The organism is Bacteroides sp. MSK.20.82, from assembly GCF_019052485.1.
GTDB lineage: Bacteria > Bacteroidota > Bacteroidia > Bacteroidales > Bacteroidaceae > Bacteroides > Bacteroides thetaiotaomicron.
This window is the reverse complement of record NZ_JAHQUN010000030.1, coordinates 1-57,671: the sequence shown is the minus strand read 5'-3', so window position 1 is coordinate 57,671 and position 57,671 is coordinate 1. Positions and strand designations below refer to the sequence as shown.

Genomic DNA, 57,671 nt, shown 5'->3' with positions numbered 1-57,671 from the left:
AAAAAGTAAAAAGAAGCCTGCCAACACCAATATAATATTGATTATCAAAACAACTGCATATCTCATATTATTATACATTTAAGGAAATACAAAATAGAATACACAGAGAAGCACTGTGGCTATAATGTTCCTTATCACCCCATAAATTTTATTATGACGAAAAAAGAAGTCAAGCAGCAACGTTACAAGATACCAAGCTATTACGACTTGCGTCAAATCATATTGCCGTTCCAAAGGGTCCATGAATACTATACATATATCAATAGACATCAACACAATGGTTATGATCCAAACCATTGTGTTTTTTATAGTTATATTCATTTTCAATGATAGATAAATCTGTCCAATCAATAATAGACTTTCTTGTTTTCTCTGGAAAGTACCAAATAATCGTCCACTTTTACATCAAAATAAGACTTAGCTTTACCGTCGTCATTGGAAGGTAATTCCTCTTTATCAGCCAGCGCCTCTATTATATCAATTTCCTTCACGTTCTTTTTCAATTTGGGGAACAACAGGCTGACATATATGTATTTACGATCACAACCTTTAATAATCATCAACTTATCCATAGGTGCGCCACCATCGTATCCTCTCACCATGTATTCATCACCGGTTTTCTTATCTACTATTTTAAATCCCGGGCTATAGTACATCCATTGCCAGTCGAAATAGATGGGTTGCAGGAACGTAACTTTAGTATCATCTTTCCTTCTTTCAATAGAATGCAATAAAGGCTTTGTACCCATGCCATGCTCATAGGTTCTATCGGCAACGATCTCTATGCTATCTTTAGGAGCTGTATAAGCCGCATCAAATAACTTTTGATCGCGTGTCTTGGCCTGTTCGGCAGCGTCATCCCTTACCAACTCTCTTGATTTCTGAAGCTTCGGCATCATTTCCTGCACCATTTCCATTGACAGCTGTTGTATCATCGGCATTGATTCAGTTGCAACGGCAGTTGCAGTCTCCCCAAGTTTTCTTCCCGCAGGAGATTCATAAAAAGCAACCACTTTTTTCAGTTCATCCAATGTCATGTGTTGCTGGTAAATAGGAGCATATACTTCCATGACTTTATCTTCAATCTTCCGTGTCCATTTTGAAGCAAAATCTTTCCAATAAGCCTCATCTTGTTGGAAAGGCCCATTTTTCATACTCGCCATCAATTGAGACATTATAGCTTCAGAGGATGCCGAACTGCCGGAAAGCGTCATGATCTTTTTTAGTAAAGTTTTGTACTCGTCGGTCTGGTCTGAATTCTGAGCCGAAGCCGGTAAAATAGAAGTAAGCGATGTGGCTACGCAGATCACCATTAAGAAAAGGATTTTTTTCATCATATAATAGTTTTGTTGATGAAGTCAAGTTAACTTCATTGTGTTATACATTCTTACAAATATACTCTAATTATTATTAGAATACAAACAAATAACGGACATAATTATAAACTGCGGCAATTATTGTCTGATTTACCGGAATTTCTTTATTGCATTCCCCAAGTAATAAATAGGGTGTCTGTATTGAAATCAGACTTTTTTAGATTAAAACAATAGGACGATTGTTACAATTCAATGGATAATACCTTTTTTTTGCAATGATAATAGTTTGAATATCAATCATAAACCACAAAATCAAGTGTAACATTCCCTTTTTTCACACTTAAAAGATTCGTACCTTTGCAAAAAGAGTATGAAGTCCTAAAAAAGAACATAACATCCATTTAATTTTAAATAAATATCACTTATGAATCGATTAAGACATTTAATGTCATTATGTATTTTTATATCACTAATGGCATGCGAACAAAATGAAGACTGGGTTGTAAATGAACCGATGCAATCATTTGAAGAAAATCCAGAGTACGCTCCTCTCAATACTATTCCTGATTGGGTTAGTGAAAAAGTGACACCTAAAGAATACGAACTATGGAGAACCATGAGTTCAAGGTATGAAATAAATTATTCCTTTTTAAAAAAGGATATTTCAGAAAAAAGGAAAAAAGAAATCTATGATTGCATCAACAACATCTGTGAAAGAATAGAAAAAGAGCAGATTAATAAATATGAAGGATTCCTAAATATAGCAGATGAAGATGGCACCACCCTATCAGACTCACAATATTTTGGCAGAATAGCAACAAGATCACCAGAAGGAGGGGCTGAATATAAGACAAATGGATGTACATTGTATACACATAGCTTAGGTCCCTATATAAAAGCTGCTGTTACTTACAAAAAATCCGATGATGATGTTACAATTACGTCATCGAGTGTTTATACGGGATCACCATATTTAGGAAATGACCCGAGTTTTTCTGGTGCTTCCAGTGTTTCTTACGATAAGGATAAGAAATTAATAGCCGCATCGTGTAGCGGAACTTTATCATTCAAAGATGGATCCAGAAAGGTTGAGGTAACTGTACAAAAGACAGGATTCATGATCCCATGATCAATTTGAATATACACAAGATTAATCTTGGTACAGTTAGTACTCTTTTGTGATTTTCTATTCAGATCTTGAAAAAAGTTATAGAACAATTAAAAATAATAGTCACCATGAACAACATTCTAAGTACCAATCATACGTCCATCTATAAATTATTATTCGTCCTATTTTTTGCAGGGATTTGTAATCTGCCATTTAAATGCAATGCTCAGGAATACTCCAAATTGGACGAAGTACCACAGTGGGTCAAAGAAAAAGTTAGTCATGAGGAATATAAATTATGGGAAGTCATGAGTTCTGTTTTTCAAATTGACTACTCTTTTCTCAAAAAAGATATCTCTCAAGAAAGAAAAAAAGAAATACTTCACCTCTTGCAAAACACTGTGTCAAGAATCCAAAATGGTTCATACAATATCGAAAAAGGCTCTTTATTTTGTGTAGCTGATGAATTTAAAATTGACTCCTTGACAAATTGGAGCACCGAAATCTTAGAATGCAGGAAAAAAAGCGGTATTATTTATTCCAGCAGGGACGGCTATGATGCGCATTATAAACTAACTGTGATTTATGGATATGACAAAATGAATAAAAAAGTATATCCGATAAAAAATGAATTAGAGTGTATTAGTTACTCCGGAATAGAGATTACATGCAACGACCTGCCAATTGTAAAATATAACGAAGTCGAAGGAAAGCTGCAAGGAACCTGCTACGGAAATCTTTTCTTCAAAGACGAAAAAGGTGCAACTCACAGTGAAGATTTCACCAAATATTTCGTCTTAGAGCCTTGAAACAGCAACTAATATAAATAAATGAAAAGCATTCCAGTTTCTTCTATTCTATATTTTCTGTTGAGTTTGGGAGTCTTATTCGTAAATGCAAACACATTTACAGATTCCCAAATTTTCCCTAAATGGATGTTTATGTTCGCAGGATTAGGAGTAATTGGATGTCTTTTTTCATTTTATCTTTTCCTGGGAAAAAGGTTTGTTTGCAATGCAAAATGTTGTTACTACACGGTTATTATATCTTGTTTTCTTCAAGCCGGATACGGTATATTACAATTTTTCAATATACTGTCTTCACATTCCATCACCTACAATGTTGTCGGTAGCTTTGATAATCCTGCCGGTTTTGCAGGAAGTTTATGCGCAGGGTTACCATTTACCTTCTATTTTTTACAATATTCAAACAAAAAGGTTCAATGGGCCAGTTGGTGTGCATTGTTTGTTATTGTCTTAGGAGTATTGCTATCAGAATCTCGCGCCGGGTCAATTAGTATATTTACCGTATTAGCAATTTACTTTATTCACCAAAACAAGATTAAGTTCCACTATAAAAAACATATCGGTAGCTTCTTACTCTGTCTATCCTTTCTGCTGATTAGCATATTTGTCATTTCTGTAACAGTCTATCATCTAAAAAAGATTCGGCAGATGGTAGATTATTAATATGGCGTTGCACATGGGAAATGATAAAACATGAGCCTTTTACAGGATATGGAGTCGGAGGATTCAGCGCACACTATATGGATTATCAAGCCCAATATTTCAAGGAACATCCGGATAGTCAATTTGCAATTTTAGCAGACAATATTAAGAGTCCTTTTAATGAATACCTTTCTGTCGGAGTCCAGTTTGGTATTCTAACTTGGGTACTTTTGATAGCTGCTGGTATTTTCTTGATTCTTTGTCACAGGAAGCACCCAACCAAAGCAGGATATGTGTCTCTGCTCTCTTTACTTTCCATTGCAGTTTTTTCTTTTTTCTCTTATCCATTCACTTATCCCTTCATTTGGATTATTAGTGCATTAAGTGTTAGTACTTTAATAGGAAAAGCCTATGAAAATACCTTGTTTCAAAAAACAACAATTATAAAAAGAGGAATTGCTTTTTTCTTATTAATAGGAAGTTTATTTTTGCTTATTGAAGTGGTGAGCAGAATTAAAGCAGAACTGGAATGGGGAAAAGTAGCGCATATGTCGCTCTGTGGACGAACCAATGACATGTTACCACGATACCATAATTTACTACATACTTTTAGAAGAAATCCTTATTTCTTATATAATTACTCTGCCGAACTTTGTGTTGCCGAAAAATATAAAGAATGCTTAGCAATAACGGCTATTTGCTGTAATTATTGGTCAGATTACAATTTAGAATTAGTACAAGCAGAGGCATATATTGGCCTAAAACAATATGATGCAGCCAAACATCATTTAGAGAAAGCTACCTTAATGTGTCCTGTAAGGTTTATACCTCTTTATAGGTTACATTATGTCTACATGAAACAGGGAAAGGCAGAAAAGGCAAATAGGCTGGCTCAATTAATCATAGAAAAACCTATAAAAAAGAATTCTACAATCATTCAAAAAATTAAGGCTGAGATGAAACATCATTTATCGAGAAAAACATGTTTGTACTAAAAGCATACACAACAGTGCATTTGGAAGGCGAAAACATAAATAAGAATACGCCTTTTATGGTCGAAGAGATTGCCAAAACTTTAAAGGCAAACAAATAACGGACATAATTATAAACTGCGGCAATTATTGTCTGATTTACCGTTTCTCTTCGTCCAAGCAACCCTATAATCGCTTAATTTTCACTTATTGTTATCAGATTTTCGTAGGGACATCTTCATCGTTCCACCCGGGTAGAACGAACTGTCTACGTCTGTGACACGATCAGTTTACCTGGGTGCAATGATCAGTTCACCCGGGTGGAACGATGAAGATGTCGGTAAGATAATATAAGAATGTAAGGGAGATATGCTAAGGACATAAGTGTCACAACATACAAATGATAGGCAGAGTAAAATCAATACAGCTGTAGTCTGTAGCAGAAAGAATGATGAGAGACAACTTAAAAAAGGATGAGAGATACACTGTTTGGGAGCATATTATGGGATAAAACGATGAGAGACACCCTGCTCCGAAGGTATCTCTCATTCATTATTCATCTAGTTATCTGATCTTTACAGAAAGACAGTGAGACCGTGAGACTAAAATCTTTTTTTTATTTCTTGGGAGCGAGCAGATTATTCCTTATCTACAGAAAATTTAAAGATACACTGACTCATGTATTTTTCTCCCGGGCGAAGCACAGCCGAAGGCCATTCCGGTTTGTTCGGAGTATCCGGATACTTCTGAGTTTCAAGACATACGGAAGCACGCTGATTATATGTGATACCTTTCTTTCCTGTCAGAGAACCATCCAGAAAGTTGCCGGCATATACCTGAACACCCGGTTCGTTGGTATATACATCCAGTACGATACCCGTTTTGGGAGATTCGAGTGAAGCACATTTACGGGAAATATCCCCTTTGGCATTCAATACCCAGTTATGGTCATAACCATTTCCATTCTTCAATTGTACAAAATCGTAGTCGTTAATGCGTGCCCCTACCGGAGTCGGAGTGCGGAAATCCATCGGAGTACCTTCTACCGGAACAATCTCGCCAGTTGTCATGAATGTGCTGTCTACCGGAGTATAATAATCGGCATCCACCATCAACAAGTGGTCTGCATTGCTTGCTGCATCACCATCGAGATTAAAATAAGAGTGATTGGTCATATTTACGATGGTCGGCTTATCCGTTTCTGCTTCATAGCGGATATCAATTGCATTATCGTCTGTCAGTTTCATCAGGACTTTACAGGTAATGTTACCCGGGAAACCTTCTTCGCCATCCGCAGCGACATAAGTCAGTTCCACTTCTTGCGGATTCAGTTGCACAGCATCAAACACACGATACTGGAATCCATTGGGACCGCCATGCAGGCAATGACCGTAATTATTCTGAGGCAACTGATATTCAATGCTGTCCAATGTGAATCGACCTTGATTGATACGGTTTGCGTAACGACCGATGCTGGCACCAAAATCAGAAGGTTTGCTGATATAATCCTGAATAGAATCGAAACCTAAAACTACATCCTGCATCTTACCGTCTTTATCGGGGACCATCACAGAAACAATGCGTCCACCGAAATTCGTCACACAAACTTCCATGTTGTTCTTGTTACGAAGGGTGTACAGATCGGTTTTCTTACCACCTACTTCAGTCTGGAAGTTAGTTCTTAACAGGCCGGAGTCGGTTGGTTGCTCGGCTTTCGGGGTACAAGCAGCTACAAAAAGGGCAGAAACAGCCCATAATGCTAAATTCTTCATGGTTGATATAAGTATTATTATAAATTAGTTCAACGAACATCTTTTATTTAGATTGCAAAATTGGCGAAATTCTGATAGTTTGGAGGCAACATTCTTTCCAAATAATAGCACAAATCAGTCATTTCGCCAATGATGCAATCATAAACACTTATATCTTTCTAAATCAAAATGATTTATCTTATAACAAATTCAAGTAAACTGATTCCATCACCAGTTACTCCTTTGTATTCGGGAAAGCCGATATTCTCAACCGGGCCGCTCCCATCGGAATCAATGTAATCTCTTCTTTAGCGCCTTTCACCGCATCTTCTTCGGGCAATACACCGCAAAGTCCAGTTTCGTCAATCTGCCATTCGGGGATAATCCGGCCGGTAGCTTTCACTTCCAAAGGCACATTGGCCACCGTGAACGGGAAGTTATCAGCAGGCCAGGACTTACGAACGACTTTGAAGTTCTTCAAAGGCTCTTTCTTATCCAATACCAACGAATAGTTCCAGGGACTGTTAGCATAGATTTCAGTAGTAGGCCACTTCTTCGGGTCAGCACCTTTCTGCCATTTGGAGTCACCGATAGCCGTTTCACGACTGTCTTTTTCTATATATTTCTCGTCAATCTTCAGAGATAAAGTCAACGGACCATAATCCACACTTACACTGTTCTTATTGACTTGCCACGTACGCATGGACAAAGACATCGGAAGAGTCATTTCTACTTTATCACCATCCGCCCATTCGCGTTCGATACAAAGGTATTTACCGGATACAGGTTTCACACTGATCTTCTTTCCGTTGACACGCACTTCGGCTCCTTCAGTCCATGAAGGAATGCGGAGGTAGAACGGGAAATCGACCTTTTCATCGGTAGAAACGGTGAATTTGATGCCTTCTTCAAAAGGATAGTTAGTCTCTTCGTGAAGGACGATTTCTTTTCCATTACCCACTTTGATCTTTGCTTTGCAAGCAGCATAGATGGCAGCAGCAATACCGTTGTCGGGAGTTGCCAATATCAGATGTTCCGAAAAATAAGGCCAGCCTTGTGCATGGTTATGCTGACAGCAACGGCTGCTGAATGGATTCATGGAAAGGAACGGACCACGGTTGTCAATACCCGGATGATGGTTCTTTGAGTCACTGACAGTATGATTCGGACAAGTGATGTAGCGCAAAGCCTTGAAGTCCGGCATCACAGCGGCAGGATAAGAGTTGAAAGCTACTTCTTCGCAATGCTCAGCCCACATCGGATCACCTGTCATACAGAGCATGATCTCATCGGAAGCCATCTGTTCCACCAGTCCGCAGGTTTCCACTCCCTGACGAGGATCGATATATCCCAGACGGGCATTCTCGTCGGCACTGAACATACCGCCCGGAACCTGGCCAAAAGTGCGACGGATCAAATGATGTACATTATAAGAGGCTTTGAGCATGGCGGAATCTCCGGTCTGCATATAATAAGTGGCAGGTTCGCGGAAACACTGGGCGATGTTCACATTGTGCCAGTTGGGCAGGGAGGTTGATTTTGTCCAGTCGGCTGTATTGCGGTGAATCTTCTTGGCAAGGTCCAGCAGGAAGGCATCTCCGGTATGGTTATAAAGCCAATAGATACTGATGATGTTGTCACCGCCACGGCTGTTTTCCCAATAGTCTTCCAGAAGTTTATCGTCGGGAACAGTCATCTGCCATTTGAAGTAGTTCGTCATCAGGTCAATAACCCGTTGGTCCTGAGAATATTCATAATAAGATTGCAGACACCAGAGCATAATCATCTGTGCCCACAATTCACGCTTGCCGTTCCGTTCGTTGACAGGACCGAAGTATCCATCGGGCTGGCAACTGGCAAATACACCTTCAATCCATGTTTTTGTTTCTGCAATCATCTTCGGGTCATTCAGGATATAGGCAAGGTTGCCATAACCTTTCAGCCAGTAAGGTACTTCTTCCCAGCCATGATCACCACCGGTTGTCAGCCAGGCGTTATTATCTTTCTCCAGCCAGGCACTGATTTCTCCCAGATGTCCGGTCAGCCCGTCACGTTGCAGTTCGAGGTACTTCTTTACCCAGCCTTCCGGCTGGATGCTGCCGACAGGCAGCTTAATAAAGTTCAACGGACGGAGCGGGGCCCGATAGCTCACATAATTCACATTCGTCGATTCTGTGTCGGGGCGGTCCATCACCCTTACAGACTCACTGGCAGTGCGTGTAGTAAAAGCTGCTGTCAGTAACCCGACAGTCAGCAGCGTACCCGCAACACCTATTTTAAAAGATCGTTTCTGTTTCATTTTGAATATTTTTTTGGAGATACTACCGACTTTTTAGTCAGCCTTGTTTTAATTCGGTTTATTTATAATTATAAATCAATTCTCCGCCTTTTATCAGTTCATTGTGAGATATACGGTAGTCAGCAATCTTTTTCCCGTTGAAATGGATACTTTTGATCGGTGCGTCTTTCTTTTTCCGTCCTTCTGTCTGAATAGTAAGTACGTTTCCATTCGTCAACCGCAACAGTACCCTGTCGAAAAGCGGAGAGGTCAGATCATAGTATTCATCTCCCACAAGCAGAGGATAGAAACCCATTGCCCCGAACACGTACCAGGCACTCATCGTACCGTCGTCTTCGTCCATTTCGGGACTATACCCTTCGGGGGCATTCTTGAATGCCTTACCCAGATAAGGAGTCTTAAATTCCGAGTTGCCTCCATATTTATGGATCATCGGTTCGGTCATCAGACTGCGTACTATCTGCTGGGTTTTCTCCGGTGCCCCAAGTCGGTTGAACAGGTAAGGAACATGGATATCCGGTTCGTTTCCCTGATTATAAAGGTGATGGTCGAAGAAATAGGTAAGTTGCAAACGAAGAGAGTCCTGCCCTACCCATTCTATCATTTTATCAATGTATTGTGGAGCCGCCCATCGGTATTGCCAACGGGTTCCCTGATAGAGTCCGTTGTTCTTCATCACTTCAAAAGCGGGAGTCACATTCATAAATTCCTTCTTCCATGTTTCTTCAAAAAGAGAGACCGAACGTTGCCGGTATTGTTCGGAATCCGCCTTTTCACCGATGATTTCCGCAATCTTTGCCATTGCCCACAAGTCATATGCCGATTCCATCTTCTGGTCGGGCGAACGCATGGGCAACCGCTCCATTTCCTGCTTCATACCAGCGTATCCTTTACGGAAATCAAGGTTGGTAATTCCTTTCCGGTAAGCGTCCAACAAAAGAATTACGGCATGTTCCGTACGTACTGTCGGGGTAGACTCGAATCCGGTGGACCAGTCTTTCTTTCCCGTTGCATACAGATGAATCAGGGAAGTCGCCATATCCCGCATCTTCGCAGGTTCGGTCAGTACCAACAAAGGAAATTTAGTGCGGAAGGTATCCCATAACGACCAGTTACTGTAATATCGGAAGTCTTCTGAGATATACACTTTTCCATCCGTACCCAGATAAGCTCCGTCCGGAGAACTGACATCCGCCGGACTCAGGTAAGTACGATACAGGGAAGTATAGAAAATGACCCTGTCATCTTTCTTGCCTCCTTTGACGTCGATAGCTGACAATTGTTTTTCCCACTGATCAGCGGTCCGGGATTTCACATCTTCGAAGTCCATCTTTTCCCAACGGGCACATTCCCAGCTCGCCAGTTCGGAACTTAACGCAGACAGTCCGATACGGACTTCCACCGAACGTACCTTTTTGCCAAAGGTAAGGCAGGCAGTCGTCTCTTTCTGTTCTTCCAACTGGAAAGGCTGGCTGGTATTTAAGGAGAAATAGAGTTTGTAGCATCCATGTCCGCAGACGTTCTTTGCCTGTACATAGCCTTCGATGCAAGTTTCCGATATACGTTTGTAATGGCAGGTAGCTACGTCTTCAAACGTAGAGGCGAAGTCTATCCAAAGGGCAGCGGAAAGGCTTCGGGGAAATTTATAGCGTTCCACCGCCATAGCGTTGGTCGCTGTCAATTCAGTTTTGATACCATTGGTAAAAGCTGTCGAGTAATATCCGGGAGTTGCTTTCTCGCGGGACTTTTTAATATGCAATTCCTGTGAAGGAGCTACCGGACGAATGCGCAGGTTTCCTCCTCCGCCACTACATCCCACTCCGGAGAGGCGGTTGACAGAGATACCGGAGACTTTCGTCACTGCATAATCATAACCGGCATGGCTACGCGGATCATTATCCGGACACACACAAACCATTCCGAAAGGAGCGGCAGCGCCCGGAGCTACCTGTCCGTTATCACCGGAAGTACCGATAAACAAGTTGACATACTTTGTATTTTGTGCAACTGACGGTGTCATGATAGATAACACGACTAAAAGAAGGGCATACCATCTGCTTCGGTTGTTTTTCATGCTTCTAAAATAGTATCATCCTGTCACTCTTCGCTACGCTCTGAATGACAGGATAGGATAAACTAATGATATAATATACTTATCTTTAATTCTTGTTTACAGAGAACTTAAAGATACACTGACTCATATATTTCTCGCCCGGACGAAGTACTGCCGAAGGCCATTCCGGTTTGTTCGGAGTATCGGGATACTTCTGAGTTTCGAGACATACGGAAGCACGCTGGTTGTAAGTGATACCTTTCTTTCCGGTCAACGAACCATCCAGGAAGTTTCCTGCATATACCTGAATACCCGGTTCGTTAGTATATACATCGAGTACGATACCAGTCAGCGGTGATTCGAGAGTAGCACACTTACGGGTAATGTCGCCCTTAGTATTCAATACCCAGTTATGATCGTAACCGTTACCATTCTTCAACTGTACGAAATCGTAGTCATTGATACGTGCGCCTACCGGAGTCGGAGTGCGGAAGTCCATCGGAGTTCCTTCAACCGGAGCGATCTCGCCTGTAGTCATGAAGGTACTGTCTACCGGAGTATAATAGTCAGCATCAATTGTCAGCAGATGCGCCTCATTACGGGCTGCGTCTCCGTCAAGATTGAAGTAAGAGTGGTTAGTCATATTCACAATGGTCGGCTTGTCGGTTTCCGCTTCGTAACGGATATCGATCGCATTATCGTCTGTCAGCTTCATCAACACTTTACAAGTGATATTTCCCGGGAAACCTTCTTCGCCATCTTCTGCCGTGTAAGTCAATTCCAGTTCTTGCGGATTCGGCTGAACGGCATCAAACACACGGTACTGGAATCCTTGCGGACCGCCATGCAGGCAGTGACCGTAATTATTCTGAGGCAACTGATACTCAGTACCGTCCAAAGTAAATCGACCTTGGTTGATACGGTTAGCATAACGGCCGATGCTTGCTCCGAAGTCCGAAGGCTTGCTGACATAATCCTGAATCGAATCGAAGCCGAGCACTACATCACGCATCTGTCCGTCCTTGTCGGGTACCATCACTGAAACGATACGACCACCGAAGTTCGTTACACAAACTTCCATGTTGTTCTTGTTGCGCAAGGTATACAAATCTGTTTTCTTTCCATCCACTTCCATCTGGAAGTTACTTTGCAATAAACCGGAATCCGTTATTTTCTCGGCTTTCGGTGTACAAGCTGCCATTAAGAGGGCGGCAACTGCCCATACACATAACTTTTTCATGGTATTCTATTAATTGATACTATTCAATAAATCTACTTTGCCTTCGTTAACCAACTTAAGAATCAGTTCTCCGAAAAGCGTATTCTGCCAGGCAAACCAGGCACGGGTGAAGTTCTTCGGATCGTCTTTGTGGAAAGATTCATGCATAAAGCCTGTTCCGGCATCGGTATCCATCAGCATTTTGATACAGGTTTTGATTTCCGCATCATCCTTGCTGGTGAAGGCTTTCATCATGATACTCATCGGCCACACCATATCATAACCGATATGCGGTCCGCCGATACCTTCGCCTGCCTTGCCTTTGAAGAAGTAAGGATTGTCTTCGCTCCACACGAATTTACGGGTATTCTGATAGATAGGATCGTTTACATCTACATCACCCAGATAAGGCATGGCAAGCAGGCTCGGTACATTGGCATCATCCATCAGGAAGTGATTTCCGAAGCCGTCTACCTCAAAAGCATAGATTTTACCATATTTCGGGTGGTTGTATACCGCATATTTCTTCAATGCTGTCTCTACTTCCTTTGCCAGGTCTTTGCATTCCTTAGCCAAAGCAGTCTTCTTATTTACCTTATCAAGTATTTCGGCTGCTTTGCGCAATGAAGATACGGCAAAGAAATTGGAAGGTACCAGATATTGAAGAGTCGTCGCATCATCCGAAGGACGGAAGCAGGAGACGATCAGACCAACCGGTTTCACTGGTGCTCCGAGTCCGTCATTATTCAATGTATCCAATGCACGTTCTGTCTTACGCTGGAATTTATACGGGCCAACTCCGTCTTTGCGCTGTTGTTCCTTGAATGTTTTCAGCACATTGGTGATAGCCTGAATCCATTCTTCTGAGAAGATGCTGGCATCTCCGGTTGTTTTCCAGTAGTGATAAGCCAGACGCAGCGGGTAGCAAAGTGAATCGATTTCCCATTTACGCTCGTGCAGTTCCGGCTTCATATCGGTCAGGTCACTCATCCAGTGATTGTCTTCAACGGCACCGTCATTAAATGCGTTTGCATACGGATCGATATTGATACATTTGAACTGGCGGAGGATAACACCTGCCAGCATCTCTTTCAGTTCGGGATCGGAGTTTGCCAACTGCACATACGGCCATACCTGCGCACCCGAGTCACGAAGCCACATTGCGTGAATGTCGCCCGTATAAACGAATGTATCCGGTTTGCCATCCGCGCCTTTGCGGAAGTGTACGGTAGTATCGATGGTATTGGGGAAACAGTTTGCGAACATCCATGCCAGTTTCTCGTTTTTCAGAAGTTTCTGCACACGGATGATTTCCTTTTCTACCGCATTCGAACGGAAAAGACGTTTGGAAACTTCCGGACGATTGTCTTTCTGAATAGCGTCCGTCACACATACATGCATTCCGGACATCGTATTTGCAGCCTGCATCTGACCGCCACAAAGGAGCATGCCTGCCAGCATACCCGCACTGATATATTTTACTTGCTTCTTCATAAATTACTTTTTCTTTTTAAATTCGTTGGAGAAAGAATAAGGGAAATCGGTTTCTTTGGTACCACGCTGCTCATTGGGTTTGGAATCCATCTTGAAAGTGATGGAAGCACCGTTCATAAGGTCCTCGTGAGTCACGTAGTTCTTTGTATGGTCTTTGCCGTTCAAGGTCATGGAAGAGATATAACGTTTGTCGTCTCCGTTATTTGGAGCGGAGATGGTTACTGTCTTTCCATTTTCAAGATGCAGCTTCATCTGTTTGAAGTAAGGAGTACCGAGAATATACTCATCCGTACCCGGACATACCGGATAGAAGCCCATAGCAGAGAACACATACCACGCAGAAGTCTGGCCGTTGTCCTCATCACCACAATAACCGTCGGGAGCAGGAGTATAAAGCTTATCCATCACTTCACGAATCCAGTGCTGCGCTTTCCACGGCTGACCGGAGTAGTTGTACATATACAGCATATGCTGGATAGGCTGGTTACCGTGTGCATAGTTACCCATATTCATAATCTGCATCTCACGGATTTCGTGGATGACACCGCCATAATAGCTGTCGTCAAAGACAGGAGGCAGGATAAATACAGAGTCCATCATCTGGTTGAAGCCGTCTTTTCCGCCCATCAGGTCGATCAATCCCTGAGGATCATGGAATACGGACCAGGTATAATGCCAGCTGTTTCCTTCGGTGAAAGCGTCTCCCCACTTCAACGGGTTGAACGGAGACTGGAATTTGCCATCCTCATTCTTGCCGCGCATCAGTTTATGTTCGGGATCATACAGATTCTTATAGTTCATGGCTCTCTTTGCAAAGATCTCAATTTCCTTTTTAGGCTTGTTCAAGGCCTTACCCAGCTGATAGATACACCAGTCATTATAAGCATACTCCAGTGTGCGGGCTGCATTTTCATTGATGCCTACGTTGTAAGGAACATAACCGAGCTTATTGTAGTAGTCATAGCCCAGACGTCCGGTAGAAGAAACCTGCGGATGTACCGCATTAGCTCCGTGCTTTACAGCTTCCCAAAGGGTTTCGATATCATATCCTTTCAGACCTTTCAGGTAAGCATCGGCAACTACTGAAGCCGAATTGTTGCCAACCATACAGCCTCTGTGTCCCGGGCTTGCCCATTCCGGCAGGAAGCCGCTTTCTTTGTAGGTATTTACCAATCCTTCCTGCATCTTCATGTTCATAGACGGATACATCAGGTTCAGGAAAGGGAAAAGACAACGGAACGTATCCCAAAAACCGGTATCGGTAAACATATAGCCGGGAAGTACTTCACCATTATAAGGACTGTAGTGAACGATATCTCCTTTCGCGTCTATTTCGTAGAAGCTTCTGGGGAAAAGTACCGAACGATACAGGCAGGAGTAGAAAGTACGCAAATGGTCGATATCATCATCTTCCACTTCGATGCGTCCCAAAACGTCGTTCCATACCTTACGGCCTTTTGCCGCAATCTGGTCTATGTTATCTTTGCCCAACTCTTTCAAGTTCAGTTCCGCCTGTTCGGGGCTGATGAAAGAAGAAGCTACACGTACATTTACCTGTTCGCCTTTACGGGTTTTAAAGCCGATCAATGCGCCGGCATGCTTATCGTTGGCTTCCAGTTTATTGGTATCGATGTTACCATTGGCAACAGCTGCCGTATAAGTAAAAGGCTTGTCAAACTCCAGTACGAAGTAATTCTTGAAGTTTGCAGGAACACCGCCGCTGTTCTTGGTCGTATAACCGATAATCTTGTTTTCCGAAGGGATGACTTTCACAAACGAACCGTTGTCGAAAGCATCTACAACTACATAAGAGTGATCGTTCTCAGGGAAAGTGAAGCGGAATGCTGCCGCTCTTTCTGTCGGAGCAATCTCGGTTACTACATCATGGTCGGCAAGGTATACTTTGTAATAGTAAGGAGTAGCCGTTTCTGCTTTATGCGAGAACCAGCTGGCACGCTGATCCTGATCGAAAACGGCTTTACCGGTAATCGGCATGATGGAGAACTGACCGTAATCATTGATCCAGGGGCTGGGCTGGTGGGTTTGTTTAAAACCTCTGATTTTATCGGCATCATAGGTATATGCCCAGCCATCCCCCATTTTTCCGGTCTGGGGAACCCAAAAGTTCATTCCCCAGGGAAGGGCGATAGCGGGATAAGTGTTTCCGGTAGATAAGGCGTGCTTGGACTGAGTACCTACCAGCGGACTAACATAGTCCACTGGTCCGGTAATCGTTTTAGCATCCATATTCCACGCACTAAATAAAGTAAAAGCTAATAGAGCGAGTTTTTTCATGGTGTTCTTGTTTTATTTAGTTAGTTTTTCTTCAAGCATCTTTATAAAATAGCCGCCAACTACGGAACGCGCCTGGAAACCTCTCTGAATCGGATTGTCCGTAAATACCCAGTCGGACATCGGAACGCGGGTAGTCGTTTCATCCATAAACAGATATACCGGTTCAATAAACTTCTCGAAAGTAGCTTTGTCCTGTGCCATGGTAGCTGTCCACATGATCCAGTCAGTCTTGGTATAAGTTTCACGGTTATCCAGCGGAAGGCCGTATTTATTTTGCTTCGTAAGATAATAAGCAATTTCTGTCTCAGCAACTTTTTCCGGGAAAATCTGTAGTTTCAGCAATTTGTCCCACACCAGATTATACTTCTGGCTCCAGGTTCCCGGTTTATCGAATGTCAGACGGTAGTGGTCGCCGTCATCCGCCATCTTCACCCATTCGGCAGCCATTTCTTTCGCCTTCTTCGTGTACTTTTCAGCAATGTCTTTTTTGCCCAGCATATCTGCCATGTAGCCGTAAGAAGCAATACCCATGATAGCCTTGATAGAAAGATTGGCATTGTGCGCAAAGTGTCCGGCAAAGTCATCCGTACAAAGTTGGTTCTCCGGATCAAGACCATACTCTACCAGATAATCCGTCCAGGTTGTCAGAGTTTCCCAATGCTTTTGTGCGTAGTCGGCATTTCCTTCTACAGCAGCAATCGCTGCAGCAAGGACTACCATATTGCCAGATTCTTCGATTGGCATATCGCCTCCGTAAGTCTGGCCGTTAGCCAGCGGATATGTACCTACGTCGTGAGCAGCAAACGGTTTGGTCCATTTTCCGCTTTCACTATAATAGAAGATATGGTTCATGGTAGCTTTGACCAGTTCCGGATTGTAAAGCAGAAGCAACGGAGCTCCCGGATAAGTCAGATCGACTGTTCCGATGGAACCATTACTGAAATTCTCTTTGGAAAGGAATACCAGGTCACCATTCGGAGCTTGTACCAGTTTATGGGCAGCTAATGCCTGACGATAAGCCAGAGCGCAAAGTTCGGCATACTTGCGTCCGCCGGCCGCTTCAGCCTCCGCCATCAGTTTCTTATCGAAAGCTGCACAATTTTTCATTTGAGTCTTATATTCCTGTTCTGCTTTCTGGAATTGTGATACGATTGTTTCACTGCCTGTACGATTCCAGTAAGGACGGAGGTTTTCACCAAAGTACTGGATAGAGTAAATATCATCGTAACCGATCAGCAGGTGTCCGTTCGCTTTCTTTGTTTCACCCAGTGAGCGTACTAAAGCTAGTTTGTCATAACCATTGGTGGTAGGAGCTTCCAGTTTGTTCTCTGTAAAGCTTTGGCGAAGTTTCTTTCCGTCACCGATAGCATAGGTGCTGTTCTCTTTTTCAGCAGCCAGGTAGAAGTGTCCCCAGTCAATACGTACATCGTCACCTTTCTTTTTCAGGATGTCCTGATTACGGCTGCCGGTACGCAGGAACAACAGATCACCGTCAGTAAAGCTGTCGGCTACGGATTCCTGATGAGGCAGATCGAGTGCCCATTGAGGAGCAGCTTCAAAATAGAGTTCAACTTGGTGCGCCTGTCCGTCGTTAGAAATGACTTCATAAGAAATATAGTTGACAGGGCGTGCCATCAAGTCCAGATTGTCCATAAACAGGGGCGCGGTAAATGTCAAATTCAAGTCTACCGGACCACAAGTGAAGTTATAATAAGTCTGCATAGGTTGAACATCGGCAGAAGTCTGCTGTGCAGTCTGATTGAAGTAACGGTTATTATCCAATTCTACCAGCAAACCAAAATCCAGCAAGCCATTCGCTCCACGGTTGTGACAATAAGCGGCAATCAGGTTTTCTCCCTGTTTCAGGGACGCTACCACTTCTTCCGATAACTTCACCTGTACGTGCTTCTTACAAGCGTTTCCTGTGTCTACAACCTTTATTCCGTTGATATAGATAATCACATCATCATCATGAGAATATTCCAGATATACATTCTTACCTGTCAGGTCTTCCTGAATATCAGCAACACGGCGTACCCAGATAAATTCTTCACCCCACTGGGTCTTGGCTACATGTTCGTTCTCCATGGTTCCGAAGGCACCTTCACCTTCTTTCCAGGCAGCATCATTGAAGCCGACATTTTGCCATCCGTCGGCAGGTTGCTGAATTGTATATTTTCCTGTCCAGTTACCTTGTTCCGAAGTTTTCACCAGAGGTCTCAACTCCAGTTCCTCCGTTCCCATAAAGCGGTAAGTCTGTCCGTCGACTTTAGCTACACCGATTAAAGGGAAATCTTTACCGCTCCAATGTTTGACCGAACCGTCGTATAAGTTGTCCGTGAAAGACCATGCACTGGTATACGGGTCTATGCTCACCAGCGGATAAGCCGGAGCACGCAACTCGCTCTTCACATGCTGTTCCAGCTGGGTCTCACAGCTACAAAATACAGAGGCTGCTCCCAGCAACAGCGTCATCAGTTGTTGTTTCATAATTTAATTACCTGTTTTATTTAATCTATTTACCATTCTATTGACACATTCACACCGGCAGGATCGTTCTCGAAACTCAACAGAAGAGTTTTTGATGATTCATCCCATTCCGGTTGTTCCTCTTTTCCATTCACACGTATTTTCTCTGGTTTACGAGGCAAGAGGACTCTTGATACATTAGTTGTATTTATCGGGCTTTTGGCTACAAAAGAGTAACTTTGTTTGCTGACTTTCTCATCATAGATACGAGAAGCTCCGCAGAGCACTTTGGCTTTTATTTTACCGGATACTTTATTCAGATCATAAAGATACCCCTGTTCACCCGGTTGGATTTGTTTGGAAGTCAGTACCGGCAGGTCTTTGTCAAACAGGTCGATATATAATCCGGATAACGTCAGTGGCTCTTTGGAAACGCTTTCGTCCATGACAGCAGCAATGGTATATGGACCACGTTCTACAATGAAGCTGTTCTTGGTTTCTATCTCTTTGCCAATCTTTTTCTGATAAGCGGATGCGATCGTTTCAAAATATTTCTGATCGTTTCCGGCTTTCAAAACAAAATGTTTGGGGTCTTCACGCATCACAATCACCGTTCCTTTACCATAGCGGTAAGTTCCTTCACCCGGATTACGGGATAGATTCATCTTCTCGAACAGGTGTTCCGAAGGCGCTTTATATTCATTTCCATCTGTATTCCACCATTCCAGTACCGTTTGATAAGGGTCGATATCTTCTCCACAATAGATAAGTATTCCGCCCTTCTTCACCCAATCAGCCAAATAGTTGTGATATTCCAGTTTCATCGGTTTCATGTTTGAATAAGACATGACAAGTATGTGGAGTCCTTTGAAAGTTTCTTTGAAAGGGGTATTTTCCATGTGTACCAGCTCTACCGGAATACCACGCTTCAACAGAGGCAAAGTTTGTCCGTAGAAACTGGAAAATTGCGGATCATCGTAACCGTTATGATTCGGAAAACGTTGAAACATCAGTGAGTTTGCCATCAGTACACCGATGCCCTGTGTACCTGTAATCTTTTTATCGGAAGTACGGATATCATTCAGTGTATTAACCATTGTCTGCATCTGGGTGGAATAAGAGCGGGGAATGCGTTCTTTCTGATCCGTTCCCGCTATCCGGTACAGTCCCTGATAGATACGGTCCGGCCAGGGCATTACTTCGTAGGTATCTACCATAGGATACATCAACTGTGCTGCAAAAGTGGCCTGATAATTGATTTTATAGTCCAGCCAGTCTTTCGCACGGTCTTCGATCGGGTCTGTCAGGAAATACATTTTCCGGTTCAGCGGTGCAGTCATCGACTTCATACACCCGTATTCCAGAAACGCATTCTCGAATACACGTTCTTTCTGCACGCCGTTATAGAAATTCGGTTCGCGGGCAGTCCCTGTCCATACCTGGGCAATGTAGCCGTCTACACAATCCAATGAAGCCAGGCTGGCTTCCGGACTTACAATCTGCCAGGAAGTATAATTAATCAAAGAATGCGTCGGCACATAACATTTGATATCCAGTCCTTTCGATTTTCCGTATTCTTTGGCATAAGTGAATATCTTATCCAGCGCATTATAGTACAGATGATATTTCAGTTTGTTGGAAAGGTATGTGTTTTCGGGAGATTCGTGCTGAGCTCTCCAGGGGAAATTATAATATTTCTGCCATTCGGATTTAAAAGCTTCGCTATATCCGCCACGCATCCAAAACTCCGGTTCTTCCAGATATATGGATGTTATCCCGGCGTCAATCACCCGTTTGATCTGTGTTTCCTGCATATAGCGGATAAAACTTTCGGTAGGTACGATATAAGGGATCAGATGACCATGAGCTATTTCATTTCCATTACGGTCGCGCTGTCCTTCTTTCAGATGCCCGTCTACTCCATCCCATTTCCCCAGAAAGTAGTCCTTGTAGTCTCCCCAGGCAACTCCGGTCATAAATTCCGTCAGATAACCTTTGTCTCTCCATGACTGAATGCGTTGTTCAAAAGTTACTCCGGGCTTATCCAGTGTACCATATACCATCGTGGCATCAGCACGTACGTCTGTTTCGGGTTTCCAGGGTTCAGAAGTCTGAAACGTGGTCTTTGCTTCTTTGCTTTTTCCTTTTTGCGCATAAGTAGCATGATTGCAGGCAAGAAGCAAGCCGAGAGCAATCAGTAAATGTTTATTGTTCATGATATTCAGGTGTATTTTCATTTTTATATCTGGTCGTTGCCCCGTTTCTCTTCGGATTATTTTTCTGCCGGAAACAGAAGCATCAATGCCGGTATACCGGAAGCCGAGTAGCTGTCTATCTCAGCACCGGCCGGTAATGCTTTCTCATATTCTCCGCCACATACATTACGTGTCTTATCCCTGTTTGCCCAACCGGACTCGATATTACGTTTCAGGAACGGGATATATTGTGTTTGTCCGCAATCGTATACCAGCATAGCTATGTATTCTGCAAAAATAGCCGTATAGATACCTTGCTCGATTCCTCTTTCAAAGGGCAGCAGGTTATGCTTCGCAGACATTTCATTGACTGTATAGTCTGCTGCAAGGATTGCATTATCCAGGTAGCGTTTTTCTTTAGTCGCTTTGTAAAGCAATACGGAAGCACCGATAAAGGTAGCTTGATTATATACATGCGCTTTCCAGGCAGGATTACCGTTGCCATGACGACTATCAGCTATCCGGCCCGTCTTCTTGTCCAACAGGTTTTCTACTCCCCATTCATAAATCTCTTTGCCTTTAGCCAAATACTGTTCTCTTGTCTGATACTTGGGTGATTCTTCGGTTGATTCTTTTCTCTTCTTCGGAACATTATTGTACAGTGTAAGTGCTGCTACCACGGTAGGGAAATTGATACAAGCCATCTTTCCGTCCCCCGGTCTGTTCGGCTTGGGATTATGGATCGGCTGCCATTGCCAGAACATCCCTCCGTTCTCTTTGTCATATGATCCTGTATCGCCTACTTTTTTAGAACCGTACCATACACGGCTGAAGCTCTCTTCAGACAGTTTCAGATATTCATCCACACCAAACAGTTCGTATGCACGTGCCAAAGAGATCGTCCACCACATGATATCATCATAGATAAACCATCCGGTATTTTCATTATTATTATCGAAATCAAAGTGACAATATTGGGCTTTATTTCCAGCGAATATCTTTTCGCAGAGCTCTTTGTAATAGGCTCTTTTCTTTTTATCTTTCTGAGCCTTCGCCAGTTTATAGGCGTTCATTGACATATCCCAGTAAATAGGCTGACACCAGATAGCAGCTGCGCCATGACCACGGTCTACCGCCTGTTCATAGGCCGAAGTCGTTTTATAGATATATTTATCCGGGTCGAGCAGCGTATTATTAAATCCTTCGTATGCCGCCCACACGTCTTCATTGGTGTAAGACCCTGTCTTCTGGTTCGTTTTTTCTGAGCTATCAGCCGCCCATACACTAGTAGTTGATATCGCCAGCAGTAAAGCTACCGCCAAAAGAATTTTGCTTTTCATGATAGTTGATAAGTTTTAATATTTTTCCTGTTACAAAGATTGCAGAAATAGACGAAAAAGAACGATAATCTCTATTCAATAAAGAACAAATACAGACCAAAACACCCTTTTGCTATTTGCAAACGCAGATAATGACTTAAAAAAATCCCCTTGCCCTGCATTATGCAAAGCAAAGGGAAGCACTGATATAATTTAATACACTATTGAAAAATCTGCATTAATCACTGTGCGATAGTCGTACTTTCCACCCATTGATATGTTCCTTCCGGACCTTTTAGAGTAGCGACATGACGTCCTGTAATATCAGTGATTGTCGTTCCGGTAGGTTGTGCTCCCAAGACTTCAAAGTCCCAGGCTGCAACCAGATTCGGATCATTCGGATCTACGTCAACCTGCCCCATAGCAGATAAGCGAAGATCATCGCGACTTCTGATACCTTTCCATATACGCATATATTTGATATAACCGGAGAAGTATTCTTCACGAGTCGTTTTATCTGTATTCAAACGGCAGAAGGCAGTCATAGGCATTTTCTCTTCAATACAACCATTGTTAATATAAGTTCTCCAAGCCTCACCTACACGAATCACCTCGCCGGATTGCGAACCATTCACAAATACACAGGATTTAGTATGTTCCTGAGGTGGATCAAATCCCGGAACACCATTATCCGCTACAGCAAAAGCAAAGTGTGTCCATTTATCTTTGGGATTGTTTACGATGGCTCTCGGCTCCCACCATTCCGGATCTTTTGGACCTTCATTCTGCCAATGTGCCATAGAACCTCTCAGCCAGTGTTCATTGCCACCATTCACTTTACGATACTGAACACGCCAGCCGCTTCGGGGAGAATTAACAAATGCAGCAAGGAAGGTACTATTGTCTTCCCCTGACTTAGAACAGAATTCTTTGATATTTATCCAAAGCTCAATCGTAAAATTCTGATTATTATCATCACCAAATTTCACAAAATCCTCGCTATATCCAAAGTCGATGTAACCACCCTTATTACCATCCACAAATAAATTCCAGACAAGATTATCTTCCGGCCATGCAGAATTTTCCACTTCTTGCAGTTTCTTATCAGCAGCCGCAATGGCATCATCATATATCTCCTGCGTCATATCTGTGATGGCACTGGTTTTGATTCTGTCTGCCAAACTCTCCAAATCTTCCGCTGCACTTTCCAGTGTAGCCTTACCTTCTACCGGATATTGTCCCTGATGATTTCCCCACAATGCTTCATTAGCTATCATTTCTCTTAACTCATCTGCTTTTGCCATCAGATCACTAATGAACTTCTGGGCTTCCGGAGAAAGGTTATAGTATTTAGAGTTTTTGAACTCATCTATTGCCTGATTTACCTTAGCTATTGTAGCCTCAAAGGTCGCCTCATCAAACATCTCACCGCCCTTTACCTTGGTAATCAACTGGTCCAGTTCCGCTATTGCATTATTCAGTATCTCCTTGCTGGCTTCCGGAAAAGTTCCCGGCGCTGTTCCAAAGGTAGAGTTTTTCAACAAATATGACAAAGAAGTCCGATTGTCCTCTAATATGCTAAGTTGCGTATCAGATATATATTCATTATCTTTATCATCCGAACAAGCTGTAAAAGTCCATGTGAGGCAAAGCGCCATCAGAAGGGAAAGGAGCATACTCTCTCCCCATTTATTAATTAATTGTTTCATGTCTTTCATTATTTCTCTCTTTATTATTCCAGAATACGTTCCCACTTATAGGTACCTATAATTTTCGCTGTATGACGACCAGTCAAGTCAATAATCTCGTTATCTGTTCCCGATGGTTTAGATGTAAAGTCCCATCCGGCTGCCAAATCCGTTTCTTTTCCGGTTACTTCTGCTGTTCCTTCATAAGACTGCTTTACATAATCTGCCCCTTTTGCCGTTTTCCAGATACGGATTTTCTTCATATATCCGGAGAATCCTTCTTCATACAAATCATCGCTCACTCTCATGTAACGACCAAATGCAGTCATCGGTTTTGAGTAATCTGAATAATGTCCTGACTGATAAACTCTCGTTGTAGGAGAAACTGTTTCTTCTTTCTTCAACTCACCATTTAAGTATAATTTTGCACGTAATGTAGAATTGCCGTCCAAACCTTCATCGCTATATACTGCTACAAAATGCTGCCATTTATTCAAATCATCAGAAATCTGGAATTTCGGTTCCCAAAGATCCCTGTCACCATTGGTCGTATTCAATCCACCCCAAGTAGTACGGTAAACACCATTATCATCTTTACGCCAGTACATCATCCAGCCATTACGCCAGCTGCTGTCTGACATGTATGAGCACAGGAACAGGCAATTATCCCATCTGCCGCGCTCCGTAACCTTTACCCACAACTCTACGGTAAATGATTGATGACCTTGTTCTCCAAACTTAACATATTCTTCACTACGTCCGAAATCAATATATGAATTGCCGCCTTTACCATCAACAAACAGTTCTGCAGGTGTTGTTTCAGCATCTTCCGTACGAATAGTACCCTTAAACTTATCAATTGCAGATTTTGCACTGGCAACGTAACGCTGCTTTTCCTGCTCCGACGGAACAGGATTCTGATATTTGATCAACAGAACTGAACGATTGGCATCATCGATAGCATCTGTCAGGATGGCACGACTCTCTGTAGGATATTGCCCTTTCTTTTCTCCATATTCCGAGTTCTTCTGCAAATCCTTCATCTTATTAATCAGTTCTTCCAGCTGGTCAATATAGATATCTTCGACCTCCGGTGCTGCAGTATATGACTCGTGAGTCTCTTCCGTACAAGCTATTAGCTGAAGAGTCATTATCATACAAAGCAGATAGTACCATACTTTCTTAATAGAATATTTTGTATTCATTATTCTTTTCATTTATAGGTTATACTTATTTATCGGTTGGAAACAATAACATCAGAGCAGGGATACCCGAGGCCGAATAACTTTCAACAGCATCACCTTCTACCTGTAGCTTGGTATAGTCGCCTCCGCATATATCACGCGTTTTGTCTCTGTTAGCCCAGCCGTAATTAATGTTGCGTTTCACAAAAGGTATATATTGCGTCTGATCACAATCATATACCAGCATTGCGATATATTGCGCAAAGACCGCAGTATAAATACCTTGCTCAGCACCTGTCTCAAAAGGCAAGAGGTCGAATGTTCCCGAAATCGTATTCATCGTATAATCCGCAGCCATTACTGCATTATCCAGATACTGTTTTTCACCAGTCGCTTTATAAAGCAGCACCGAAGCGCCAATATATGAAGCCTGATTGTATACATGATCTTTCCATGCAGGATTACCATTACCATGTCTGCTGTCCGCTACCTGTCCGGTAGTAACATCAACGAGGTTCTCCACTGCCCAGGCATAAATTTCTTTACCTTTAGCCAGATACTGTTCCTTCGTTTGATAGCTCGGATGGGAGTCTGTCGATTCTGTCCTTCCGGTCGGTACGTTGTTGTATAATGTCAGAGCTGCCACCACAGTCGGAAAGTTGATACAGGCCATCTTACCGTGGTCAGCTTCGTTAGGATTCGGATTCTTGATAGGTTGCCATTGCCAGAACATACCACCTCCCAGTCCTTTTTCAGGGTCTGCATAAGAGCCGGTATCACCTACCTTCTCTGAGCCATACCATACACGGCCAAAGCTTTCTTCAGAAAGGCTCAGATATTCCTCAACTCCGAATAGCTCATAGGCACGTGCCAATGTAACTGTCCACCACATAATGTCATCATAAATAAACCAGCCGGTATTCTCGTTATTATCATCAAAATCAAAATTCGCATAATGAGCTTTATTGCCGGCAAACAGATCATCACAAAGCTGTTTAAATTTTTGTTCTTTCTGAGTATCACCCTCAGCCTTTGCACGCTTATAAGCATTCATTGCCATATCCCAGTAAGTCGGCTGACACCAAATTGCGGCAGCACCATTCCAACGGTCTACAGCTGCCTTGTCAGCAGTGCTACTTTTATATATAAACTTATTCTGATCTAACAGATGTTCATTAAATGCCTCATAAGCTTTCCATGTATCTGCGTTTGTATATTCAGGCACAATCTCGTAATCCGGAGTATAAGGTCTAGCTTCTTTATCATCATTACAAGACGACAAACAAAACGCACCTGAGACTAAGCATAATGCAGAAAATATATATTGTTTCATCATATATTGCGATTTATTAATCAATTAATTAAAAGCCTTCATTTTGAACCAGATTTTTATCAATATCAATTTCACTCTGCGGAATCGGAAAGAAGTATTGACGATCAAAATTACGGGAAGTGATTTCTGTACGTTTGTAGAACTCATTTCCATCATAGTTCACGTTCATACCATGCACTGGTTTGTTAAAGAACTCATTCGTCAGTCCCCAACGACGCACATCAAAATAGCGACAGTTCTCAAAGCTTAACTCAATGCGCTTCTCTTTCTGGATCAGTTTCATGATTTCACTGGTAGTGGTTGCTTTCGGCAAACTGGCAGTACCATATCCCGGAATACCTGCACGTTCACGGATCAGATTCATGTATTTCCAAATATCTGCATGACTTGGATCTACATATGCTAATGCTTCGATATAATCAAAGTAAATATTCGTCAAGCGGAGCAACACACAAACCAAGTTTTGATTACGGTCACCCGAATCCATATTCTTACGTACCAGATAGCCTGTACTGGTAAAGTCATTGTTACCCTGAGCCTTACCACAGTTTCCACTATAAGTGAAGTCAACTGTATAATCGCCTTCTGTACCTGAGAACCATTTAGAATTACTGAAAGTGATATCAGCATAGAAACGCGGTTCGCGGTTAACATACATATTGCGTGTTCCAGCCGGTGCATAAAGAGTACCATCTGCCGATTTATAGTCTGATGAAGAAGTGCCGTCCTCTTTATAGCCCGAAGCCTCATTGATAATCGGAGTGACACCATCAGCTGCATAGCCTGTAACAGGTGACATACCATTGGCCATAAAATAGGCATCAACCATCTCTTGTGTAGCTCCCAACAAGCTGCCACCTCTGTAATCATTTGTATTACCTGACTTATTGGGCATACGATCATACTGCATAGTACCTGCCGCATTATCCATACGATAAAAAATCATTTCTTTGTTATTACCCATTTCTGAGAATAACGTTCTGATAGCACGGCGATAAGACTCATAAGGATTGAATCCCTCAGCATCAGGGCCTGCTACCGATTTTCCTGATTTATCTGTATACATCAATTGGAAACGATTGCCATAATCAGCGAAGAATTTTTGACATTCAGTAACTACCTTCTGCCAGTCAGCCTTGATAGTGGCTGCATCCGGTTGACTGGGGAATAATCTCGTCCCATCCGGATTTGCCATATCGGCATAATAAGTGCACTCTCCATTAAACAACCAGCTGGCACGATAAGTCAATGCTTCAATTATAAATGCCTGGGCTATAGCCTTGTCTATACGTCCCACACCTGTTGTTTTATCTGACGAAGCATCTTCCAGCAGACCAGCATTCTGTGCTTCTTTCAATTCGGACACAATAAAATCAAAACATCTGTCTACAGTGCTACGAGACAATTGCAATTCATTACTGGGAGTATCCAAAGCATAATCGTCTTCCAAAACAGGCACAGGACCATATGTACGAACCAGATAGAAGTAATAAATAGCACGCAGAGCTTTAGCTTCAGCTTTCCATTGTGCTCTTTCCGATGCCGTAAGCGGAGCCTGATCTACATATTTGGTAAATACAGCAGATTCATGAATACCCGAATACCAGCTTTTCCAACGATACAATACCATTGTGTTTTCGGTTGCATCAATAGAGTTATTATTGATCAGTTTGGCTTTATTGCCTGATGAAGTCCATTCGGTTTCATCACTCGCTCCGGTCCATGGTCCCGGTGTACGATACAAGCTGGTTTCATGTACCTGGCGCTGATTAAACTCATCCGGCAAGAAGGTATAAACATTCGAAAGATATTTCAATGCTCCATCTCTGGTCTTAAAAATTTCTTCCAAAGATAATCGGTCATCGGGCACTTGATCAAAATAATCTGAACAGGAAGTAAGTGTTGTCACAAAAAAGAGTGATAACATACCCAATAGTATATAGTTATATTTTTTCATTGTTATTGGTTTTTAGAATGTGAAATTAACGCCTACAGAATAAGAGGTTGTATTCGGATAAGAAGCACCGTTATCTGTATTCAACTCCGGATCCCATAATTTGAATTTGCTAAGAGTAAACAAGTTTGTTCCCATCACATAGACTGCCGCATTTTTCAAACGTACTTTATTCACCCAGTCTTTCGGTAAGTTATAGGAGATCTGCATTGTTTTTAAGCGCAGGAAACTAAAATCACGAACCCACCATGTACTCGGCTGGAAATTGTTAATATTACTGGAAGTTTCAGCTCCATAGGACAAACGCGGGTAAAAAGCATTCTGATTCGGGTTATCTTCAGTCCAGCGGTCATCAATATTGCTATACAGATTACCGGAACCGCCACCGCCGTTAAACGGTTGAATACTGCTACCGCTCATTATACGTTCTGCATCATGAGTACCCTGAAACATCATACCTAATGAAAGGTTCTTCCAACCCAGCGTGAAGCCAAAACCGTATACCATAGTAGGTACATCACCACGGCAGATATAAGTTTTATCATAAGCGTCAATCTGACCATCATTATTAAGGTCTTTATACTTGATATCACCCGCTTTTACCGTACCAAACTGAGAAGCAAACGGCTTCGGAGTAGTAGCTTTATTTGCCTGGGACAAAGACTCCCAACGTGCCATATCATCAATTTCAGCCTGTGTAAACAAACCTTCTGCGATATATCCTTTTTTTCCTAGAATATTCTGTCCATATTGATTCATCCAATCATAGCGTTGTTCCGGTAATTCACCTTCAATCCATTTATCCTTATTATAGGTAATATTACCGCGAATAGCAAGCGTCCAGTCTTTATTAAATCTTTTATTGTATTCTACTGTAGCATCGAAACCTTTATTTTCAACAATACCAATATTTCCATAAGGAGCAGATGTATTATATCCTAAGAATGACGGAATAGAGTTTTCACGTTTTAACAAGATATTTTCACGGCGCTCTTTGAAGATATCGAAGATTATTGAAAGATCATCATTAAACAGTTTCAAGTCAATACCTAAGTCTTGTTTGCGTGCTTCTTCCCAAATCAAGTCCACAGCCATATTCAATGTTTCATATCCTGAATATTTCGTCCCGTTAGGTCCCAGTTTATAACCATAGTCTCCATTTTCTTTCATCTGATTCAAATACATGAAACGACGGTCGGAAACATCACTATTACCGACTTTACCGTCCGTATAGCGGATCTTCAGGAATGATACGACCTTTGACAGCGGTTCCCAAAACTTTTCATTTGAAATCACCCAACCAACACCATACGCAGGGAAAGTACCATAACGATTTTTAGGAGAGAAGTTCTCCGCACCATTATAACCAATATTGAACTCTGCAAAATAGCGGTCTTTCCATGAATAAGTAGCACGTCCGGCAATACCCATCATACGATAAGGGATGGCATCTTCCAGTGTTCCTTTGGGATAAAGAAGTTTCTGTTGCTGATTAAAGAGGAATAATCCGCTTACACGATGATCGCCAAATGCGCGGTCGTAATTTAAAGAAGCTTCCAGATATGTTTTCTTATTACCACTCGTTTCCTGCTTATAACTCAAGACATTGGTGCCCGTATAGATTCTTTGCAGAATCGGCTGTCCGTCCAAGTCATAAGGAACATTCGTATCCAAGAAATAATAAGTAGACTCTGCACGATCCTGATGAACATGTATTTCATTATATACATCGAATGCGTACATAGCTGTCAATTTCAATCCCTTAGTAAGCATATCCAGGTCTTGCGTAATGCGTAAATTAGAATAAATCTGATTCTTGGTCAGATTATCATATCCACGACGTGTAGCTTGTGAATAAGGGTTGTTGAAGTTGTTATTGGTGGAACGCCCCGGAATATATGCCTCACCGTTAATAAAGAACATTTTCGGATATTCTACCGGAGAAATGGACATAGCAGCATTATACAAGTCTTTGGAAGATATGGCCGGATAATTACCTTCACCCAGATAACCCTGAGCACCAATTTCCACTTTAGTTGTCGGAGTCACATCGATACTCAGATTGGTAGTAAAGTTATAGCGGCTATACTTCATCTTTGAATCAAAGGTATTGATGCTCTTATCTGTCACTGTCATACCAGTCTCATTGAAGTAGCTGACCGAAGCGTAGTATGAAACTTTCTCACTACCACCACGTACATTCACGTTAACACGACGATTGTGTCCCCAATCATTAAATATCTCATTCAGCCAGTCCACATTCGGATACAGATACTGGTCTTTACCTAAGATTGTATTCTGGATTTGTGAATCTGTAAATTTAGTTGCCAGTCCATCATTTCTTAACGCTTCATTAGCCGCCTTCATATAAGAGACACCATCTGTCAAATCCACCATTTTAGTGAAACGGGTAAATGATTCATAATAATCAGCACTAATTGTCGGTTTACCTATTTTACCCGGCTTTGTTTTGATTATGATTACACCATTCGCACCACGTACACCATAAACAGCAGTTGCTGATGCATCTTTCAAAGTAGTCAATGATTCGATATCTTCAGGATCAATATCGTTGAATGCACGTTCTACTCCGTCCACCAAAATCAAGGGAGTAGCCGTATTGGGAGTAGCAATACCACGAATCCAGATATCTGCTGCATCTTTTCCAGGCTCACCTGTACGTTGTACAGCAACTACACCAGCCAGACGACCGGCCAAGGTGGTAGTCAAACTAGCCGAAGGAGTTTTTATATCTTCCAGCTTCATACTGGATTGTGCACCGATATTACTGATTTTACGTTGTGTACCGTAACCGACAATCACAGTTTCTTCCAGTTCGTTTACCTGTTCTTCCAGTACAACATCATAGATATTTGTAGATGAGTTTATTCTTACCTCCGAAGGTTTAAATCCGATATAAGTAAACTTAAGAACAGCATTCTTCTTGCTGACACGCAATTCAAATAACCCATCCATATTGGTTATTGAACCATTGGTATCTCCATCCACAGTAACATTCACACCAATAAGTGGCTCTCCTTTGGTGTCCGTTACACGACCTGTGATTTTTCGAGCATTCTGTTGTTGCGCGGCAGAAACGGCAGCTGACTTTCCTGAGATAAAAACTTGTCTGTCAGAGATTCTATAAGTACAGGACGTACCTTCAAAGAGTTCAGTAAGGATTTCGTCTATCTTCTTGTCTTTGCTATCAATGGATACCTTACGATCCAGATTTATTGCATCATCCAAATAGAAAAAGACAAACTGGCTGGTTTTCTCTATTGTTTGAAAGACTTCTCTCAACGTCTTATTGTTCACGTTCACCGAGAGAGTTTTGAGCTGGGAATAATTATTGTTATTAGCGAAAGAATAACTTACTCCCAAAAGTAAGAAGCAAAGAAATAGCTTGAGTATTTTGCTCTTTCTTCCCTTAATTGAATTTTTCATATTAACAATGTCCAAATTTCTCATAATATTATTATTTTATAACTTAATACTTACAGGCATATGAGCCCCATCTGGATAATACAGCAGTATTATCCACTCTTTATAAAAATCGCCATAAATTCTTGAGATTTATTTTATTAATTACTATATTTTTCTGTGTCTATTTTTTCACGACCCGATAAGTTTTATACTGTCCATCATAGGCATAAGATATTGGTGCTACAAAGGTTAATCCATTAATTACTGTCTCAAAGTTGTCTTTCAAATCAATTTTTCCGGAACATTTTATCTTACTTAGCGCTGAGTCAAATTCGACATTTATTCCATAGTAAGTGGACAGACGTTTCAATACAATTCCCAAATCGGCACTATTGAAACAATAGAGACCATTTACCCATGAAATCATTTGTTCCACATCTACCTGTGAAATATTTTCCTTCCCTTCTACAGAACTGAACATCTGGTTAGGAGCTAAAATAGCTTTTGGGGTTTGCGTCGTCTCAACCTGCACACACCCTTGAGCCAGCACCACACTGCGAATTGGCTCAGATTCATAAGCTGTCACATTGAATTTAGTACCCAGCACCCTAACGTTCATATCTTTAGTACGTACATAAAAAGGACGTTCTTCATCTCTAGCTACTTCAATATAGATTTCTCCGTCAACATAGATTTCGCGTTTATCCTTTTCAAATTCTGTAGGATAAATGACTCTGGTACCTGCATTCACCCATACTTTAGAGCCATCAGAAAATGTCAGTACAGAACGCTTTCCACGTGGGATAACCAACTGATTATAAACCGCCAGTTCTTTTTTGGATATATTTTCTTCGTTAGCTTTAATTGCTACAGAATCATAGGTAATTGTAGTCTCTTTTTCTTTCAGACTTACGACTTTATCTTCTGCCAGAATCAACAATGTTTCCTCTGTAGCCGGTAATTCGGTCTTAGTCTGAACTGCAAATGTCGCAATATCAGGAGCCAAAACCGCCTGATAATTCTTTAATAAAAAGAAACTACCAACCAAAATAGCTACACTGGCTGCGGCAGTCAACCCTATCAGAAAAAAGTTTTTATGTTTAATCTTATCATTTTTAATATTTGTTGTCTGGATATCAGCCCACAACTCTCCCAGTTCCTGATCCGAAAGCAAATCACCTTCTGAAGTAGAAATCGTTTCTATATATTCTCTTGCCGCAAAATAATCATCTATATTAGAAGGAGTAGATTTCTCAAAACGATCCCAAAACTCTTGTATCTCTTCTGTTGGATATTTAACAGAAGAAATAAAAAAATCATTTTGAAGGAATTCTTCAAAAGTATATCTAGAAAAATCAGTATGTTTCAGTTCTGAATTAATCATTTTTATTGTCTTTACATTAGGATAACAGTTCTACTTTGATTTTATACTCACTTTTCTCAAACTATTTTCGATATTTTTTTGATGGGCAGGAAAAAGCTGAATATTCTTCTCTCCTATTCTCGCTTGAATAGATTCCGTACACGCCCCAAAGCCCGCTGGATAGAGTTAGATACAGACTGATAATTCATGTCCGTGATTTTACTAATTTCATCAATACTCATATCCTTAATATACCGATAATAAACAATTTCACGTTGCCTGGTGGTTAAGGAGGACATCATAGCATGCACCTTCATATGAGTATTCTTCTCTTGTTCCTTATTTATATAAATAGTTTCCGGAGTAGAAAAATGCTCTTCGGACTGGTCTTCTTTCTCATCAGCTTCGTCCAATGAAAAAGAATCAGATGTTTTCTTTAACGCATTAAAGAGTGTATTTTTCAGTGCCACCATCAAATAAGCTATAATGTTATCAGTAGGGGTTAATTTGGCACGGTTGGTGTAAATCTTCACAAACACATCATGAATACAATCTTTGACCAACTCCCTGTCCGAAGTATACAGTAAACCATATCGGAACAGCTCTTGTACAGTCTGATTATATATTTGAGAATACGCACTCGAATCTCCTTCGAGAAACCTCTTCCATAAAAGAGAATCAGAGAGAGTGTGTATATCTGAGGCCATCTATAACAAGTTTATGAGTTTACAAGGACAAAAATAAAACAATAAATCAAAAAAAAGCCCACCTTTATAGAAAAAGTTAATTGCAAAGAGAAAAGCCATCATTTCCTATAGATAAATAGTTTTCTCTTTGCAATTTCCCCAATACTTTTTCTATTCTGGATAAAGTGTCTGGATAAAATTTATTTGTTTAAACTTCAACTACATTTTATATGCTCATTTTTCATTGTAAAGAAATGAATAGCCATATGAAAAAACTTATCTGAAGTCCGGAGCAGCAGTCTCCAAGGAAGGTACAGCGCCTTTCACAAACGGCCAGCCACCTTTCCACTGCACACGATCCATCATCAATACACGGCCCTCCGGATTAGCAACACTGACCGCATGATAGAACATCCAATCGTTTCCTTTCTTATCTGTCACCAGTTCAGAATTATGCCCCGGACCGACAAATGCCTTATTCTTCTGAATCAATATCTCATGATGATTATCTGACATTGAACGCCCTTTCTTGTCAACATAAGGGCCGAACAGATTCTTCGAACGCCCCACAACTGTAGTATATGTGCTCTTCAAACCTTCACAGCAGCGGCCGATGGAAGCAAACAAATAATAATAACCATCCCGTTTATGAATATACGTACCTTCATAAGCAGTACCGGCTATTTGCTCTATTGGAGCACCTTTCTTCAAAGAGAGACCATCATCTGTCAGTTCCGTACCATATATTCCGTGGAAGCTCCCCCAAAAAAGGTATTTCTTTCCATTATCTTCAATATAAAAAGGATCAATGCAATTCTGTATATTGATTTCATTGCTCCGGAATAACTTACCCAAATCAGTAAATGGTCCTTCCGGCTTATCAGCAGTAGCAATACCAATACCACATGTCCACTCACCTCCCCAAGTGGACATAGAATAATACATTACGTATTTATCACCGATTTTATTAATATCCGGTGCCCATATTCTCCCTTTAGGTTCGAAGTTTGGACGGGTAGCATCTGTAAAAGCAGTACCTACATAATACCAGTTTACCAAGTCTCTTGATCGATGAATAGGTACATTTTTAATACTTTCAGTTGCGTATAGATAGTAATATTCATCGTCTCCTTTTATAATAGTAGGATCGGGCAAACTAAAGTTTATTACAGGATTAGCATATGTTTTAGCGCGAACAGGGGTTGCCAAAGGGCTAGCTCCTACTCCTTCAAAAGTCATACGGACAGGCTCTATTTTTCCGTCTTTATTAAAATACATACGGTCTATACAAGTTGCACGGCTGTTCGCTGCAGTTTCGCCCAACGGACGACGGTGATAAATGATATACCATTCATCTGATCCGGGACCTTTAACTACCGAATGATGACCAGCACCGGTTGCTATATTAGTATCTTGCTGCAGAATTTTTCCGACTCTTTCAAACGGACCGAACGGTGAATCCGCAATGGCATAGGCTACACTATAATCCGGACCTCCCCAGCCACCTTCCGACCACATAAAATAATATTTTCCATTATGTTTCAGCATAAACGGCCCTTCCACATAATTTTGGGGAGTCACTTCCTTATAGATAGTACCATCCTCAAAAGGTACAATACTCAATAAATCCGGTGCCATCTTCACCATATTACAATGTCCCCAACCACCATAATACATATAATATTGTCCATCATCATCCTTAAATACAAACTGATCAATCGGCTGAGCACCATTTACAATCTTATCAATCAACGGTTTTCCCAACGCATCTTTAAAAGGTCCTGCAGGATTGTCTGCTACAGCAACTCCAATTCCGCCTAACTCATTATTATTTTGGATATCATTGGCTCCGAAGAAGAAATAATATTTATCATTAGCATGGATTACTGCCGGGGCCCACAATGCACGTCTGAGCCAGCTGATATTTTCTTTGGAAAGTACTTTCGGATGCTTGGTCCAGTTTACCAAATCTTTTGATGAGAAAGCATCCATGAATATCTGATCATCATAAGCGGCAGAATAGGTAGGATAAATCCAGTATTCGTCTCCAAACACAATCCCTTCCGGATCGGCATACCAACCAGGGAAAATAGGATTACCACTCGTTTTCGGAAGCTTACTTTTGTTTTGGGCAGATATAGATACAGAACAGCAAATTACACAGAAAAGAAAAAGATGTCTAAGTTTCATATATTATTTATTTAAAAGTTCACTTCGCAAAGATGAGAAAAAACAAAGAAAAGTTTCAGAAATTACAGTTCATTTAACAACAAAAACTGACCATTCTACTTCCATTTGCATGATTTATCAATATTTTATGCTTACTTTGCATTGTCATTATCAAATGAGAAGTACCATGAGAAGCAGATTGTTTTTATTATCCATTATCTTATTAATCGGTGTCTCTTGCCAGCATAAGAAGGCTACAACAGAGAAAGAAACTGTAGCCGCAGGAAATACCTATACGAACCCGTTACTTGAACGTGGAGCAGAGCCATGGGCTATTTTTCATGAAGGCAAATATTATTATACACAGGGCTCAGAAAACAGAGTCATACTTTGGGAAACCGATGATATAACAGACCTCTCACATGCTACTCAAAAAGATGTATGGATACCCACCGACCCCAGCAACTCCTATCATCTGTGGGCACCCGAAATTCATCGTATAAATAACAAATGGTATATTTACTTTGCCGCAGACGACGGCAATATGGATAATCACCAGATTTATGTTGTCGAGAATGAAGCCGCCAACCCCATGGAAGGAACATTTGTGATGAAAGGACGCATACAGACAGATAAAGACAACAACTGGGCAATCCATGCCAGCACCTTTGAACATGATGGCCAACGCTATATGATATGGTGCGGCTGGCAAAAACGAAGGATAGACAGTGAAACCCAATGTATCTACATCGCTACTATGAAGAATCCATGGACACTGTCTTCTGACAGGATTCTCATCTCCAAACCTGAATATGAATGGGAATGCCAATGGGTAAATCCGGATGGCAGCAAAACAGCCTATCCGATACATGTAAACGAAGCACCCCAATATTTTGAATCAAAGAATAAAGACAAAGCATGCATCTTCTATTCAGCCAGTGGTAGCTGGACTCCTTATTATTGTGTCGGATTACTGACTGCAGACGCAAAAGCTAACTTACTCAATCCGGCTTCCTGGAAGAAGTCTCCGGTTCCGGTACTACAACAAGACCCTGAAAACAATGTATACGGTCCCGGCGGAATATCTTTCACTCCGTCTCCGGATGGGAAAGAATGGTATATGCTATATCATGCCCGCCAGATACCGAATGACGCTCCTGGCGCATCCGATTCCCGTTCTCCCCGTTTACAGAAGATAGACTGGGACAAAGACGGAATGCCCGTGCTGGGAACCCCTCAAAAAGAAGAGGAACCAATGGCAAGGCCATCCGGTTCCCCTATTCATAAAAAACAGAACTAATTACAGATTGTACTCTGAGGGCCGAGATAAGAACGCTTCATTCCTCCCAAGTCAATGACAATCTTTTGAATAACGACGCCCGGATCACCACAGCGTATCTGCAAAGTGTGCTTACCGGGCTTCTTTACATACAAAGTAGACTTATTCACTCTGCAATTCTTCAATACGCTATCATACCAGATTTGAGAATATTCGATAGCTGAAGTAGAAGGAGTAGAAATGGAACCATCATCTATACGGACACTATACTTTGTATCCGAGTTAGTATGTTCCGGCAATTTGTAGTCCCGCTCAGCATGCAAGGGAAATGTCGGCAAAACATACGTATATACATCATAAATCCCGGCATTAAATGTATAGAAATCATATTCCACCCTGGGGACATCACCTGCACGATACATTTGTAAGGGAGCTGTCGGATTCCCCAACTGCAAAGAGCGCCCCTCAAAACCAAGTCCCGGAAGGATACTCATCCGAATGTCATTACTCTCAAACTTCCGGTGGAAATCGGCTGCCGGAATAGAAATGTAACCATTCTCCTCTACATACAATCCTTGTACTTCTGTGCGTGCAGGAGACTCAGGATTGAATACAGAAACCAGTACAGTCTCCTTCTGGGTGCCGGAAGTTATATCAATTTGTCCTTTCACCTTTTCTCCTGCCGGCACCTTATCCCAGTCAACAGATATATAGATACGGTTTTCCGCAGACGTCTTACCACTTTTCTGAGAGATCAGTATCCAGTCTTCCGAAGGCGTGATACTCCAGCTTAGCTCTCCGGTCCCCTGATTATATATATCTATCCAATGACTTTTACGTGAATAAGTGCTGTAGGCGGGCAATGTATGAAAACTCATTCCTCCTTTATCCAAATTTTCGCTTTCTGCCTGAAGCCCCAGCTTAGGAAAGCCAACAGGTGTGTATTCCTCTTCCATCAATGGGATCATGAAATAGGAACTCGTACCATCATAGTTCTGTTTTAAAGACATCATGTGCTTCCATTTTCCATCCAGCAGAGAGTTGTATCCATCGGTTATGATTTCGAGACTATCATGATAGCACTTCACCTGAGCCTTAAGCCGATTGGCGGCAGCACGTTGCTGACGGACATACTGACGGTAAAACTGTCCTTTGATGGTCATATGATTCATCAGTTCGGCCCCTTTCACCGGATAGTATAATAATTGATAGAAAGCCGGTTTACTCTTTTCGTCCAATGAAGCTAACAAATCCTCCGTTTTTTTCCCAATACGGCTATACTCAGTCAAGCGTCTTTCCGCTTCATTATAGTTAGCAAAAGAGAACTCCGTATCCGTACGTTTCTCTCCGCCTCCCCAATAGTTATTCCAATATCCCCAGCCCATGTACTCCGGCTTTCTGGAAAAAGCCAAATTTATATGAGAACAAGTTATATCTTCCAATGTATCGTAGTACTCCTCACCAAACATCTTTGCCAGCCAACGTGCCGGATAAGTGGCGACATTATCCGCATTGAAGCTGTCTATATCATAAGCCATATCAAGGAAAAGGGAGATTTGTGTTTCAGCCCCTTTCAAGTCTCCGCAATTCGCCAGCCAGACACGATCGGCAGTGGTATCATACGCCTTACGAAGTTCTTCATACATCAATGCCGGAGGGGTAGTACTATACCACAAATAGCTATGAGGAACACCCAAATAAGATATATGATAGTAAACGCCTGCACGTCCGGAGCGCTTTTGCTCCTGCGGACCACTCAGACGTTTCATATAACCGAAATTATCATCCGCCCAGATAATTGTAACATCATCCGGCAATTCCAGTCCGTTCGAATAGATTTCCAGCACTTCCTTATAAGGCGTAAATGCCTGTGGGATTGTTTCAACAGGTTTGTCGATATGCCGGGCAATGATCTCTCTCTGAGCATTCAGTGCACTTTCCAGCATCTTAACCTTTTCCCGCATCGGCACATCTCCGCCACCCATAGCTGCATCATGCAAGCCTCTTAAAGCCAGCGTATATACATTTTCATACGCACAGTTTTCCTTCACACGATTACTCAATACCTCGTTGATCTTATCTTTGTTCTTGTTATAATCCCATGGTCCCATCGTCTTGCTGTCCCATTCGCTGGCAGTGTTCAGCAATAACGGTTCGCAGTGACTGGACCCCATAACAATGGCAAAGGTATCAGCTACCAGTTTATTTTCCGGTATCTTATAAAATGCGGTAGAAACGGGGTGCATGGCCGGTGCCAGATGATTAGCTTTCAGTCGCAGCAACAGCTCGCATATTTTGGCATAGGTACGAGGACCGATATTTCCTCTTTCTTTCTCGAATGTCTTGGCAGCCCAAGGTTTCAGTCCCCAGTCTTCGTCATTTAAGAAAATTCCTCTGTACTTCACCGAAGGAGTCTTGGACAAAGTGGCGGGGGCATCGACATAAAGCGTCTTATGTTTCTTCACCGGAACATCAGCCCACCAGTACCAAGGAGACACTCCCATCATTTCCGAAAGCGAAAAAAGTCCGTACGCAGCTCCCCGCCTGTCGCTCCCCGCTACTACCAGCGCTTTGCTGACTCCGGGGAATGGACGGGAAACCGTCTGAATCAGAAATCGTTCCCATGTCCCTTCCAAAGAAGAGATATCTAGCTTGCCCTTCTCAGCTAACTGGCGGATCAGCCGATTTTTCTCAACTGTACCCACAATAATAATCTCTTTGTCGCCTTTCAGTTTGTCCGTCAACCGTAATTGTTGTCCGGTCACTGATTCGACGTCCGAAACAAAAAGCTCCGCAGTCTTACGTACCACCAAATAGTCATCAGTATCATAAACTACTACAGCTTTCGCTTTCGAAGTAACCAAGGGAAAAGCATACTTACTCTGAATAGCATTCTCTTTAATGACTACCTGCGACTGTAGGGCAGAAGTAACCGACAATACTACTAATAAAAAAAGAATTCTCATTGATAAAGTTTATTATAGTTGTTTTTCAGTTTATTTACGACTATCCGCGGAAACATACGATTGTTCTCCCTCCAAAAGTCATAATTATCTCCGGTAATATAAGCTACTTATTATTCAATTAAGGACAAAAAATAACCATTATCGCATAAAAAACTGTCATTCACTATAAAATGACGAGCATTTATCATTTATTGAACAGCAAATTTCCTTTATTCTTCTCTGATTAGCTTTTCTTTGCAATATTCCTTTTATGAATATTAATTCTTCTATTTAATACATATAAAGATAATTACCATGAAAAAGAATTTTCTAGCAGTGCTATTCGCATTGGCTCTTTGTAGCCCGACATTCGCTCAATGGAAGCCCGCCGGTGATAAGATAAAGACTCCGTGGGGTGAGCAGTTGAATCCTAAAAACGTATTACCGGAATACCCACGCCCCATTATGGAACGCCAGGATTGGAAGAATCTGAATGGTAGCTGGAATTATGCGATTACTAAAAAAGGAGAACCGGCACCAAACAATTACCAAGGAGAGATTTTAGTACCTTTTGCAGTCGAATCTTCCCTGTCAGGAGTAGGTAAAACCATTAACGAGCATCAGGAATTATGGTATCAGCGTACTTTTGATGTACCGTCAGCATGGAAAGGCAAACAAATATTACTGCACTTCGGAGCTGTGGACTGGAAAGCCGATGTATGGGTAAATGACGTAAAAGTAGGACAACATACAGGAGGCTTCACTCCATTCTACTTTGATATTACTTCCGCATTGAATAAAGGCAATAACCAGTTGGTTGTGAAAGTGTGGGACCCCTCTGACCGTGGCGAACAGCCGAGAGGAAAACAAGTAGAAAGACCGGAAGGAATCTGGTATACACCAGTCACAGGTATCTGGCAGACTGTATGGCTGGAACCGGTAGCTGCCCAGCATATCGCCCAACTGAAAACAACTCCGGATATCGACAAGAAGACTGTCAAAGTGGAAGTAGCCACCAACGTATGCTCTCCAGACAAAGTGGAAGTGAAAGTATTCGACGGCAAAAACCTCGTAGCCAAAGGAGCAGCGCTCAATGGCGTACCGGTAGAATTAACAATGCCGGAAGACGTTAAATTATGGACACCCGAGTCTCCTTCACTTTATAATATGGAAGTCACTCTTTATAAAGACGGCAAAGCTGTAGACCAAGTGAAGAGTTACACCGCTCTCCGCAAATTCTCAACTCATAAAGACAAGAATGGTATTACACGCCTGCAACTCAACAACAAAGACTATTTCCAGTTTGGTCCGCTCGACCAGGGTTGGTGGCCGGACGGCTTATACACAGCGCCAACAGACGAAGCATTGGTATATGACTTGAAGAAGATCAAAGATTTCGGCTACAACATGGTGCGCAAGCACGTAAAAGTAGAACCGGCACGCTGGTATACTTATTGCGACCAACTCGGACTGATCGTATGGCAAGATATGCCGAACGGAGGTCGCGGTCCTGCCGAATGGCAGATGCACAAGTACTATGACGGCGCAGACGCCATCCGCTCCGCAGCATCAGAAGCTAACTATCGCAAAGAATGGAAAGAAATTATCGACTACCTGTATTCTTATCCGAGCATCGGCGTATGGGTACCTTTCAACGAAGCATGGGGACAATTCAAGACTCCTGAAATCACTAAATGGACGAAAGAATACGACCCCAGCCGTCTGGTAAACCCTGCCAGTGGAGGTAACCACTACACGTGCGGAGATATTCTCGACCTTCATAACTATCCCGGACCGAACCTCTATCTCTACGATCCGATACGCGCTACCGTACTGGGCGAATATGGCGGTATAGGTATGGCACTGAAAGGACATCTGTGGCTGGCAGACAAGAACTGGGGCTACGTGAAGTTCAACACGCCGGAAGAAGTGACTAATGAATACATAAAATATGCACACCATTTATTGGAACTGATCGAGAAAGGCTTCTCGGCTGCCGTATACACACAAATCACAGATGTGGAAGAAGAAGTGAACGGTCTGGTTACTTACGACCGGAAAGTTATTAAAGTAGACGAGCCTAAAATCAAAGCCATCAACCAGAAAATTTGTAACTCGCTAAATAAATAAAAGTTTCATATTAATGAATAAACTATTCTCTACAATCATGTCAGTTTGCCTCGCATGCAATGTGCAGGCAACTGACCTGTTTAAAACGAGTCAGGATATCGCTTTGCGTGCACCGTCCGTACCTCTGATCACTTCCGACACTTATCTTGCTATCTGGTCTCCCTACAACGAACTGAACGAAGGGAACACCGAACACTGGACAGCCGCCACCCATCCTTTACTGGGAGCGCTCCGGGTGGACGGGAAAGTATATCGTTTCATGGGCAAGGACAAGCTAAACCTCGAAACAATCCTTCCGATGACAAACACCGAACGTTGGGAAGCAAAGTTCACCATGAGCCAACCGGCGGCCAACTGGATACAGCCCCAGTTCGATGATTCCGGATGGACCAAGGGCAAAGCCGCTTTCGGCACCAAAGACATGAAACGCATCGGCACAGAGTGGAACACCGAAGACATCTGGGTACGCCGTAGTTTCAACCTCAATCAAGACCTGACAAACGACATTATCTACTTACGTTATTCACACGACGATGTATTCGAGCTCTATCTGAACGGAGAAAAACTGGTGGCAACCGATTATTCCTGGAATGACGATGTTACCATCGAACTATCCGCATCAGCTAAAGCCAAGCTCCGTAAAGGAACAAACATTATTGCAGCACACTGTCACAACACAACCGGCGGAGCATACGTTGATTTCGGCCTGTTCCGTGAGAACAAACAGCTCAGCAACTTCAAGGAAGCTGCTATCCAGAAGTCTGTCGATGTATTACCGACACAGACCTACTATACATTCACCTGCGGTCCGGTAGAACTGGATCTCGTATTCACAGCACCTCTGCTGATGGAAGATCTTGATCTTATCTCGACCCCTATCAACTACATCTCCTATCGGGTACGTTCACTCGACAAGAAACAACATGATGTGCAAGTGTATATCGAAACAACCCCGCAACTTGCCGTACACGAACCGTCACAACCAACCATCTCAGAAAAGATCAGCAAAAACGGAATGGATTACCTCAAGGCAGGTACCATCGACCAGCCTTACGTAAAACGTAAAGGAGACGGTGTACGCATCGACTGGGGATATGCTTATCTGGGAAGCAACAGCGCACCCAACAAGGACTTAAGCATAGGTAACTACTATGACATGAAGCAAGCCTTCATCACCAACGGCAAACTATTGCCAAACTCCCAGGATTTCATCACCCGCAGCGAAAGCGATATGCCCGCCATGGCTTATACCGAAAACTTAGGCAAGGTAGACAATCAAGGGAAAAGCGGATATGTGATGTTAGGCTACGACGATATCTACTCGATCGAATATTTCTACGAACGCCGCATGGCATACTGGAAACACAACGGTCAAGTCAGCATCTTTGATGCTTTCGAACGTGCGCAGGCTTCTTATCCCTCATTGATGAAACGTTGCCGTGCCTTCGACCAACAACTGATGGCTGATGCAGAAAAAGCCGGAGGCAGGAAATATGCCGAACTACTCGCATTGACTTACCGCCACTCCATTACCGCCCATAAACTCCTTACCGACAAGGAAGGCAACCTGCTTTTCTTATCCAAAGAGAACCATAGTAACGGCTGTATCAACACAGTAGACCTAACTTATCCATCCGCTCCACTATACCTTATTTACAATACGGAACTGATGAAGGGAATGCTCAACTCTATCTTCTACTACAGCGAAAGCGGACGCTGGAACAAGCCTTACCCCGCTCATGACTTAGGAACTTATCCAATAGCCAACGGGCAACTTTATGGTGAAGATATGCCTATCGAAGAAGCCGGAAACATGATTCTGGTAACTACAGCCATCTCTATGATGGAAGGCAATGCCAACTATGCTTCCAAATACTGGGAAACATTATCAACATGGGCAAACTATCTGATTGAGAACGGTCTGGACCCTGAAAACCAACTTTGTACAGATGACTTTGCCGGACATCTGGCACACAATGCCAATCTTTCCGCCAAAGCGATCATGGCAATCGCCGGATACGGAGAAATGGCACGTATGCTGGGCAAAGAAACAACTGCGAACAAATACATCGAAACCGCCAAAAGACTGGCGATAGAATGGGAGAAGATGGCATTTGACGACGATCACTACAAACTGGCATTTGACAAACCGGGAACGTGGAGTCAGAAATACAATCTGATATGGGACAAAGTGTTTAACATGAACATTTTCCCGCAGAAAGTATTTGATACGGAAATTCCTTTCTATCTGACCAAGCAAAATAAATATGGTTTGCTATTGGACTCCCGCGCACAATATACCAAATCCGACTGGGTACTATGGAGTGCCTGTATGTCTCCAGACGATGCTACGTTCCAAAAGTTCATCGACCCGATCTATACTTATGCGAACGAAACAACTTCCCGTGTGCCTATCAGCGACTGGCATGATACGAATACAGGAAAGATGATGAATTTCAAGGCACGTTCCGTAGTAGGTGGCTACTACATGAAGCTACTGATGGAAAAAGTCAAAGAACAGAAATAAAACGAATACTCTTTTCCTCGTTGAATATAGACAAACAGCCCTTTTGCCTAGCGTAAAAGATGCTGTTTGTCTTTTTTCATATCATTTAATGATACGATCAGTTTTCCGGAGTTATATCATCAATCAGATATTGTCCGTCAACGTTAACCACTCTGACCGGGATACTCACGGCACGTTCATACTGGCTGCCTTTAGCCGAAGTATAGTTAACCTCATACCAATTATCATTCAGATGTTTCACCGACAATGTTTTCATGTCATTTTCACCTAAATCTTGCGCACGAATGATCGGATCGGCATCTGTCGCCTCTATCAGCCTATCAACTTTCTCTATCAGCTCTTTGGTCAGAAACTTTTGCTTAATTGAATCCCCAAGTGCGAGAGCTTCTTTACCGGTGGACATGAAACTGGCAGCATAAGCCTCATAAAAGTCTTCAATCATGCCGATGGCTTCTTGTTCAATTCTACTACTGTCCGACACATTCGCCTGTACGTCAGCTGGTTCTGCCGATGTATCCATATTCTTCCGGCTCTGATTGGAACAGGAAAGAAGAAGCATTACGGACTGCAATAATAACAAATGTACAATTCTCAATTTCATAACATTAATGGTTCTTGTTTTAAACTAATAATCAGATTTCCAAACTAATCAGCCTCCCCCTTCAGAATCTCTTCAGTTTTATCCTGACCGGTATAAAAATCTATATTTGCAAAATAACACAAATATTTCCAGAAATAAAGCGTCAGGAACATTCGCACATCACGATCTGTTTTAAAATCACTGCAAAAATGATCCGTGTTCCTGGCAATTTCCCAAAATATCATAACCGAAGAAACTCCTCCTGTCGCATTTTCCGCTTTGACATACGCTTTCAAGGCCGGATGAATGGCCGGTTCCAATTCTCTTTGCCAATATGTGAAGCCATCCAACCGTTTCTTAAACGGCAATATTATATACTCAACCTGAGCTTTCATATACGCATATTGTAGTGAATCGGCAACAAGGCTAAGAGAGCCACCATGCTCCTGCTGATTCTTGGATGCTTGTTGATAAGCATCAGACTGACGATATTCTGACGGAGAAACACCATCCGGAACAAACAGCGTGCAAGAATCATTCAGAATAGCTCCATCAACAAAATAGGAATGAAGTAAACCACCCGCAATCCCTATGTTTTCATTTACCACCTAGCATCTCATGAATTACATCCTCTCTTTTATTGCTAAGTTCATCTATCAACTTTTTCGTGTGTTGTCTTATTGCTGGACTGAAGATTTGGGGATACTCCTTTTCGATTTCATCCAAAGAATAATTTTTGTTATCCCTCAAAAAGAGTACGAATACATAATTCATCAGGTCTGCTTCAGTTGGTTTCTCCTTCAAGCGTTTTTTGAAAAGAGAGGCAGCTTGTTTGTAAGCATCCATAGCCAGGCTCTTTTTAGCATTCTCTTCCAGCATCATTCCCTTACCTAAAATATAGTAAGGATCATCCGGAGAGAATTTCTCCATTTGCAACATGGTTTGCAGTGCTTTCTCCTTCTGTCCCAACGCCATTAAGTATTTAATCTTATTTGCATATGCCAGTTTGTATGAAGGCTCCAAAGCTATCGCCTCATCTGAAAGATGAATAGCCTTATTTAAAGAATCGGAATCATTAAAGAAACCCGCAGTTTTCACAGATTGGTTATTCTTCTCAACTGCTTTGGGAGAAATCTGAGCTATCGCAAAACTCGTGTTCGTGCATAAAAGCAAAATAATAAGTGTTCTCATAATTCTATTTATTATCATTGATTAGATTTTGTTTAATGTGATACACAAAGAACGACAAAAAACAATAGAAACACGAACATTTTCTATTCAAAAAATGATAAAATCTATTCAACAATAAAAATAAGGCAGCCTTTCTCATTCAGTACAAACGAATTTTGATAAAAAGAATTATCAACATGAAACAGCAATCCGATTAGTATTTATAGAGTAATGAACAGTTTCTTTCTTAGATTGAACGTTTTTTTTCCTTCTTTATTCATCGAAACCGCTATCTTTGTAGTAGTTCACATGATACTAAAATAGCACAGAGAAAGTGCTGAACATAAAAATCATACAATAAAATAGACAACTAAAAATAGACAGCACTAATATGAAAAACAAACCGTTATTATTTTTACTCTCAGTATGCGGACTTTTAGCAATATCTGCACGTGGAGAAAATCCACCCGCTAAAGTGATATTCGAACAGTACATGAATCAAGCTCAAACTTTTGCCGATAACTATCCGCGTGAAAAAGCATATCTGCATTTTGATAATACAAGCTATTATGTGGGCGACACGATATGGTTCAAAGCATATGTCACTCTTGCCGAAAAACAAGTTTTCAGTTCAATCAGCCGTCCTTTGTATGTGGAACTGGTAGATCAGGCAGGGCACGTTACTGATAAACAGATCATTAAACTATCACAAGGAGAAGGCAACGGGCAGTTTGTACTCCCCCAGTCAATGCTATCCGGTTATTACGAAGTACGTGCTTACACCCGCTGGATGCTTGCATTCAGTGATCCGCAGTACTTTTCACGTACTTTCCCTGTCTATCAGCTTTCTCATAGCGACCAGTTGGAGCGTAGTATCAGCACCTATGAGTTGAGTCCGTCTATGGAGAAAAGGCCGGAAGAAACAAGAGAGAAGCTGAGTCTGCGTTTCTTTCCGGAAGGAGGACAGTTAGTCGAAGGGATAACTTCGCAGGTTGCTTTCAAAGCAGAAAGCAAAAATGAAGGAAATATTCAATTATCAGGCACACTTTATACCAAAGAAGGGCAAGAAATCACGTCTTTTGAAACTTTACACGATGGAATGGGAGCTTTTGAGTATACGCCTTCTGCTCTGCCGGCAATCGCTAAAGTAAACTTTCAAGGAAAACAGTATGAATTTACCCTCCCTAAAGCACTGCCAAGCGGGTATATTCTGAAAGTAGGCAATAATGCAGGGGCTATTTCTGTGACGGTATCATGTAATGCAGCGACCCCGCAGGATACATTAGCCGTTTTTATAAGCCATCAGGGACGTCCCCATGCCTATCAGCTTATCCACTGTCAGGCAAATAAGCCTCAGCAATTTACAGTATTGTCGCGCAAGTTACCGGCAGGAGTCTTACAAATCAGTCTGCTCAATCGTGCCGGAAATACTTTATGCGACCGCTTTATCTTTGCTTCTCCACGGGCTCCTTTACAAATCTCGCCCAAAGGTTTAAAAGAGATTTACGCTCCTTATGCTCCCATCCGCTGCGAACTGCAGTTGAACAACGCCATAGGAGAACCGATACCCGGCAAATTATCAGTCAGTATCCGTGACGCCGTCCGCTCTGATTATATGGAATATGATAACAATATCTTCACCGACCTTCTACTTACATCGGACTTGAAAGGCTACATTCATCAACCCGGCTACTACTTCACAGAGAGTTCTCTCCGGAAACAGAAGGAACTGGATATACTGTTAATGGTACACGGATGGCGTAAATATGATATGACACAACAGATCGGTATCAGCCCATTCACCCCACTTCAGTTGCCAGAAAGCCAACTGGTACTTTATGGACAAGTCAAATCTACGATTCTCAAAAACAAGCTGAAGGATATAGCTCTCAGCGTAATGGTGAAGAGAGATGCAGAGATTATTACCGGTCAGACCGTTACGGATGAGAACGGACATTTCAGCATTCCGCTGGAAGATTTCGAGGGATCAATGGAAGCTGTGATCCAGACTCGCAAAGTGGGAAAAGAACGAAATAAGGACGCTTCTATTCTCATCGACCGGCATTTCTCGCCTGCTACGCGTGCATACGGTTACAGAGAGTTGCACCCGGAGTGGAGCAACATTGCCCACTGGCAACAGGAAGCTGAAAAATTCGACTCTTTATATATGGATTCCATCCGTCGGGTAGACGGGCTTTATCTTTTGGACGAAGTTGAAATCAAAAGTAAGCGGCGCAGTCAAAGTACGAATATGGCGACTAAAATTAATGAGCAAAGTATTGATGCCTACTATGATATACGCCAGGCTGTCGATCAGCTTCGCGACAATGGCAAAGTTGTCACCACTATCCCGGAGGTGATGGAAAAATTAAATCCACTCTTTTACTGGGACCGTTCCAATGATAACTGTACTTACCGCCAGAAACCGATCTGTTATATTATGGATAACAAAATTCTATCGTCAACAGAAGTAAACATGATGCTGACTGAAATAGACGGTTTGGCTTCTATTATCATCAGTAAAGGCACAGGAGGAGTAGATGATGAAATTATCCAGAATACCAAAATGTCTAATTCCAATGATGTAGATGTATCGGAACTGGACAAATATAGTATTTTCTACCTCATTCCATTGCCCAGACATGATGTTCTGAATAAACACGAGACTGCGGCTCTTGGTACCCGGCAGACTGTTATGCAGGGATATACACCGGCATTGGAGTATTATTCTCCTGCTTATATAGATAAAGAATTATACATGGATAAAGCAGACAAAAGACGAACTCTTTACTGGAATCCGACTGTGCAGACGGATGAAAATGGAAAGGCAGTGATCGAATGTTACAATAATCAGTATTCCACGCCATTGATTATTCAAGCTGAGACACTGAGTAATGACGGGAAGCTAGGGAGCGTGACGTATTCTACAGTTGCAGAAACGAAATAGTATGCTTTAGGATATTTGACAATAAACGGCACACAATCAGTCCTAAAATAACTTTTCAAAATAAGAGAAGAGGGTGAATTCAATAACTTGAACTTCACCCTCTTCTTGAATCATTAGATTAGCGATTAATAGAAACTACCATTCAATTGCTTGATCTTCGTCTGGAATCTGAGTATTGATATCACGTGATAATGTCAATGTACCTTTTACATGATAGCGAATGATGGTACCTTCCACTGGTATATAATTGAAATAATAATCAACATTATTAATTATTACATAACGGTGTTCCAGATAAGGCTTCGCGTCATCCATTGATGAAGAAATACGAAATGAAGGAGTCACGTCCTTGTTTAATTCAAATCCAATCTCTTCTGCATTATCACAGGAAATAGTAACCGAACCATTCGTCTCACCATTAAAAGCAAATTTGATTTTATACTTTCTACGGTCTGTATAATCCTCATCTACTATTCCTGCATACGTAAAAATAGTCTGTTCATCTATCACATACCCTCTTATTGACGATTTTGTGATAGATTCTGCTGTTTCTATCGGTTTACCATCTCCATCATATCCCGTCACCACCTTGTTGGTTATTCCTGTACCAGAATAATCGCCAGAGTAATCATTAAATGGGAAGATTCTCAATATCGCCTTAGCATAGTCTTTACGTGGATGAGCTACGTAGTTGTAAGACGCGTCGTCTACAATCTGCAATGGAAGTACCCATTTTTCTGACATATCAATGTTGCGAAAATCAAATTTAAGATCCAGTAAACCTTTATTTTCTCCTGCTTTTATCTGTAGAGATTCTGGATATGAAGCGTATGCCAATCCTTCTGCTCCCATATCCTCATAATATAGTTCTGTACGTGTAGCGTAACGAGCGTAATTCAAAATATTCAATGTATCAGCATCATGTGCTACGTGTACAGTGACATTACTTGGATTATCGGTAGAACCACTAACAAGTATCGGTAACTGATAATTGGACCTCCCTTCTCCTCCTTCTGCATAATTTCCTTCTGCATCATGGCGGCTATAAGGTACATATATATTCGTCACTCCCTTACTATCCAGTTGTGAACTGAAAGAAATGTAGTGCTCATATTGTTCATCTTCCCATTCCGAATTGCAGGAAGTTCCCAACATTGTCATTGCAGCCAAAGCTGCCAAAGTATATATTTTCTTCATATATAAGTCTTTATGTTTAGAATTAATCATACATTGTCCATCCTGGGTTCTGTGTTAAACGTGAATTACGTTTCAACTCACTATGTTTGATAGGCCATAACCATAGCTTTTCCGAGAAAGTAGACGGGAGATTGTAAACAGGAATTGCCGAATGGAATTCGTCTCTCTTAGCTTCACCAACAAAGACATTACAACCGTATATTTGCAGAGATTCTTCTACTGGCGCATCTTTCCAACGGCGAATGTCAAAGTAACGTTTTCCTTCGCCCATTAACTCTATCATACGTTCACGTTTTAATGCTTTACGCATATCATCAACCCCACTCTGCAGATAAAATTCGTCTGGATAGTCAGGCAACCCGGCACGAATACGTACCGGATGAATACCTCTTTCCATTTGTTCTTTATCACGGCTGATAGTGTAGGTTGTCGCCTCATTCCAAGAAGGTATATTGTATGTTCCAGTCAACTCATTCAATGCTTCAGCATAAAGCAGTAGAATATCCGCATAGCGAATTGCTGTTTCAGCTTTCGCAACATAATTGCCTGGATAGTCGTTTGGATGAACAAACTTTTTGATTCCTATACCTGTACGCAAGTAGAAACCGTCATTACGATAACCATCGGAACTTCCAAAGTAGTACCAAACTTGTTGATTTACATCGGCAGGTTTGCTTTCAGTCTGGCTCAAATAATACCAGGTACAGCCATTATAAGCAACAGAAGCATAGAATCGTGGTTCGCGTTCTACATATTGCAAAGAAACATTCATCCCAGTTTTGGCCTGATCGTTATCTCCTTTCTTCGGATCATATTTCCAACCTAATTCCGGATATTTATTATCCTTCAAGTCTTGCAAATCAGTAAATCCGGTTCTACGTTCACGAGTATCTACAATACCTTGATAATTAGCTACTCCTTGATACATAGAGTTCATACCCGGCTCATTACTACCATTATTCATATAATATGCATCCAGCATTTTCTGTGTCATACCATGACAGTTCCAGCCGCCATCATCTTTGGGCATCTGATGAAGTACCAACATATCTATATTTGTTGCCCCGCGTGTAAATATCAGTTCTTTATTGTTTGCAGGTAATATAGTACCATCAAAGATAGTACGATATGATCTGAGCGGGTCAATATTTGTCCATCCTTTTGGCCAGGGTTGATTGGAAAACTCGCCATCAGCCGGTGGAGTAACAGTCGGACGTTCAGAAGGTCCATTATCAGATGTGGATTTATTTACAATATTCAACTCATAAACATCTAAATCGATGACATCACGGCAAGCGGCAGCAGCTTTTGCCCATTTTTCTTCACTATATTCGGAAGAAAGCAAACGACGCCCTTCATCATCTACCAATTGCTGCGCATATTCATCATTATTTCCATTAGCAAACGGACTAGCTGCAAAAATCAGTGCATAAGCACGAACTGCCAATGCAGCTCCACGAGTAGGTCGGCCTATAGCATAATTATCAGTACGACGATCATATTGTAACTCTTTAGTAGCCTGTACCATTTCGTCACTGATATATTGTGCCACTTCTTCGTATGAGCTACGTGGAGTAGCTATTTGATCATAACTTTGAGTATAATCCACTCCTTCGTCCGGCATAATAGGCACTGGACCATAACGACGTAAGAGCAACCAGTAATAGTAAGCACGAACAAAACGAGCCTGCCCCTTATAATCTAGTATTTCCCAATCAGCCATCTCTTGACACCGGTCAACATTATGGATAAATACTGATGCTTGGAAAATTCCTTTATAACATGCCCCCCATGCCCCAACATTATAAGTATTCTCATCATATTCTCCTAACTTGAACATATTATATGACAATTCATTCTTTGTTGCATCGATTGTCTTATCGCGGTCACCATAATACATATCGTCTGAAAAACAAAACGAATTCTCACTTGGTCCTTTAGTCGTCACCTCATAGTTTTCATTTTTTATAAATGAAAAAGCATAAGCTAACCATTCTTCCACATGATCCTTACTTTCGAAAGTTTTCTCCAGTGTCAGACGATCCTTAAAATATTTCTCCGAATTCAGGTAATCAGAGCAAGAAGAAATTACTCCCATCCCTAATACGGTTAATAATAATATATAAATCTTCTTTATCATAATCTCTTAGTATTTTTATAAGTTAACAGATAAACCCATAGTAACTGATTTTGTTAGCGGATAGGCTTCACCCCGCGGATTGCCAGTTTCCGGGTCCCATGTTTTGAACTTAGACCATGTAATCAGGTTTGATCCTGCAATATAGATACGAATATTATTGAAGTGCAGTTTATTGACTATGCTTTTTGGCAAAGTATAACCGATATCCAGATTCTTCAAACGAATATATCGACCATCACGCATCCAATAAGTAGAGGTTTGTTGGTTGTTTTTATTTTCCCCATAAGTTAAACGCGGATATGTTGCATTGGGGTTCTCATTAGCATGCAATCCCAGTTTGGCAGCAGTCTCTGAATCTACCCAACGATCACTTATCATATCTTTAAAGATATTTCCCCAGTCACTTTCGCTGAATGCATATACACACTTACCATAAATAGGGAAAGTGGATTTACCGGCACCTTGGAAGTGAACATTTACATCAATTCCTTTCCATGCGAAAGATGCCCCTATACCATATACTAAGTTTGGAGTGGTAGTAGCGCCAATAGCAACTTTATCATTATCGTTTACAACACCATCACCATTTACATCTTTATATTTGATATCTCCAGGCTGCACTGTACCAAACTCTTGTTTCGGGCTGGTACGAATATCATCGTAATCAGCAAACAATCCTTCAGCTATCAATCCTTTAACTTGATCTACACGATACCCTTTTTGATATAAATAAGAATAGACTTGATTCTCTTCATCCTTTTCGAGCACTTCATTCTTACTATAAGTTATATTCCCACGAATAGTCATATCCACCTCACCCAGTTTCTGCTTAAGAGCAAAATTGCCATCGAAACCTTGAGATTTCACTTCACCTACATTCGCTTTAGGTTTGCTCTCAAGACCTGTAATGTCAGGCAAGAACTCACGTGTTAAAAAAATACCTGTACGTTTTTCGTGGAAATAGTCAACTGTCGCTGTAAATTTGTCATTAAACAAAGAAAGATCAATCCCCAGGTCATCCTTAGTCGCAACTTCCCAAGTAATGCCATTAGAAGCCATCTGTGTGTAATGAGTTCCTATGAATGATTTTCCATAATCACCAAATCCCCAGTTATATACATAATTAGGCTTGCCTTCGCTGTTATATCCTGTAGTGGCTATAGTATATAAGTATGGGAAACGGTTGTTATCCCCAATATTATCATTACCTACCTTACCATGAGAATAACGTATTTTAAACATATTCATCCACTTCAAGTTATTCTTAACAAATGACTCTTCGGCAACGTTCCATGCAAGAGAAAAAGCCGGGAAGAAACCGAATTGATTTCCTGGTGCAAAATTTTCCGATCCGGTATAACCAAAATTAAAATCAACAAAGTAACGATAGTTCCAGTTATAAGTAAATCGTCCTGCTAACCCTTGATTACGTTTTGATACTCCATTCTTAATATCCGTACCAATGTCTACTGTCCGCTTCTCACTATCTTGTGTGTAACGGAAAGTAACTCCTCCATGATGATTTCCGAAAGCACGTTCCCAGCTTAACAGTAAATCAAGGAATTCACGACGTTTGCCAGAGCTACCACTTGATTGTGTCATGTCATATGCGGAGAACATTTTCTCATAAATAATCTCTCCCGTTTCTTGTCTACGTCCGTTCGCTTTATACAAATCTGGTTGACGATGACGATTAATCCAGTTACTGTTGTCTGTATCATAGCCAAAACGTCCTACAAACTTCAATCCCTTGGTAATGAAATCAAAATTTTGTTCTAATGTAACATTAGTTTGTACATTATTCTGCCAATCTTCATTGTATCCAGTTTGCGTAGATGCAACCCAGGGATTAAGTTTGTTTACGTTATCCCGGTGGGAAATAGGCGCATATCCATTGGAATAGTATACAGGCGTTGCAATAGGATTGTATCCGAAAAGCATGCCCCATAACATCTCGTTATCAGCCAGTCCTGGACTATTACGTTTGGCTAATGAACCTGCTATACCTAGTTTCAATAAAGTCGATTTGGTGATATCTATATCAACATTCATACGATAATTCCACTTTTTATAGTTGGCATTTGTATCGTAATCATCACGTAACGTTTGGTCTGTGTTATACATACCTTGATCTTCCGTATAACTTGCAGAAACAAAATAACGAGCAGTGTTACCACCACCATTCATGTTCAAGTTAGCGCGATAACTCCATGCTCCGTTTTTTAGGATCAAATCCATCCAGTCCACATTCGGATAGAAATCCGGATCCATTTGTGTACGAAATAACTCTAATTCTTCCGGTTGATAGGCCATTCCTAAATTGCGAGTCACTAATGCTTCGTTCATCAGACTGGCATACGAAAGACCGTCTACAAATTCCGGAGTGATAGTACGCGTATTATAAGAAGTTTCTACCTTGGCATCAATATTGATTTTTCCAGCTTTACCACGTTTTGTTGTAATCAATACTACACCATTTGCACCTTTAGAACCATAAATAGCAGTAGCTGACGCATCTTTCAATACTGTGAATGATTCGATGTCTTCAATGTTAAGTTCATCCAAACTGCTACGTTCAAAGCCATCCACCAGAATATAAGCACTTGAACTAGCTCCAAAAGTAGAAATACCACGTATCCAAAACTCAGAAGTACTTTTTCCCGGTTGTCCGGAAGTTTGTCGGGCAATAATACCCGGAACATTACCGGCCAAAGCGTTAGACATATTGGAAGTAGGGAAACGTTTTAAATCTCCCACATTCACATTGGTTACAGCTCCCGTCACTGTCAGTTTTTTCTGTGCCCCCATACCAGTTACCACAACCTCATCCAGTACACTAGCCTCTGATTCTTTCATCTTTACATTAACAGTATGCTGTTCTTTTACAAGTACTTCCACATCATCATATCCGATGTATGAGAAGACTAGTCGATGATAAGGTTCCATCTTTATAGAAAAATTACCATTGATATCCGTAATGGTTCCCAAACCTGCTACATCCTTTACAGTGATATTAACACCAATCATCGGCTCATCTTGTGTGTCGGTAACCGTACCAGTCACGGTAATTGTTTGTTGTGCAGAAATCGTCAATGGGACAACCAGCATCAACAAAAAAATGGCTAAATATTTTTTCATAATCTGATAAATGTGTTTATTCGTTAGATTCCACTGTTGATTCATCTTCCGGTATATTCTCGTCACCGGCTACATTCTCTTCTTGCTCCATTGAAATAGTGCGAATAGTATGTCCCACCTGATCATGTACATAAAACATCTCTTTCACATCATCATAAACAAGTCCACTTACATCACGGAAACGAGCCACTTCTCGTAGGTCACCATCATCAGTTCCCCATTGGTTTCCGTCAGCTAAGGAAGTTGACGCTCCTCGTCCCGCATAGGTCGATACGATACCTTCTGGAGTTACTTTACGTACACAGAAGTTTAATCGATCTACAAAATAGAAATCATACTCTTCTTCACCAGTATAATCCGGATTTTTCACAAATACTCCTTGACAAGGATTATTCATACGTGCCTCAGTTCCTACATCATCCCTATAACCTGACTGTTTATATCCCCCGACAAAATTATACGGGGTAATAAATTCCTTTTTTATCTCGTCATAGTCGGAACGCATGAAATAATGATTGTTAATCACACCAAAATAAGCATACTTTCCAGTAGGATGAATGAAAATCTGAAATTCCCAACTTGGGTCAGCAATAGTGAATAACTGCTTAAAAGTATTAGGATTGTTCTTTACTATAGGATCCCAACTTCCACCATTCTTAATAGTTTTAAAGTAATCAACCAAGTCTAAACGAAATACTTGTCCCTTTTCATAACTATTAAAATACAATTCTCCGTTGATTGGATGAATAGTAGCTCCATTACATTGTTTGTAAGCAGCTATCAATTGTATATCAGATCTATCATCGAATGTACCATCCGCATTACGTTTAATAATATATACACTAGGACTTTCATCTCCCTTACCATCATAATCAATAGCTACAATCATATATTCTGCCTCATCAGCATATCCTTCTATCTTCTTATTGAAAGCAATGCTTCGTATACGATTAGTAGGTATAGTATTGATATTCAAAGGAGAAGAAAGCATACGATTTTTTAAATCGATCAACTGTATAGCTTTATGTCCATCGTAACAAATATACAAATGATCCTTATTCAACGGATCAAAAGCTAATCGTCCGTTATCGCTAAAGCCACAGCATTTGACACCTTCCGGTCCATCAAATGGTCCGTCTCTCCAACCTTGATCATCACGATTATTGCGATAGCCACAAAGCGTACCTACAACCATCTTTTTCTCATAGCTAAAAGTAGTACTCGCAGTCGTTGTTACTGCATTCTCTCCTTCTCCTACAGTGATTTCAATTTCACCACTAAAAGCTCCTGAAGGAACAAAACAGTAAACATAAGTACTTTTTACATTAATAACAATAGCATCTTTGCCACCAATCTTCACTTTTACCTTCGAAACATCTGTTCCGAAATTTTCACCATAAATCAATAGTTTCTGATAGGCTCCTCCTTCTTTCGGAGTAAAATCAGAAATTGCTACAGGTTTTGATGGATCAAAGGCTCCAGTCTCTACATTGTCATCGTCCTTACAACTACAAATGCAAATCGTGAATAATGCCAGCAATATCCACCGCCATTCCTTCAATACTTTTTTCATTTTACATTTCATGTTTTTCATTCTAGTTAATAATAAATGTATAGTTAATTAAACATTTCATCGAGTTTTGTCCATTAACACTTGCATCCAGTATCCTCCAATAACCGAACGCGCTTTAAACCCAACCCATTCACCACTGTCTGTGTGATGCCAATCACTGATAGGTACCCGCGAAGTAGTTTCATTGATATATTTATAGAGTGGATCTATGAATTTCTTGAAAGTTTCTAAATCTGAAGACATAGCAGCTGTCCACATAATCCAGTCAGACTTTGTATACTCTTTGCGGGAGTCCAATGGCAATC

The 57,671-nt window shown here is 41.5% G+C and carries 34 protein-coding genes and 1 pseudogene; 7 read left to right on the top strand and 28 right to left on the bottom strand.

Going from position 1 to position 57,671, the window contains the following annotated elements; all coding sequences use genetic code 11:
• Window positions 1–347 precede the first annotated feature (347 nt).
• Window positions 348–1,337, bottom strand: coding sequence for a DUF2059 domain-containing protein (locus KTR07_RS19605; protein ID WP_080973979.1), 990 nt, complete (start codon window positions 1,335–1,337; stop codon window positions 348–350).
• A 403-nt stretch (window positions 1,338–1,740) separates the two neighbouring features.
• Here KTR07_RS19605 and KTR07_RS19600 point away from each other — a divergent pair, with 403 nt between their 5' ends.
• The 3 genes from KTR07_RS19600 to KTR07_RS28505 all read left to right on the top strand — a co-directional run bounded on the left by KTR07_RS19600 (window position 1,741) and on the right by KTR07_RS28505 (window position 4,867).
• Window positions 1,741–2,445, top strand: coding sequence for a hypothetical protein (locus KTR07_RS19600; protein ID WP_048697953.1), 705 nt, complete (start codon window positions 1,741–1,743; stop codon window positions 2,443–2,445).
• Window positions 2,446–2,552: 107 nt separating this feature from the next.
• Window positions 2,553–3,233, top strand: coding sequence for a hypothetical protein (locus tag KTR07_RS19595; protein ID WP_008767164.1), 681 nt, complete (start codon window positions 2,553–2,555; stop codon window positions 3,231–3,233).
• A 680-nt stretch (window positions 3,234–3,913) separates the two neighbouring features.
• Window positions 3,914–4,867, top strand: a complete 954-nt coding sequence (locus KTR07_RS28505; protein WP_229032989.1) for an O-antigen ligase family protein — start codon at window positions 3,914–3,916, stop codon at window positions 4,865–4,867.
• A 614-nt stretch (window positions 4,868–5,481) separates the two neighbouring features.
• Here KTR07_RS28505 and KTR07_RS19585 read toward each other — a convergent pair.
• The 18 genes and pseudogenes from KTR07_RS19585 to KTR07_RS28495 form a co-directional block, all read right to left on the bottom strand.
• Window positions 5,482–6,615 carry an aldose epimerase family protein gene (locus KTR07_RS19585; RefSeq protein WP_022472140.1) on the bottom strand — a complete coding sequence of 378 codons (1,134 nt, stop codon included), beginning with the start codon at window positions 6,613–6,615 and terminating at the stop codon, window positions 5,482–5,484.
• 214 nt (window positions 6,616–6,829) lie between these two features.
• Complete coding sequence (locus KTR07_RS19580; RefSeq protein ID WP_048697951.1) at window positions 6,830–8,893, bottom strand: beta-L-arabinofuranosidase domain-containing protein; 2,064 nt, start codon at window positions 8,891–8,893, stop codon at window positions 6,830–6,832.
• A 58-nt stretch (window positions 8,894–8,951) separates the two neighbouring features.
• Complete coding sequence (locus KTR07_RS19575) at window positions 8,952–10,967, bottom strand: glycoside hydrolase domain-containing protein (RefSeq protein WP_048697949.1); 2,016 nt, start codon at window positions 10,965–10,967, stop codon at window positions 8,952–8,954.
• Between the two features lie 85 nt (window positions 10,968–11,052).
• Window positions 11,053–12,186: an aldose epimerase family protein gene (locus KTR07_RS19570; RefSeq protein WP_117981113.1), complete on the bottom strand. Its 1,134-nt coding sequence runs from the start codon at window positions 12,184–12,186 to the stop codon at window positions 11,053–11,055.
• A gap of 9 nt (window positions 12,187–12,195) precedes the next feature.
• The gene (locus KTR07_RS19565) at window positions 12,196–13,614 is read right to left on the bottom strand and encodes a glycoside hydrolase family 125 protein (protein WP_224200668.1); all 1,419 of its coding nucleotides are present in this window, start codon (window positions 13,612–13,614) and stop codon (window positions 12,196–12,198) included.
• A 48-nt stretch (window positions 13,615–13,662) separates the two neighbouring features.
• Entirely contained in the window at window positions 13,663–15,954 is a 2,292-nt protein-coding gene (locus KTR07_RS19560; RefSeq protein WP_008762490.1) for a GH92 family glycosyl hydrolase, read from the bottom strand.
• 12 nt (window positions 15,955–15,966) lie between these two features.
• Complete coding sequence (locus KTR07_RS19555; protein WP_011108862.1) at window positions 15,967–18,444, bottom strand: glutaminase domain-containing protein; 2,478 nt, start codon at window positions 18,442–18,444, stop codon at window positions 15,967–15,969.
• 29 nt (window positions 18,445–18,473) lie between these two features.
• Window positions 18,474–20,639 (bottom strand): hypothetical protein, encoded by a 2,166-nt coding sequence (locus tag KTR07_RS19550; protein ID WP_011108861.1) that lies wholly within the window; start codon window positions 20,637–20,639, stop codon window positions 18,474–18,476.
• A gap of 56 nt (window positions 20,640–20,695) precedes the next feature.
• Entirely contained in the window at window positions 20,696–21,958 is a 1,263-nt protein-coding gene (locus tag KTR07_RS19545) for a glycoside hydrolase family 76 protein (RefSeq protein ID WP_008767170.1), read from the bottom strand.
• A 221-nt stretch (window positions 21,959–22,179) separates the two neighbouring features.
• Window positions 22,180–23,655 (bottom strand): DUF4972 domain-containing protein, encoded by a 1,476-nt coding sequence (locus KTR07_RS19540; RefSeq protein WP_008767171.1) that lies wholly within the window; start codon window positions 23,653–23,655, stop codon window positions 22,180–22,182.
• 14 nt (window positions 23,656–23,669) lie between these two features.
• Complete coding sequence (locus KTR07_RS19535) at window positions 23,670–24,830, bottom strand: DUF4972 domain-containing protein (protein ID WP_008767172.1); 1,161 nt, start codon at window positions 24,828–24,830, stop codon at window positions 23,670–23,672.
• A 25-nt stretch (window positions 24,831–24,855) separates the two neighbouring features.
• Window positions 24,856–26,142 carry a glycoside hydrolase family 76 protein gene (locus KTR07_RS19530; RefSeq protein WP_008767173.1) on the bottom strand — a complete coding sequence of 429 codons (1,287 nt, stop codon included), beginning with the start codon at window positions 26,140–26,142 and terminating at the stop codon, window positions 24,856–24,858.
• A gap of 28 nt (window positions 26,143–26,170) precedes the next feature.
• Entirely contained in the window at window positions 26,171–28,099 is a 1,929-nt protein-coding gene (locus KTR07_RS19525) for a RagB/SusD family nutrient uptake outer membrane protein (protein WP_008767174.1), read from the bottom strand.
• A gap of 12 nt (window positions 28,100–28,111) precedes the next feature.
• Window positions 28,112–31,543: a TonB-dependent receptor gene (locus KTR07_RS19520; protein WP_048699137.1), complete on the bottom strand. Its 3,432-nt coding sequence runs from the start codon at window positions 31,541–31,543 to the stop codon at window positions 28,112–28,114.
• A 160-nt stretch (window positions 31,544–31,703) separates the two neighbouring features.
• Window positions 31,704–32,906 (bottom strand): FecR family protein, encoded by a 1,203-nt coding sequence (locus KTR07_RS19515; RefSeq protein WP_008767176.1) that lies wholly within the window; start codon window positions 32,904–32,906, stop codon window positions 31,704–31,706.
• Between the two features lie 113 nt (window positions 32,907–33,019).
• The gene (locus KTR07_RS19510; RefSeq protein WP_008762480.1) at window positions 33,020–33,592 is read right to left on the bottom strand and encodes an RNA polymerase sigma factor; all 573 of its coding nucleotides are present in this window, start codon (window positions 33,590–33,592) and stop codon (window positions 33,020–33,022) included.
• A 255-nt stretch (window positions 33,593–33,847) separates the two neighbouring features.
• Window positions 33,848–34,780 carry a family 43 glycosylhydrolase gene (locus tag KTR07_RS28500; RefSeq protein WP_224200667.1) on the bottom strand — a complete coding sequence of 311 codons (933 nt, stop codon included), beginning with the start codon at window positions 34,778–34,780 and terminating at the stop codon, window positions 33,848–33,850.
• A pseudogene (locus KTR07_RS28495) lies at window positions 34,778–35,761 on the bottom strand (glycoside hydrolase family 43 protein); the annotation flags it as partial. The pseudogene KTR07_RS28495 and the gene KTR07_RS28500, both read right to left, overlap by 3 nt.
• A gap of 166 nt (window positions 35,762–35,927) precedes the next feature.
• On the opposite strand from KTR07_RS28495, the gene KTR07_RS19500 reads away from it, so the two are divergent.
• Entirely contained in the window at window positions 35,928–37,040 is a 1,113-nt protein-coding gene (locus KTR07_RS19500) for a family 43 glycosylhydrolase (RefSeq protein WP_008767698.1), read from the top strand.
• Here KTR07_RS19500 and KTR07_RS19495 read toward each other — a convergent pair.
• Window positions 37,037–39,985, bottom strand: a complete 2,949-nt coding sequence (locus KTR07_RS19495) for a glycosyl hydrolase 115 family protein (protein WP_011108855.1) — start codon at window positions 39,983–39,985, stop codon at window positions 37,037–37,039. The genes KTR07_RS19500 and KTR07_RS19495 overlap by 4 nt on opposite strands.
• 294 nt (window positions 39,986–40,279) lie before the next feature.
• Between KTR07_RS19495 and KTR07_RS19490 the strand changes: the two genes are divergently transcribed.
• Window positions 40,280–42,094, top strand: a complete 1,815-nt coding sequence (locus KTR07_RS19490) for a glycoside hydrolase family 2 protein (RefSeq protein WP_217315480.1) — start codon at window positions 40,280–40,282, stop codon at window positions 42,092–42,094.
• Between the two features lie 13 nt (window positions 42,095–42,107).
• Window positions 42,108–44,621 (top strand): glutaminase domain-containing protein, encoded by a 2,514-nt coding sequence (locus tag KTR07_RS19485; RefSeq protein WP_008767695.1) that lies wholly within the window; start codon window positions 42,108–42,110, stop codon window positions 44,619–44,621.
• 97 nt (window positions 44,622–44,718) lie between these two features.
• Here KTR07_RS19485 and KTR07_RS19480 read toward each other — a convergent pair whose 3' ends face one another.
• Genes KTR07_RS19480 through KTR07_RS19470 form a run of 3 tightly spaced genes read right to left on the bottom strand, consistent with a single transcriptional unit; the run spans window position 44,719 to window position 46,392 of the window.
• Window positions 44,719–45,222, bottom strand: a complete 504-nt coding sequence (locus tag KTR07_RS19480; RefSeq protein ID WP_008762475.1) for a DUF3828 domain-containing protein — start codon at window positions 45,220–45,222, stop codon at window positions 44,719–44,721.
• A gap of 44 nt (window positions 45,223–45,266) precedes the next feature.
• Window positions 45,267–45,809, bottom strand: a complete 543-nt coding sequence (locus KTR07_RS28490) for a hypothetical protein (protein ID WP_008767694.1) — start codon at window positions 45,807–45,809, stop codon at window positions 45,267–45,269.
• Window positions 45,799–46,392 carry a hypothetical protein gene (locus KTR07_RS19470; RefSeq protein ID WP_008767693.1) on the bottom strand — a complete coding sequence of 198 codons (594 nt, stop codon included), beginning with the start codon at window positions 46,390–46,392 and terminating at the stop codon, window positions 45,799–45,801. Before KTR07_RS19470 ends, KTR07_RS28490 begins: the two co-directional genes overlap by 11 nt.
• Window positions 46,393–46,762: 370 nt before the next feature.
• Between KTR07_RS19470 and KTR07_RS19465 the strand changes: the two genes are divergently transcribed.
• Window positions 46,763–49,318, top strand: coding sequence for a hypothetical protein (locus tag KTR07_RS19465; protein ID WP_008767692.1), 2,556 nt, complete (start codon window positions 46,763–46,765; stop codon window positions 49,316–49,318).
• A 135-nt stretch (window positions 49,319–49,453) separates the two neighbouring features.
• Here KTR07_RS19465 and KTR07_RS19460 read toward each other — a convergent pair whose 3' ends face one another.
• The 5 genes from KTR07_RS19460 to KTR07_RS19440 form a co-directional block, all read right to left on the bottom strand.
• Window positions 49,454–50,515: a DUF4973 domain-containing protein gene (locus KTR07_RS19460; RefSeq protein WP_008762471.1), complete on the bottom strand. Its 1,062-nt coding sequence runs from the start codon at window positions 50,513–50,515 to the stop codon at window positions 49,454–49,456.
• Window positions 50,516–50,537: 22 nt separating this feature from the next.
• Window positions 50,538–52,655 carry a RagB/SusD family nutrient uptake outer membrane protein gene (locus KTR07_RS19455; protein ID WP_008762470.1) on the bottom strand — a complete coding sequence of 706 codons (2,118 nt, stop codon included), beginning with the start codon at window positions 52,653–52,655 and terminating at the stop codon, window positions 50,538–50,540.
• A 15-nt stretch (window positions 52,656–52,670) separates the two neighbouring features.
• Window positions 52,671–55,793, bottom strand: a complete 3,123-nt coding sequence (locus KTR07_RS19450; RefSeq protein ID WP_008767691.1) for a TonB-dependent receptor — start codon at window positions 55,791–55,793, stop codon at window positions 52,671–52,673.
• A 16-nt stretch (window positions 55,794–55,809) separates the two neighbouring features.
• The gene (locus tag KTR07_RS19445) at window positions 55,810–57,366 is read right to left on the bottom strand and encodes an IPT/TIG domain-containing protein (protein ID WP_011108853.1); all 1,557 of its coding nucleotides are present in this window, start codon (window positions 57,364–57,366) and stop codon (window positions 55,810–55,812) included.
• Window positions 57,367–57,423: 57 nt separating this feature from the next.
• Window positions 57,424–57,671: DUF1793 domain-containing protein (locus KTR07_RS19440; protein ID WP_217315479.1), on the bottom strand; the 248-nt coding region annotated here is incomplete at its 5' end.

Bases quoted from the DNA above. Each gene is read 5' to 3' on its own strand.
- KTR07_RS19605 (WP_080973979.1), bottom strand. From the start codon at position 1,337: ATGATGAAAAAAATCCTTTTCTTAATGGTGATCTGCGTAGCCACATCG.
- KTR07_RS19600 (WP_048697953.1), top strand. From the start codon at position 1,741: ATGAATCGATTAAGACATTTAATGTCATTATGTATTTTTATATCACTA.
- KTR07_RS19595 (WP_008767164.1), top strand. From the start codon at position 2,553: ATGAACAACATTCTAAGTACCAATCATACGTCCATCTATAAATTATTA.
- KTR07_RS28505 (WP_229032989.1), top strand. From the start codon at position 3,914: ATGATAAAACATGAGCCTTTTACAGGATATGGAGTCGGAGGATTCAGC.
- KTR07_RS19585 (WP_022472140.1), bottom strand. From the start codon at position 6,615: ATGAAGAATTTAGCATTATGGGCTGTTTCTGCCCTTTTTGTAGCTGCT.
- KTR07_RS19580 (WP_048697951.1), bottom strand. From the start codon at position 8,893: ATGAAACAGAAACGATCTTTTAAAATAGGTGTTGCGGGTACGCTGCTG.
- KTR07_RS19575 (WP_048697949.1), bottom strand. From the start codon at position 10,967: ATGAAAAACAACCGAAGCAGATGGTATGCCCTTCTTTTAGTCGTGTTA.
- KTR07_RS19570 (WP_117981113.1), bottom strand. From the start codon at position 12,186: ATGAAAAAGTTATGTGTATGGGCAGTTGCCGCCCTCTTAATGGCAGCT.
- KTR07_RS19565 (WP_224200668.1), bottom strand. From the start codon at position 13,614: ATGCTCCTTTGTGGCGGTCAGATGCAGGCTGCAAATACGATGTCCGGA.
- KTR07_RS19560 (WP_008762490.1), bottom strand. From the start codon at position 15,954: ATGAAAAAACTCGCTCTATTAGCTTTTACTTTATTTAGTGCGTGGAAT.
- KTR07_RS19555 (WP_011108862.1), bottom strand. From the start codon at position 18,444: ATGAAACAACAACTGATGACGCTGTTGCTGGGAGCAGCCTCTGTATTT.
- KTR07_RS19550 (WP_011108861.1), bottom strand. From the start codon at position 20,639: ATGAACAATAAACATTTACTGATTGCTCTCGGCTTGCTTCTTGCCTGC.
- KTR07_RS19545 (WP_008767170.1), bottom strand. From the start codon at position 21,958: ATGAAAAGCAAAATTCTTTTGGCGGTAGCTTTACTGCTGGCGATATCA.
- KTR07_RS19540 (WP_008767171.1), bottom strand. From the start codon at position 23,655: ATGAAAGACATGAAACAATTAATTAATAAATGGGGAGAGAGTATGCTC.
- KTR07_RS19535 (WP_008767172.1), bottom strand. From the start codon at position 24,830: ATGAATACAAAATATTCTATTAAGAAAGTATGGTACTATCTGCTTTGT.
- KTR07_RS19530 (WP_008767173.1), bottom strand. From the start codon at position 26,142: ATGAAACAATATATATTTTCTGCATTATGCTTAGTCTCAGGTGCGTTT.
- KTR07_RS19525 (WP_008767174.1), bottom strand. From the start codon at position 28,099: ATGAAAAAATATAACTATATACTATTGGGTATGTTATCACTCTTTTTT.
- KTR07_RS19520 (WP_048699137.1), bottom strand. From the start codon at position 31,543: ATGAAAAATTCAATTAAGGGAAGAAAGAGCAAAATACTCAAGCTATTT.
- KTR07_RS19515 (WP_008767176.1), bottom strand. From the start codon at position 32,906: ATGATTAATTCAGAACTGAAACATACTGATTTTTCTAGATATACTTTT.
- KTR07_RS19510 (WP_008762480.1), bottom strand. From the start codon at position 33,592: ATGGCCTCAGATATACACACTCTCTCTGATTCTCTTTTATGGAAGAGG.
- KTR07_RS19500 (WP_008767698.1), top strand. From the start codon at position 35,928: ATGAGAAGCAGATTGTTTTTATTATCCATTATCTTATTAATCGGTGTC.
- KTR07_RS19495 (WP_011108855.1), bottom strand. From the start codon at position 39,985: ATGAGAATTCTTTTTTTATTAGTAGTATTGTCGGTTACTTCTGCCCTA.
- KTR07_RS19490 (WP_217315480.1), top strand. From the start codon at position 40,280: ATGAAAAAGAATTTTCTAGCAGTGCTATTCGCATTGGCTCTTTGTAGC.
- KTR07_RS19485 (WP_008767695.1), top strand. From the start codon at position 42,108: ATGAATAAACTATTCTCTACAATCATGTCAGTTTGCCTCGCATGCAAT.
- KTR07_RS19480 (WP_008762475.1), bottom strand. From the start codon at position 45,222: ATGAAATTGAGAATTGTACATTTGTTATTATTGCAGTCCGTAATGCTT.
- KTR07_RS19470 (WP_008767693.1), bottom strand. From the start codon at position 46,392: ATGAGAACACTTATTATTTTGCTTTTATGCACGAACACGAGTTTTGCG.
- KTR07_RS19465 (WP_008767692.1), top strand. From the start codon at position 46,763: ATGAAAAACAAACCGTTATTATTTTTACTCTCAGTATGCGGACTTTTA.
- KTR07_RS19460 (WP_008762471.1), bottom strand. From the start codon at position 50,515: ATGAAGAAAATATATACTTTGGCAGCTTTGGCTGCAATGACAATGTTG.
- KTR07_RS19455 (WP_008762470.1), bottom strand. From the start codon at position 52,655: ATGATAAAGAAGATTTATATATTATTATTAACCGTATTAGGGATGGGA.
- KTR07_RS19450 (WP_008767691.1), bottom strand. From the start codon at position 55,793: ATGAAAAAATATTTAGCCATTTTTTTGTTGATGCTGGTTGTCCCATTG.
- KTR07_RS19445 (WP_011108853.1), bottom strand. From the start codon at position 57,366: ATGAAAAAAGTATTGAAGGAATGGCGGTGGATATTGCTGGCATTATTC.